The sequence below is a fragment of the Arcticibacter sp. genome (assembly GCF_045629565.1).
Classification (GTDB): domain Bacteria; phylum Bacteroidota; class Bacteroidia; order Sphingobacteriales; family Sphingobacteriaceae; genus Arcticibacter.
Genome location: NZ_JAZQRL010000033.1, coordinates 1 through 57671, shown reverse-complemented (window position 1 = coordinate 57671; position 57671 = coordinate 1). Strand labels below are relative to the sequence as shown.

55 protein-coding genes and 1 tRNA gene (1 of these 56 running past the window's edge) are annotated in these 57671 nt (G+C 45.4%); 33 read left to right on the top strand and 23 right to left on the bottom strand.

Annotated elements, in window-relative coordinates; translation table 11 throughout:
* On the top strand, positions 1–207 hold the 3' end of the coding sequence (locus ACKI5J_RS04255; RefSeq protein WP_407426849.1) for an alpha/beta fold hydrolase. The gene continues 1068 nt to the left of window position 1, outside the view; only the last 207 of its 1275 coding nucleotides appear in the window; the start codon falls outside the window, past its left edge; the stop codon is at positions 205–207.
* 156 nt (positions 208–363) lie between these two features.
* Here the strand turns inward: ACKI5J_RS04255 and ACKI5J_RS04250 are convergent, their stop codons facing one another.
* Both ACKI5J_RS04250 and ACKI5J_RS04245 read right to left on the bottom strand, forming a co-directional pair.
* Positions 364–1170, bottom strand: a complete 807-nt coding sequence (locus tag ACKI5J_RS04250; protein ID WP_407426847.1) for a cation transporter — start codon at positions 1168–1170, stop codon at positions 364–366.
* A 6-nt stretch (positions 1171–1176) separates the two neighbouring features.
* On the bottom strand, positions 1177–2139 hold the full coding sequence (locus ACKI5J_RS04245) for a glycoside hydrolase family 25 protein (RefSeq protein WP_407426845.1): 963 nt from the start codon (positions 2137–2139) through the stop codon (positions 1177–1179).
* Between the two features lie 27 nt (positions 2140–2166).
* Here ACKI5J_RS04245 and ACKI5J_RS04240 point away from each other — a divergent pair, with 27 nt between their 5' ends.
* From ACKI5J_RS04240 to ACKI5J_RS04195, 10 genes are all read left to right on the top strand, one after another.
* The gene (locus ACKI5J_RS04240) at positions 2167–2793 is read left to right on the top strand and encodes a hypothetical protein (protein ID WP_407426843.1); all 627 of its coding nucleotides are present in this window, start codon (positions 2167–2169) and stop codon (positions 2791–2793) included.
* Positions 2794–2876: 83 nt separating this feature from the next.
* A complete protein-coding gene (locus tag ACKI5J_RS04235) occupies positions 2877–3497 on the top strand; it encodes a hypothetical protein (protein WP_407426841.1) in 621 nt (206 codons plus the stop codon).
* Positions 3494–3796 (top strand): winged helix-turn-helix domain-containing protein, encoded by a 303-nt coding sequence (locus tag ACKI5J_RS04230; protein WP_407426839.1) that lies wholly within the window; start codon positions 3494–3496, stop codon positions 3794–3796. The genes ACKI5J_RS04235 and ACKI5J_RS04230 overlap by 4 nt, the downstream gene beginning before the upstream one ends.
* 50 nt (positions 3797–3846) lie before the next feature.
* A complete protein-coding gene (gene creD / locus ACKI5J_RS04225) occupies positions 3847–5259 on the top strand; it encodes a cell envelope integrity protein CreD (RefSeq protein ID WP_407426837.1) in 1413 nt (470 codons plus the stop codon).
* Between the two features lie 162 nt (positions 5260–5421).
* Complete coding sequence (locus ACKI5J_RS04220; RefSeq protein WP_407426835.1) at positions 5422–5724, top strand: hypothetical protein; 303 nt, start codon at positions 5422–5424, stop codon at positions 5722–5724.
* A 219-nt stretch (positions 5725–5943) separates the two neighbouring features.
* Positions 5944–6684 carry an SGNH/GDSL hydrolase family protein gene (locus ACKI5J_RS04215; protein ID WP_407426833.1) on the top strand — a complete coding sequence of 247 codons (741 nt, stop codon included), beginning with the start codon at positions 5944–5946 and terminating at the stop codon, positions 6682–6684.
* A 92-nt stretch (positions 6685–6776) separates the two neighbouring features.
* Positions 6777–7640, top strand: a complete 864-nt coding sequence (locus tag ACKI5J_RS04210; RefSeq protein WP_407426831.1) for a flagellar motor protein MotB — start codon at positions 6777–6779, stop codon at positions 7638–7640.
* A 178-nt stretch (positions 7641–7818) separates the two neighbouring features.
* A complete protein-coding gene (locus ACKI5J_RS04205; RefSeq protein ID WP_407426829.1) occupies positions 7819–10254 on the top strand; it encodes a sugar-binding domain-containing protein in 2436 nt (811 codons plus the stop codon).
* A gap of 3 nt (positions 10255–10257) precedes the next feature.
* Positions 10258–10869 (top strand): GNAT family N-acetyltransferase, encoded by a 612-nt coding sequence (locus ACKI5J_RS04200; protein ID WP_407426827.1) that lies wholly within the window; start codon positions 10258–10260, stop codon positions 10867–10869.
* Between the two features lie 81 nt (positions 10870–10950).
* Positions 10951–12405, top strand: a complete 1455-nt coding sequence (locus ACKI5J_RS04195; RefSeq protein WP_407426825.1) for an RtcB family protein — start codon at positions 10951–10953, stop codon at positions 12403–12405.
* A 64-nt stretch (positions 12406–12469) separates the two neighbouring features.
* Here ACKI5J_RS04195 and ACKI5J_RS04190 read toward each other — a convergent pair whose 3' ends face one another.
* Positions 12470–12868: a GreA/GreB family elongation factor gene (locus tag ACKI5J_RS04190; protein ID WP_407426823.1), complete on the bottom strand. Its 399-nt coding sequence runs from the start codon at positions 12866–12868 to the stop codon at positions 12470–12472.
* Between the two features lie 590 nt (positions 12869–13458).
* Here ACKI5J_RS04190 and ACKI5J_RS04185 point away from each other — a divergent pair.
* The gene (locus ACKI5J_RS04185; protein WP_407426821.1) at positions 13459–13773 is read left to right on the top strand and encodes a hypothetical protein; all 315 of its coding nucleotides are present in this window, start codon (positions 13459–13461) and stop codon (positions 13771–13773) included.
* A 12-nt stretch (positions 13774–13785) separates the two neighbouring features.
* On the opposite strand, the gene ACKI5J_RS04180 is transcribed toward ACKI5J_RS04185, so the two are convergent.
* The 3 genes from ACKI5J_RS04180 to ACKI5J_RS04170 all read right to left on the bottom strand — a co-directional run bounded on the left by ACKI5J_RS04180 (position 13786) and on the right by ACKI5J_RS04170 (position 16621).
* The gene (locus ACKI5J_RS04180) at positions 13786–14550 is read right to left on the bottom strand and encodes a sterol desaturase family protein (RefSeq protein WP_407426819.1); all 765 of its coding nucleotides are present in this window, start codon (positions 14548–14550) and stop codon (positions 13786–13788) included.
* A 61-nt stretch (positions 14551–14611) separates the two neighbouring features.
* Positions 14612–15202 (bottom strand): Crp/Fnr family transcriptional regulator, encoded by a 591-nt coding sequence (locus ACKI5J_RS04175; protein ID WP_407426817.1) that lies wholly within the window; start codon positions 15200–15202, stop codon positions 14612–14614.
* A gap of 21 nt (positions 15203–15223) precedes the next feature.
* Positions 15224–16621 (bottom strand): mercuric reductase, encoded by a 1398-nt coding sequence (locus tag ACKI5J_RS04170; RefSeq protein ID WP_407426815.1) that lies wholly within the window; start codon positions 16619–16621, stop codon positions 15224–15226.
* Positions 16622–16866: 245 nt separating this feature from the next.
* On the opposite strand from ACKI5J_RS04170, the gene ACKI5J_RS04165 reads away from it, so the two are divergent.
* A complete protein-coding gene (locus ACKI5J_RS04165; RefSeq protein ID WP_407426813.1) occupies positions 16867–17079 on the top strand; it encodes a hypothetical protein in 213 nt (70 codons plus the stop codon).
* Between the two features lie 75 nt (positions 17080–17154).
* Here the strand turns inward: ACKI5J_RS04165 and ACKI5J_RS04160 are convergent, their stop codons facing one another.
* Positions 17155–17505 carry a winged helix-turn-helix transcriptional regulator gene (locus tag ACKI5J_RS04160; protein WP_407426811.1) on the bottom strand — a complete coding sequence of 117 codons (351 nt, stop codon included), beginning with the start codon at positions 17503–17505 and terminating at the stop codon, positions 17155–17157.
* A gap of 101 nt (positions 17506–17606) precedes the next feature.
* Here ACKI5J_RS04160 and ACKI5J_RS04155 point away from each other — a divergent pair, with 101 nt between their 5' ends.
* The gene (locus tag ACKI5J_RS04155; protein ID WP_407426809.1) at positions 17607–18350 is read left to right on the top strand and encodes an SDR family oxidoreductase; all 744 of its coding nucleotides are present in this window, start codon (positions 17607–17609) and stop codon (positions 18348–18350) included.
* Between the two features lie 98 nt (positions 18351–18448).
* Here ACKI5J_RS04155 and ACKI5J_RS04150 read toward each other — a convergent pair whose 3' ends face one another.
* Positions 18449–19990 carry a polysaccharide lyase gene (locus ACKI5J_RS04150; protein ID WP_407426807.1) on the bottom strand — a complete coding sequence of 514 codons (1542 nt, stop codon included), beginning with the start codon at positions 19988–19990 and terminating at the stop codon, positions 18449–18451.
* Positions 19991–20344: 354 nt separating this feature from the next.
* Here ACKI5J_RS04150 and ACKI5J_RS04145 point away from each other — a divergent pair, with 354 nt between their 5' ends.
* Both ACKI5J_RS04145 and ACKI5J_RS04140 read left to right on the top strand, forming a co-directional pair.
* Positions 20345–21265 (top strand): TolB family protein, encoded by a 921-nt coding sequence (locus tag ACKI5J_RS04145; protein WP_407426805.1) that lies wholly within the window; start codon positions 20345–20347, stop codon positions 21263–21265.
* Between the two features lie 144 nt (positions 21266–21409).
* Positions 21410–24808: a DEAD/DEAH box helicase gene (locus tag ACKI5J_RS04140; RefSeq protein WP_407426803.1), complete on the top strand. Its 3399-nt coding sequence runs from the start codon at positions 21410–21412 to the stop codon at positions 24806–24808.
* Positions 24809–24863: 55 nt separating this feature from the next.
* Here the strand turns inward: ACKI5J_RS04140 and ACKI5J_RS04135 are convergent, their stop codons facing one another.
* Entirely contained in the window at positions 24864–25178 is a 315-nt protein-coding gene (locus ACKI5J_RS04135; protein WP_407426801.1) for a hypothetical protein, read from the bottom strand.
* Between the two features lie 100 nt (positions 25179–25278).
* On the bottom strand, positions 25279–26190 hold the full coding sequence (locus tag ACKI5J_RS04130) for a helix-turn-helix domain-containing protein (protein WP_407426799.1): 912 nt from the start codon (positions 26188–26190) through the stop codon (positions 25279–25281).
* A gap of 129 nt (positions 26191–26319) precedes the next feature.
* Here ACKI5J_RS04130 and ACKI5J_RS04125 point away from each other — a divergent pair, with 129 nt between their 5' ends.
* A complete protein-coding gene (locus ACKI5J_RS04125; protein ID WP_407426797.1) occupies positions 26320–27420 on the top strand; it encodes a hypothetical protein in 1101 nt (366 codons plus the stop codon).
* Between the two features lie 4 nt (positions 27421–27424).
* Here ACKI5J_RS04125 and ACKI5J_RS04120 read toward each other — a convergent pair whose 3' ends face one another.
* A complete protein-coding gene (locus tag ACKI5J_RS04120; RefSeq protein WP_407426795.1) occupies positions 27425–28216 on the bottom strand; it encodes a glycerophosphodiester phosphodiesterase in 792 nt (263 codons plus the stop codon).
* 172 nt (positions 28217–28388) lie between these two features.
* On the opposite strand from ACKI5J_RS04120, the gene mgrA reads away from it, so the two are divergent.
* Positions 28389–29420: an L-glyceraldehyde 3-phosphate reductase gene (mgrA, locus tag ACKI5J_RS04115; protein ID WP_407426793.1), complete on the top strand. Its 1032-nt coding sequence runs from the start codon at positions 28389–28391 to the stop codon at positions 29418–29420.
* A gap of 44 nt (positions 29421–29464) precedes the next feature.
* Here the strand turns inward: mgrA and ACKI5J_RS04110 are convergent, their stop codons facing one another.
* Positions 29465–30466 (bottom strand): hypothetical protein, encoded by a 1002-nt coding sequence (locus tag ACKI5J_RS04110; protein ID WP_407426791.1) that lies wholly within the window; start codon positions 30464–30466, stop codon positions 29465–29467.
* Between the two features lie 377 nt (positions 30467–30843).
* On the opposite strand from ACKI5J_RS04110, the gene ACKI5J_RS04105 reads away from it, so the two are divergent.
* The 9 genes from ACKI5J_RS04105 (at position 30844) to ACKI5J_RS04065 (ending at position 40081) form a co-directional block, all read left to right on the top strand.
* Positions 30844–32121, top strand: a complete 1278-nt coding sequence (locus tag ACKI5J_RS04105; protein WP_407426789.1) for a DUF6600 domain-containing protein — start codon at positions 30844–30846, stop codon at positions 32119–32121.
* A gap of 244 nt (positions 32122–32365) precedes the next feature.
* Complete coding sequence (locus ACKI5J_RS04100) at positions 32366–32719, top strand: hypothetical protein (protein WP_407426787.1); 354 nt, start codon at positions 32366–32368, stop codon at positions 32717–32719.
* Positions 32720–32812: 93 nt separating this feature from the next.
* Entirely contained in the window at positions 32813–33352 is a 540-nt protein-coding gene (locus ACKI5J_RS04095) for a ferritin (RefSeq protein ID WP_407426785.1), read from the top strand.
* 113 nt (positions 33353–33465) lie between these two features.
* Entirely contained in the window at positions 33466–34173 is a 708-nt protein-coding gene (locus ACKI5J_RS04090; protein WP_407426783.1) for a DUF3291 domain-containing protein, read from the top strand.
* Between the two features lie 20 nt (positions 34174–34193).
* On the top strand, positions 34194–34442 hold the full coding sequence (locus tag ACKI5J_RS04085) for a hypothetical protein (RefSeq protein WP_407426781.1): 249 nt from the start codon (positions 34194–34196) through the stop codon (positions 34440–34442).
* A 310-nt stretch (positions 34443–34752) separates the two neighbouring features.
* Positions 34753–36540: a translation elongation factor 4 gene (gene lepA, locus ACKI5J_RS04080; RefSeq protein WP_407426779.1), complete on the top strand. Its 1788-nt coding sequence runs from the start codon at positions 34753–34755 to the stop codon at positions 36538–36540.
* Positions 36541–36573: 33 nt separating this feature from the next.
* The gene (locus ACKI5J_RS04075; protein WP_407426777.1) at positions 36574–37455 is read left to right on the top strand and encodes a bifunctional 5,10-methylenetetrahydrofolate dehydrogenase/5,10-methenyltetrahydrofolate cyclohydrolase; all 882 of its coding nucleotides are present in this window, start codon (positions 36574–36576) and stop codon (positions 37453–37455) included.
* Between the two features lie 79 nt (positions 37456–37534).
* Positions 37535–38158 (top strand): 7-carboxy-7-deazaguanine synthase QueE, encoded by a 624-nt coding sequence (locus ACKI5J_RS04070; RefSeq protein WP_407426775.1) that lies wholly within the window; start codon positions 37535–37537, stop codon positions 38156–38158.
* 15 nt (positions 38159–38173) lie between these two features.
* The gene (locus tag ACKI5J_RS04065; RefSeq protein WP_407426773.1) at positions 38174–40081 is read left to right on the top strand and encodes an OmpA family protein; all 1908 of its coding nucleotides are present in this window, start codon (positions 38174–38176) and stop codon (positions 40079–40081) included.
* Positions 40082–40118: 37 nt separating this feature from the next.
* Here the strand turns inward: ACKI5J_RS04065 and ACKI5J_RS04060 are convergent, their stop codons facing one another.
* Both ACKI5J_RS04060 and alaS read right to left on the bottom strand, forming a co-directional pair.
* Positions 40119–40763 carry a sterol desaturase family protein gene (locus ACKI5J_RS04060; protein ID WP_407426771.1) on the bottom strand — a complete coding sequence of 215 codons (645 nt, stop codon included), beginning with the start codon at positions 40761–40763 and terminating at the stop codon, positions 40119–40121.
* A gap of 117 nt (positions 40764–40880) precedes the next feature.
* Positions 40881–43514: an alanine--tRNA ligase gene (gene alaS, locus ACKI5J_RS04055; protein ID WP_407426768.1), complete on the bottom strand. Its 2634-nt coding sequence runs from the start codon at positions 43512–43514 to the stop codon at positions 40881–40883.
* A gap of 111 nt (positions 43515–43625) precedes the next feature.
* Between alaS and ACKI5J_RS04050 the strand changes: the two genes are divergently transcribed.
* Both ACKI5J_RS04050 and ACKI5J_RS04045 read left to right on the top strand, forming a co-directional pair.
* The gene (locus tag ACKI5J_RS04050) at positions 43626–43961 is read left to right on the top strand and encodes a MerR family transcriptional regulator (RefSeq protein WP_407426766.1); all 336 of its coding nucleotides are present in this window, start codon (positions 43626–43628) and stop codon (positions 43959–43961) included.
* Positions 43962–43993: 32 nt separating this feature from the next.
* The gene (locus tag ACKI5J_RS04045; protein ID WP_407426764.1) at positions 43994–44881 is read left to right on the top strand and encodes a diacylglycerol/lipid kinase family protein; all 888 of its coding nucleotides are present in this window, start codon (positions 43994–43996) and stop codon (positions 44879–44881) included.
* Positions 44882–44885: 4 nt separating this feature from the next.
* On the opposite strand, the gene ACKI5J_RS04040 is transcribed toward ACKI5J_RS04045, so the two are convergent.
* From ACKI5J_RS04040 to ACKI5J_RS04020, 5 genes are read right to left on the bottom strand one after another with little or no spacing between them, the layout of a single operon-like run.
* Positions 44886–45902: a Gfo/Idh/MocA family oxidoreductase gene (locus ACKI5J_RS04040; protein WP_407426762.1), complete on the bottom strand. Its 1017-nt coding sequence runs from the start codon at positions 45900–45902 to the stop codon at positions 44886–44888.
* Positions 45903–45915: 13 nt separating this feature from the next.
* Entirely contained in the window at positions 45916–47559 is a 1644-nt protein-coding gene (locus ACKI5J_RS04035; RefSeq protein ID WP_407426760.1) for a hypothetical protein, read from the bottom strand.
* 42 nt (positions 47560–47601) lie between these two features.
* Positions 47602–48447: a transglutaminase family protein gene (locus ACKI5J_RS04030; RefSeq protein WP_407426758.1), complete on the bottom strand. Its 846-nt coding sequence runs from the start codon at positions 48445–48447 to the stop codon at positions 47602–47604.
* Positions 48444–49199: a peptidase gene (locus ACKI5J_RS04025; protein WP_407426756.1), complete on the bottom strand. Its 756-nt coding sequence runs from the start codon at positions 49197–49199 to the stop codon at positions 48444–48446. The genes ACKI5J_RS04030 and ACKI5J_RS04025 overlap by 4 nt, the downstream gene beginning before the upstream one ends.
* A gap of 9 nt (positions 49200–49208) precedes the next feature.
* On the bottom strand, positions 49209–51776 hold the full coding sequence (locus ACKI5J_RS04020; protein WP_407426754.1) for a phosphoenolpyruvate carboxylase: 2568 nt from the start codon (positions 51774–51776) through the stop codon (positions 49209–49211).
* Positions 51777–52036: 260 nt separating this feature from the next.
* Between ACKI5J_RS04020 and ACKI5J_RS04015 the strand changes: the two genes are divergently transcribed.
* Complete coding sequence (locus ACKI5J_RS04015) at positions 52037–52651, top strand: IMPACT family protein (RefSeq protein ID WP_407426752.1); 615 nt, start codon at positions 52037–52039, stop codon at positions 52649–52651.
* Positions 52652–52731: 80 nt separating this feature from the next.
* Here the strand turns inward: ACKI5J_RS04015 and ACKI5J_RS04010 are convergent, their stop codons facing one another.
* From ACKI5J_RS04010 to ACKI5J_RS03995, 4 genes are all read right to left on the bottom strand, one after another.
* Positions 52732–52980, bottom strand: coding sequence for a hypothetical protein (locus ACKI5J_RS04010; RefSeq protein ID WP_407426750.1), 249 nt, complete (start codon positions 52978–52980; stop codon positions 52732–52734).
* A gap of 102 nt (positions 52981–53082) precedes the next feature.
* Positions 53083–55350: a Tex family protein gene (locus ACKI5J_RS04005; protein ID WP_407426748.1), complete on the bottom strand. Its 2268-nt coding sequence runs from the start codon at positions 55348–55350 to the stop codon at positions 53083–53085.
* Between the two features lie 44 nt (positions 55351–55394).
* Positions 55395–56111, bottom strand: coding sequence for a DUF3307 domain-containing protein (locus ACKI5J_RS04000; RefSeq protein ID WP_407426746.1), 717 nt, complete (start codon positions 56109–56111; stop codon positions 55395–55397).
* A gap of 1 nt (position 56112) precedes the next feature.
* Positions 56113–56745, bottom strand: coding sequence for a hypothetical protein (locus ACKI5J_RS03995; protein WP_407426744.1), 633 nt, complete (start codon positions 56743–56745; stop codon positions 56113–56115).
* Between the two features lie 77 nt (positions 56746–56822).
* On the opposite strand from ACKI5J_RS03995, the gene ACKI5J_RS03990 reads away from it, so the two are divergent.
* The 3 genes from ACKI5J_RS03990 to ACKI5J_RS03980 all read left to right on the top strand — a co-directional run bounded on the left by ACKI5J_RS03990 (position 56823) and on the right by ACKI5J_RS03980 (position 57667).
* Entirely contained in the window at positions 56823–57110 is a 288-nt protein-coding gene (locus ACKI5J_RS03990; RefSeq protein ID WP_407426742.1) for a hypothetical protein, read from the top strand.
* A gap of 118 nt (positions 57111–57228) precedes the next feature.
* A complete protein-coding gene (locus tag ACKI5J_RS03985) occupies positions 57229–57426 on the top strand; it encodes a DUF2158 domain-containing protein (protein ID WP_407426740.1) in 198 nt (65 codons plus the stop codon).
* A gap of 169 nt (positions 57427–57595) precedes the next feature.
* Positions 57596–57667, top strand: a tRNA-Gln gene (locus ACKI5J_RS03980).
* Positions 57668–57671: the final 4 nt, after the last annotated feature.

Here is a 57671-nt window from a genome sequence, read left to right as displayed (position 1 = left end):
AATGACATTCAGGTAAGCGTCGAAAACGCGACCCTGCTTAAAAGGGCTCAACCAAAGGCCAAGCTGGTGCTTATTGAGGGCATGAGCCATATATTAAAAGAGGCGCCGGCAGACAGGCAGCTCAATTTTGCGACTTACTCAAACAGTGATCTGGGCTTGCATCCTAAGATCATACCGGAGTTGACTGCCTTCATTAATAACATATAAACCCTGGTTCTTCCTGAAAATTCGGTGCCCCATACGGAAAAGCACAGGTCGGTTGACGTAAGTGATTGTCTTTACCCTTGGGTCTGAATGGGCTAAAGGATTAATTCCAATGATCTGTAGTACTGCTTTGAACTTATGCATAATATGTATTGAGCACTATTTAGCCAACTTCAAGATGCGAAATGCTCCCCTTGCCACGATCGCAAACACCATTGCGCCGATCAACAGATCGGGAATTTTGGATCCTGTAAAGTAAACAAGCACTCCGGCAAGAATTACTCCTAGATTTACAATTACGTCATTGGAAGTAAATATGTAGCTTGCCTGCATATGCGCTTCTCTGCTGTTCGCTCGTTGTATCAGGTAGAGAGAAACAGCGTTTCCTGCAAGAGCAATAATTGAAATAACAATCATAAATCCAAAGTCTGGCGCTTCTTCCTGTCCTATGAAGCGACGCAAGACTTCGATCATTCCGACCAGAGCCAGCAACAGCTGCATATATCCGCTTATCGCTGCGATTTTCTTCTTACTGCCGGCTGCTTTTCCAACCGCGTAAAGGCTTAATGAATACACAAAGGCATCTGCCAGCATGTCCAAACTATCAGCAACAAGACCCATTGACTTAGCAACCAGACCTGTCACCATTTCCAATACAAATGCACCTGCATTGATGAAAAGAACTGCCCAGAGCATCTTCCTTTCTTTTTTTGCATTAATAGCCCGAAGGTCACCTTGATCCGACCTTTCAACCAGCACCGAATCCACGAGTCTGGAGCCAAAATTCAGTTCGCTTAACCTATTTGCAACTGCAGTCGGTTCTCCGTTGTGGTAAACTTCCAGTCTCCTCTGCGCCAGGTTAAAGTCCAGTTTCACTATCTCAGGATCTCCATCAAACTTCATCCTAATCATTTGCTCTTCGGCCGCGCAGTCCATCTTTGGTATATCAAATGTTGTTTTTTTCATACGTTCTTACTTTCTTATCAGCAATTTTTTTAGTGAAGAGCTGTCGCCATTGAAAACGTTAAAATCCACTGCATGATTGATCCCGCTAACTTTACCCCTATCAGAATGCTGCCAGAAATGCCAGGTATGCCCCTTTCTAATCCGAAGCTCCTCTCTGTGATAGTGGGCGATCCACAAGATGTGATCGTCAAAGTACCCCTGCAGGTAATCGTGATAAAAACTCAATCCCGAATATATGACCGGTTTCACTTTTGTCTTTGCCTGGATATGCTCAACAAAAGCCCTTAATTCCTTACGCATTACTGCCGGATCTTTCCCGTCAAGCGTCTCCACGTCAACGACAAGCGGGAGATCTCCCTGCTCTACACTTGCCGTTTGCAGAAAAAAGCGGGCTTGCTTTGTTCCGCTTTTCTTAGGCCTGAAATAATGATATGCTCCGCATATAATTCCTGTTTTTGCGGCTTCACGCCAATTTCTTTTAAAATATGGATCTACTGTTAAGAGTCCTTCAGTAGCCTTAATGAAAGCAAAGGTAATTTCTACATCGCCATCTTTCATCTCCCTAACTTTATGCCAGTCTATTTGCCCTTGAGCGTAAGATACATCTATACCGTGTATGACATAGCCTTTCGGAATCTTAATTCCGAACCTGGAATAACTGCGGTAAAATGGGTCTTCGCCAATATCTTTAATCCACTGCCACGATGAGGTAAACGTTTTTAAGACATAGCCGTAATAGAGCGGAGAAAGCGTAATTATCACGATCGCGGCAATAAATAACTTCAAAGCAAGCGGCCATCTGGTTCTTTGCTTCCTTCTTCCTCTTGGCTTGCTGGTTCCTCTCCCCTTCTTAACGGAGCGTTTTTTCGGCGATGTATTTGATCGTGGTGGCACGGCTGCAAATGTAGAAAAGATGACGACTTTTAACGACAATCTGTTTGATAACTTCAGCTCTGCGCCGATAAACATACCATCTCAGTTTGATGTTGTAAGACTATGAAACTATCAAAAACAGCCCTCCTGATACTTGGCGCTACCCTATCTGCCTGCCAATCCAATTCATCCGGTTCCAAAACCAGTAGTCCTGATACCGCAGCGACATCCAACACACCCCAAGCAGAACTCATCATTCCGGGGAAATCAATTGGTGATCTGTTCATCGGACAAGACATGACAGCGGTAGCAAACATAATGGGTGAACCGGATGCGGGAGACGCAGCTATGGGTAAAGCCTGGGGTATTTGGTATGATGAAAATCTTTCAGGAAAAGAAGAAACAGAGATCTCGATATATTCATCATACAAGGACAGTACCATGATGGTCAAGAGTGTTAAACAGATCAGAACCACTGCCGGAAAGTTTAAAACGCCAGATGGGATGAGTGTAGGCAGCACGCTCGATCGCTTCCAGGCAGCCTATCCGGATATACAACTTCGGTCCCAATATCGCATCGGATCCACAGGGGATACTGTCAAATTTTTTGATTCGAGATCAAGGGGTATATCTGCGGAAATTGTAAAGAGCACAATTAAAGCACTTTCAGTGCATGCCATGAACTCCGATGCTGTTGAAAGCTATTTCACGTATGACCCAAAAACCATCAAGCTCAACCAAGACCAATAACGCTCTCCTTCATTTGAGTATTTTTCGATATTATCTTGTATGTCTGAACTAATTTAGTTTACTTTGAATAACAAAGTACTTTAATGAAAGAAGAAAGCATCTATTCAGAACTCTCCTCTATAAGATCTCTTATGGAGCGGTCGTCAAAGTTCATTTCGCTAAGCGGTCTATCAGGTGTACTGGCAGGTGTTTATGCACTGGCTGGCGCTTTCTATGCTCAAAGACTTTTTCAACAGCACGAAGTTGGCGGCCATATCCCGCACGGGTATGTAGTCCATTCAGGCATTGTGCTCCAGCTTGTCCTCATTGCCCTGGCAGTCCTTTTTCTGTCCATATCAACATGTGTTATTCTCAGCCTGCGCCAGTCGAGGAAAAAGGGTGAAGCATCCTGGCATCCCGCCAGCCAACGACTACTTACCAGTATTGCCTTACCTCTTATTACCGGAGGTATCTTCATCATCCTACTTTTGCTGCGAGCAGAGTATTGGCTGATCATTCCGGCTTGTCTTATATTTTACGGACTGGCACTGGTATCCGGGAGTCATTATACATTCTCTGATGTCAGATGGCTGGGTGTATTGGAGATATTGCTGGGACTACTATGTGCCTGGATCCCCGGATCGGGTTTGCTTTTCTGGATAATAGGATTCGGGTTACTTCATATCCTTTATGGTTTCATCATGCACTTCAAATATAAGCAGTGAAGATAACCCTGGAACAATTTGATAAAGCCTTTGAAAACAGGCTAAGACTTCAGATCATGAGCGTGTTGGTAGCTAACGAAACATATGACTTCAACTCACTCAAGGAACTGCTGGCTGCCACCGATGGTAACCTTGCCTCTCATCTTAAAGCACTTGAAAAAGAAGGTTATATCACGGTGCGTAAAAGCTTCATAGGCCGTAAGCCAAATACTCAGTACATTGTTTCACAGAGCGGACGGGAAGCTTTTATGAAGCATTTAGAAGCCCTGGAAAGTTTAATCAAGAACCAGAAAACTTAATATTTTTTTAATTAAACACTTTGAATCTCAAAGTACTTTATTGTTTAAACATGGAAAATAACCTCTCAAAAACAAGTGGACTCGTAAGCTGGATCGGAGATTCAGTTTTGTTCAAGCTCGGCATTATCGGATTTCTTACGCTGTTGCTTCTTATTCCCTCAGAATGGATTCAGAGCCTGATCAGAGAGCGGCAAAGCCGCCATGACGAAGTGCTTAAAGATATTTCAGACAAATGGTCATCAAGCCAATTACTTCAAGGACCTGTTATGATACTTCCCTACCGCACCGTCAAGCAGGTCACAGATGCTTCTGGAAAAGTTTCGCACGAAGAAATGCTAACCAACGTGTATATTCTTCCCGAAAAACTCAGTATCAGCAGTAAGGTTGAACCTGAGGTAAGGCACCGCGGCATATTCGATGCAGTGGTATATAATGCGAAAGTCAACGTATCTGGAAGCTTCTCTCCACTTGAATTGGCAAAATCAGGCATTAACCCCGAGGGCATAGTATGGAACAAGGCGAAAGTTGTCATAGGCTTAAGTGACCTAAAAGGACTGAAGAATAACCCTACTATTCAGCTGGATAATCGTCAATATGGTGTGGAACCTGATTTCGCCAATCTTGAGCTGTTCACGAATAACCTGATCATCGTGCCTGATCTGAGCAAAGAAAAGAAGACATCCCTAACGTTTAGCTTCGTCCTGGATTTACGGGGAAGCACGGAGCTTAACTTCTTACATCTTGGAAAGAATACTGAAGTAAATATAGAGGGCTCCTGGCCTGACCCCAGTTTCACAGGGCGATACCTGCCTGAGAAACAAAAAGTTGACAACAATGCATTTAGTGCCCAGTGGAAAATTCCCTTCTTCAACCGGCCTTATCCACAACAATGGATCGCAGACAACACCAGGCTTAATACAAGCAATGAAACTGGCACGGAACCGCCACATTCAGAAACTGTCTCTCAGGAAAAGAAAATAGACGAACCATTCTTTGGAGTTAAGTTTCTATTGCCCATCGATCAGTATCAAAAGACAATGCGAACAGCCAAGTACTCCTTCTTAATTATTCTGTTAACGTTTTTATCACTTTTCTTTACCGAACTTCTTTATAAAAAGAAGGTGCATATTCTACAGTATGTCTTAATAGGTGCTGCAATGACCATCTATTATACATTGCTACTCGCTTTCAGTGAAAGGATTGGATTTAATAGTGCCTATCTTTTAGCATCCACATCTACCGTCTTACTGATCAGCATGTTTATTGGGACGCTCCTAAACAGCAGAAAACCCGCATTGATATTTGGGAGTATTTTAACGACTTTTTACATTTTCATTTTTGTGATCATTCAATTGCAAGATCTAGCATTGATCTTCGGAAGTGTGGGGCTATTTATTACCGTCGCCGTCATGATGTACTTATCAGCGAAAATGGACTGGAATCAGCAGACTTTGTCTGAATAAGGAAAAGTATGATGCGTATTGTGATAGCTGAGAAAGATGTTAACACCTTTCTCAGCTTCCCAAAAAAGGACATTAGGCTCATCAGTTTCTTCACATGAAGACCACCAGCGTTCAGAATTTAATATCTTTATGGAATTCCTTTCCGTCCTGCATCAGTTAATTATGAAGATAATCTTTTACCTCAGCTTCTTTACGGCATTCATTTGCTGTCCGAAGGATTCGTATTCTCAAAAGAGCCGAATATCTGGCCTGGAAAGGCCTTTTCCATTCAAGAGCATACCAGATTCGGTACTTGGAAAGATACGTTTCAACACTGCCAAAATAAAGAACTTTCTCCCGCTTTTCCCTTCAAAAATGCCGGTACTTAAGGCGGAGGGGAACTCGAGAATACTGGTGGCCAAGCTGGATTCTGTCTCACCTTACTTCTACAACATGCCAGTGAAGAAACTTAACCTCGCAGATTGAGTACCTCAATTACATTGCCCAAGGAGCATGTAAATCACCACAAAAATGGCAATGGTTGATAAACATCCACCTCCTAATTTCTTTGCGCCATACCCGGCTATTAGTGTTTTGAAAAATCCATTCATATCGTTTTTATTTTACAGCTTAACATGAAACAGACTTCAAAGTTTGTGCGGTTCAAATGTGAAAGTTAAATTCGCCTGGAAACTAAGCGAAAAAATGAACATAAACAGAAGGAACTTTATCAAAGCATCCGTCGCAGTAAGCACCGTATCTTTAATTAATGCACCGGCTTTTGGAAATCCTAGTACCAGAACGTACGCCCTGCCAAAAGGAGCGAAAATTCTCTTTCAGGGGGATTCAATAACCGACGGCGGAAGAAGCAGGAACCTGGACTGGAATCATGTCATGGGTCATGGCTATGCCTTCATCATAGCCAGCCGCTTAGGCTATGAAAAGCCAAACATGAACTATCATTTCTTCAACCGGGGTGTCAGTGGAAACACGGTTCCGAACCTGGCCTCCAGATGGCAAGCGGACACGCTGGATCTTGCACCAGATTTGCTGAGCATCCTCGTCGGAGTCAACGACACCAGTGCCGAAATGGATAATAAACCGGGATATTCCGTCAACTCATATACTTCAGACTATCGAAAACTGTTGTCAGAAACAAAAAACAAGCTTCCGGAGACACAACTCGTCATCGGCGAGCCCTTTATACTTCCAGTTGGAAAGATCAAAACCAACTGGAACGAATGGCACGACCACATATCCAAACGGCAGGAAGAGGCAAAGAATCTTGCGAAAGAATTCGATGCGATCTTTGTCCCTTTCCAAGCTCATTTTGATGAAGCGGCCAGGAAGGCGCCTGCCGAATACTGGATCTGGGATGGAGTACACCCTATGCCTGCCGGCCACGAGCTAATGGCAAGAAAGTGGATAGATGCAGTAAACTTATAATCTGATTGTCAGCCATGTACCTTGATCTGATAAACATTTAGACTTAAAAAGCAGTTAATAAGCTAGTGTTAAACAATTTTAAGGTAAAGTATATGAAAACTCGATTATCCGTTATAGCTGTACTAGTGCTGTCAGTCGTGCTTCAGGGATGCGTAAGCAACAAGAAATACGATAGCCTGCAAAGCAGCTACGATAAACTGCAAAGCGATACCAGGGAAGTTCGGCAGAAGTATCTGCTTACTGAACGAAGCCTGGCTGTGGCAGGCGACAGAGTAAAGAGCCTGGAGGAACAGCTTGCTTCCGAGAGGACTAACCTCAGAGCCCTGCAAGAGGCACTTAACAAATGCTTAAATTCCACCAGCCAGGGAAATGTAAACATATCCAAGCTGGTAGACGAGATTAATAGTTCTAATAAATACATCCAGCAACTCGTCAACACCAAAAACAAGAGTGACTCGCTAAATCTGGTGCTCACTAATAACTTAACCAGATCTTTAAGCCAGCAAGAGATGAAAGATGTGAACGTGCAGGTTCTGAAAGGCGTTGTTTACATATCTTTGTCTGATAACATGCTCTATAATTCAGGAAGCTACGAAATATCCAGCAGGGCGGGTGAAACGCTCAGTAAAATCGCCAAAATCATCAAGGACTATAGCAACTACGACGTTCTGATCGAAGGCAATACCGATAATGTACCTATCTCTCAGCCCAACATCCGCAACAACTGGGATCTTAGTGCATTGCGAGCATCATCCGTTGTACAAGCTCTACAGAAAAACTACGGAGTAGATCCGAAACGTCTGACTGCCGGTGGCCGCGGAGAATACAACCCCATCGCAGACAACAACACTAACGACGGAAAAGCAAAGAACAGGCGCACCCAAATCATCATTACCCCTAAACTGGATCAGTTTATGGATCTGATTGGAAAAGCACCTGATCAACAGGCAGAATAGTATCTTCACCGGCGGAGCTCCACTCCGCCGGTGATTACCACTCCTCTCTCCAATTCAGCTCGAAACGCGCATTTTGCTAAAGGAGACGCAATATACCCCCCATTTTATACGATATACCCCCCTCACTGATAAAGGTTTTGTTGGATATTTGTGTCACACCGTATAAACCCATTAATCAATGAAATTCCTTTGTCTCTTCGCGCTATCGATTTGCTTCTCGTGTATCGCTTCTGCTCAGGTTTCTTTTGGCAAACCTGAGAAGATCATTTCCGATTGGAAGTTCAGTCTTCAACCTTCATCAAACGCGGCCATGCCTGAATTTGATGACAGCAAGTGGCAGTCGGTCAATATTCCTCACGACTGGTCGGTAAAATCACAACTCAGTCCTACCCTTGCCAGTGCTACCGGTTATTTACCTGGTGGAATCGGATGGTACCGCAGGTCCTTGTCCGTCCCATCTGCCATGAAAAGCCAGAAAGTATATTTGTACTTCGAAGGCGTCTACAATCGCAGCGAAGTTTTCATCAATGGTAAACTGGTAGGCAAAAGACCAAATGGTTACATCTCTTTTATGTATGACGTGACGCCCTACATCTCCTTTGGCAAGGAGAATACTATCGCTGTACGCGTAGATCATAGCCAATCGGCCGACTCCAGATGGTATACAGGTTCGGGCATATACCGTGATGTTTGGGTGATCTATGCGAACCCGACACATATTGCTCAATGGGGAGTTTTCGCCTACCCAATCGTCGGCAAGCAACAGTCCTCACTGAATGTTGACGTCGAAATCGACAACTATGCCGGCGCAAATTCTTCCGTCACCATAACCAATGAGTTGTTCTCACCCGAAGGCAGATCCGTTTCAAAAGGAAGCAAAACCTTGAAGGTAGCTGCCAACAGCAAAGGAAAGATCAGCCATTCCCTCCAGGTCAGCAATCCTCGTCTTTGGAGCATCGACAATCCCAATCTTTACACATTACGAACAACCGTTACTAAAGATCGCAAGGTCATCGACCAGAGTACTACCAAAACCGGATTCCGGTCATTTACATTTGACCCTGACAAAGGATTCGCCCTGAATAATCAGTGGATGAAGATGAAAGGCGTCTGTCTGCATCATGATGCGGGAGCCCTTGGTTCCGCAGTACCACGGGAAGTATGGAAGAGAAGGCTGGAAACACTAAAGGAACTCGGAGTTAACGCAGTCAGAACAAGTCACAATCCACAGGCACCTGATCTCTATCAGCTCTGTGATGAACTGGGACTTCTGGTGATGAACGAAGCATTCGATGAATGGAGGTTCCCTAAACGTAAATGGCTTGAAGGCTGGAACGTAGGTACTCCCGGATACCAGGGAACCTTTGATTTCTTTGAAGAATGGGGCGAAAGAGACCTGGCTGATATGGTAAAGCGCGACAGGAATCACATTTCGGTATTTGCCTGGAGTATCGGAAACGAGGTAGACTACCCTAATGACCCTTATTCACACCCCATCCTCGCAGGTACTCAAGCTGATGGATTCACCCAGGCAATATACGGCGGCTTCAAAAAAGATGCCCCTGATGCTATGGAACTGGGAGTAATTGCCAAACGCCTCGCCGCAGTTGTCAAACAACATGACCGATCACGTCCCGTCACAGCGGGCCTGGCCGGTGTTGCCATGTCGAACGAAACAGCATACCCCGGAACTCTCGACATTGCGGGATACAATTACACAGAAAACCGTTACGACTCCGACCATAAAAAATACCCCAAACGTGTGATATATGGCAGCGAAAACCGTCATGATTATGCCGCATGGAAGGCGGTTAGAGATAATGAGCATATATTCGGACAATTCCTATGGACAGGGATCGATTATCTCGGTGAATCAGGAGCATGGCCCTCGCGCGGATTCTACTCCGGCCTGCTTGATTTCGGAGGCTTCATCAAACCCAGAGGCTTCTTCCGTCAATCTCTCTGGTCTGAGAAACCAATGGCTTATGCAGGCACCTACCCAGTGCCAACAAACAAGAGACGGGCAAATGATGAACCATCAATGGATGCCTGGCCTATCTGGAACTATCAGGATGGCCAGCAAATCCGTGTAGTCTGCTATACCAATGGTGCCAGCGCAAAACTTCTCTTAAACGGAAAAGCCATAGGCGAACAGAAACCATATAACGATGAATATGGAATCATCTCCTGGGACATCCCCTATGCTGCGGGCAAGCTAGAAGCTGTTGCGCTGAACAAAAACAATGAGGAAATCGCAAGGTACGCATTGACTACCTCTAAGCAGCCATATGCATTGACCATTAAGGCAGGCGAGAAATCCATCACTAAAGACCAGGGATTAGCTCAAATCTATCTGCAGGTGGTCGATGAAGATGGTATTCCGGTAGTATTGTCTGACAACGAGGTGACCTGCCAAATCGAAGGACCTGCAACCCTTCTGGCTCTGGAAGCAAGCAATAATACCGATATGTCTGATTATACCGATAATACCCACCGGGTATATCATGGAAAGATCCTGAGCTACATCCAGGCTACAGGAAAAGCCGGACAAGTGAAAGTGAGGTTCTCATCACCGTGGCTGAAAGCGGTGGAAACGACAATAGAAGTTAAATAACAAATGATCAGGCAGACAAAGGCAAAATTTCGAATCAGGGAAGCAGTTCAGACCGACAGCCAGGCTATAGCCAATCTCATGATGCAGGCGATGGCAGAAGTTGTTTCAAAACTTACAGGCGCGGAAGATCCGTATTCGGAGCTTCCGTTTCTCGAACGTTTCATTCGCTTGCCTGAAAATCAATACAGCTATCAAAACACGCTGGTATTTGAAGATGAACAGGGCGTCTGCGGGTCCCTGACAGCCTATGATGGTGCCAAGTTGTATGAGCTTCGCCAACCCATTCTGGATTACCTGAACTCACGGGGAATCGTCACAACAAAAATTGACAGCGAAACAGGTCCCGGGGAGTTCTATATAGACACCATCGGTGTGTCTCCCGAAAAGCAGGGATACGGTTTAGGTACTCAGCTGTTAGAAGCAGGCATTAAAAGAGGAACAGCACTCGGGCATCGTCGCATCGGGCTTTTGGTAAATCCCGAAAACTCCAAAGCAAAGAAATTTTACGAACGCATGGGATTTAGAGAACAAGGTATACGACACTTTCTAAACATCGCTTACTCTCATATGGTCTTTAAAACCAGCGAGGGAGCAGAACAACAGCAAACTGATTAGCATCCCAAACGTTATAAGCCATCGGCAGATGTTAGCAAGTCAACTGCTTCCTAAAGCATTGAGTAATTAAAATCAGCAAGGATGGGAAAAGTCAAGATAAGCAATAATGAGCTTAAGGCTCTTGGAATTGAGGACGCACAGTTATTGGCAGATTTTAGCCGCGAAGCCAACAAGCTACTAAAATACGGCGCGATGACTAAGGTACAGATCGTCGACAAACTTGGAAAACTAATCGAAGATCCGAAGGCCTTCCTGAACTCCGATATAGGCAAGTTTAAAGAACTTGCCGAACGAATTTCTCTAATCAAGCAGCGGGGCAGCGCTGAAATTAACCAAGCAACCGAGATCCCTCTCCAAACGGAAGCTGTTCGATATCCTATCTTTGGTGCCGAACACATTGAGGCAGGAGCCTTAGCCCAAATGGAAACAGCGATGCAACTGCCAGTGTCCATCGCTGGTGCCCTGATGCCCGATGCCCATCAGGGCTATGGCCTGCCCATTGGAGGAGTCCTCGCCACCAGCCCCAATACCATAATTCCTTTCGCCGTAGGTGTTGACATCGCCTGCAGAATGTGTCTGAGCATCTTCGATTTACCATCGACCGTAGTCGACAGTGAAAAAGATAGGCTTAAGAGCCTTCTTATGAAACATACCGTCTTCGGAATGGGGGGCACTACTAAAACTCATTTCGACACTTCGCTATTTGACAAGAGTACATGGAAAGAGACTAAGGTCATTCGCGGACTGAGAGACAAAGCATTTGCGCAGCTGGGTACCTCGGGTACCGGTAATCACTTCGTCGAGTGGGGAGAACTTCAAGTCAGGTCAAACGAAATCCAGGGCTTACCACCCGGCAACTATCTCGCATTGCTATCCCACTCAGGATCCAGAGGCTTCGGCGGGAACATCGCAAACCATTATTCCAAGGTAGCAATGGATAAGATGCGCCTCCCAGCCCAGGCAAAACACCTGGCATGGCTTGACCTGGATAAAGAAGAAGGACAAGAATACTGGATCGCGATGAACCTTGCCGGCGAATATGCCAGTGCAAACCACCATGAGATCCATAACAAAATATCCAAAGCCCTGAATCACCAGCCCCTGCTGCGCATTGAAAACCATCATAATTTTGCATGGAAAGAAAAGCTTGCTGATGGAACAGAGGTCATGGTTCACCGGAAAGGGGCAACGCCTGCCGGAGATGGAGTCTTTGGTATTATTCCGGGAAGCATGAGCACATCGGGATTTGTCGTCCGCGGGAAAGGTAATGCCAGTTCCATCAACTCAGCATCACATGGTGCGGGGCGGCTTATGAGCCGCAATGCCGCCTTCAAAACACTTGACCGGCTGTTGATCGCGCAAGAGCTCATAAATAACGATATAACACTGATAGGCAGCGACATAGACGAGGCACCAATGGCTTATAAAGACATCCACGCAGTTATGAACGCCCAACGGGACCTGGTAGATATTATTGCCGATTTCCAGCCGCGAATCGTACGGATGGCCGCACCAAAAGAAAGACCTGAAGATTAGATTATACACCGGCTCCCGACTAAAGGTAGTCCGTTCGCCCGGGAGCCGGTATAATTCACTTATACTACTTTAATGGAGCTACTTCTATGATCTGGTAGTTCCTGATACCATCTTCCATTTCCCATTGTACCTGAGATCCTGAAGAATATCCCAGCATTGCAACCGCAATTGGCGACAAGATCGACATGGTCTCATTCTTTCTTCTCGCCTTCGTCGGTCCAACAAGTTTATACGTTGTTTCTGCACCCGTTTCGAGGTCTTTCACAGTCACCCGCGTATCTGCTGTCACCACGTTTGCAGGAAGGTCGCGCCTTAGAACCTGCGTAGCATTTCTCAGTTCGCGCTCCAGCTTTGCTTCATTAAACTTACTCAGCTTTCTTCTGCGGATCTGATCTTTTAAAAGGTCATAAACACCAGTGGACAGAATAATACCTTCAGTTGCTTGATTTGTTGTAGTTGTCATATATTTTAAATTTTAGGGTATAACCATAGAATGCCTGCCCGTAAGCCAAGTAGCTTCGGAAAAAAGGCTAGTACAGCTGCTTTGGTCTAAAGAAGCTGTCGATTTTCCTGCTGGAAAGGCGGTACTTATACCAACCCTTTATTGAGGCAGACAAAATGATAAGAAGCAGAATCCATAGCGGTTTCGCTACGAAAATGGCCAGCAACAGTATACACAGATCTGTAGCCAGCGAAAGGCAGATAATAAGCCGGGAAAGCATGTTGATTAAGATTAAAAGTTTGAAATATTGCTAAGACTAACAGATCCCCACACCTCGAAAGAGGCTGGGGCTTACTTAATGAAGTCCTTACTACTTTTCAAAAACGAATCTCCAAGACGATACTGAGAGGAAAGAAAACGGCAAAATATGGCCATTGCAATCTGCAACTGTCTTGCAGACTGATCGTTCAATGTCCTATTTAACCACTTGTTCGTATTCATCTAACCCCAAAGATACCTTTCTTAATACAGTAGGACAAATATCCTCTGTAACATTCCTGTCGGCCTCTTTGGCATGGTTTTAGGAAAGGATCAGTATATACACGAAAATTATGAAAACCCAGATATTGTTAACACTTGCAACATCGCTGGCAGTCGCCCTCGGCCTCAGTGCCGCCGGAAACCTGAGAGATCCAGGCCTTTTACCAGGTCATTTCATTTTACAGGACACGATAGACAATAAGAAAACTGATGCCGATAGCTTACCGATACCGGCACCAGGAAAAACACCGGGTAAGGTAGATTCCACACCCTTCAGAGAGGAGACGCCAAGGCCCGTAGACCCTACTCCCAGCCCAAGACCGACCGATCCGCCTGTACCTCAGCCCGTAAAACCACAGACATCGGGCACAACCACAGCGCCTTAGTGATCTGCAGCTTTATTCAAACCGCTGTTTTTGAAGACGATCATACTCCCTGACGTACTCCGGATGCTCCGTACCCATCACCTGGTCCCAGAATCTGAAGTACAGTCCGTAGTTTCCTTTGAACTTGCTATGGTGCATATTATGATGGGTAGACGTATTGATCACCTCAAAAAGCCAGGTCTTTCTAAATCCGCGCGGCATAATCTCGTAACCAAGATGCCCATACACGTTTATAACAAACCCCGCGAATACAAACAGCGCAATCGCCAGGGGATGCATCGGCAATACCATCGCCAGCACTACCAATATTGCACCTTCTGTGAAGGCCTCGATAACATGAAACGAGTACGAGGCCCAGGGCGACGGGTTAACAGACTTATGGTGTATGAGGTGGGCATAACGGAAGATCCTGGGATGATGCAGGAAGCGGTGCATCCAGTAGAAATACGTATCATGAACAACCAGGCTCAACGCCACGCTGACCGGGAGATACCAGTATCCAAAACTGGACAAATCATCGTAAATAAGCGTAAAATGCTTCAAGTCAGTAAAGAGCACCACAAAGGCAACCCCCGACATGATCGCGGTACTCTGCATGGAATGGAAGATTTCCCGCCTGAAATCCTGGCCGCTTGCCAGGCGTGACTGAATCTTCGACTTGCTAAGCTTTCGGTCCAGCAACTTATACACCAGAAAGAATGCTATGCCCGCTACCAAAAAGTACCTGATCGCCGAAACCGCGAACAGGCCTATAAATATCTCCATGAAATTTTCCATACCCTTGTGTGAATACACAAAGCTAGGGCAGTATGATGTCATGCCAGTTAACAAAAGTTAATTAACGCTCCCCGCCCTCTGCAATTCTCTTTCTGATCCTGCTAAGCGACACCGGCGTAATGCCGAGCCATGTCGCCAGGTGTTTGTCTTGACAACGTTGAACGATATCACCCTTGTCCTTTATCAAATTTAAATAACGCTCTTCCGGAGTCATCAGAACAAATGATTCTACCCGCTCCATAGCCTCAGCCAACATACTGATCAGGAAAAAATCTTTTGCCTTCGCAAATCTCGGATGAGTGTTTAAAAAATCCATAAAATCATCATAGTTTGCTTCCAGAACTACTGTATCTTCCAGGGCCTGGTAAGTAAACCTCGACGGACGGTTGAAAAAAATGCTGTCATAGGAACTAAAAAACTGATCTTCCCATCTTAATAACATCGTTGTCTCATCACCATTCTCCTTGAGATATACCGTCCGGATCAGCCCTTTCTGTATATACGCAAGCCTCCTGGTAAGTGAACCTTCCTGTATATACACGTCACCCTCCTTTAAACTTTTCTCACGTGTCAGACTCAGTAAAGAAAGGAGTTCGGTCAGCTCCAGTTCGAAGAAATCCTTGTAATGATTAATAGTCTTTTCGTCAAGCATACCCTATGTTCCTAAAAGCGATCAACTCGCATCAGATCGATCGTCATCAAATTCCATGAATAAATTATTGAGCGATTCAGCGTATAAAGGATGCGCAAACATCATATTCCTGATGGTACTGTAATCTATCTTTCCGAGCATCGCCATCTGCAAAACAGACATCACTTCCCCTCCTTCTTCCCCGAGGATAGCCGCCCCCAGGATCTGTCCGGTACCAGCGTCAACTACCGCCTTCATTAAACCTCTTTCATCTCCCGTTTCGATTGCACGTGCCACACGGGACATCGGCATGCAGGCTACCTTAATGTTGAATCCCTTTGCACGGGCTTCCGCCTCTGTCATCCCTATCCTACCCAACTGCGGATCAATGAACATACAATAAGGGACTAAACGTTCCGTGCTTTGCTTCTCGCCCCGAAGCAAATTCCGCAACAGTATTAGATGGTCGTTATAAGCCACATGTGTAAACTCCGGTCCACCTTTCACATCTCCTATCGCGTAGATTCCTTCCGCTGACGTCTCGAGATACTCATTTACAATGATATATCCCTGGTCATCAGTCTTCACCCCGGCAGAAGGCAGATTAAGATCCATGCTATTGGGAAGTCTTCCGGCAGCGACGAGCAAATGACTACAAGATACACTTCGCAGTTCCGGGCCGACCTCGAATGAGACCTTCAGCTCATCCCCATCGCGCACCACTGCCCTTGTTTCCGCACGACAGATAATCCGTATTCCTTCCAGTTCCAACAGCTTCTTCACCTCATCGCTGATATCAGTATCCTCTTGGTCCAGTAAGCGATCTCCTAAATTCAAAATGGTCACGTCAGAGCCAAAGCGCCTGTACATCTGACCAAATTCCAGGGCGATATACCCTCCGCCAATGATCAGGAGATGTGCCGGTATTTCCTTCAAATCCATCAAAGTGGTAGAAGTAAGGTATCCACTTTCAGCAATACCTGCGATATCAGGTATATCCTGTTTAGTGCCTGTGCTGATAAAGATCTTTGAGGCCTTCATGAGGGATATGCCTCCCGAGTTGAGTTTCGTTTCTATGACATTTCTTTCCCTGAATGAAGCCTGTCCCCAAATCAATTCCAGATTATCTGTTGCCTCTAACCCATCCTGAGCACTATCACGGAAAAGATCCACTACATCCGATTTTCGCTTTATTATTGCTTTTATATCAATCTCCTTCAGTTCCGCTATCAATCCCCATTCTTTCGCGCGTCGGATCGTATGGATTGCCTTAGCTGACGCAATCATGGTCTTCGACGGTGTGCAGCCTACATTAACACAAGTTCCTCCTACATAACTCTTCTCCACTAAGGCAGTCTTCCACCCTGCTTTAGCCAGTTTTTTTGCCAAAGGCGTACCTCCCTGACCTGAACCAATAACAATCGCATCGTATATCTTCATAAAACCGGAATAAGGCGGCATCAAATGAACGTCCGCATGGATAAAACAAATGACTCCCGTTATGTTTGAAATATAGCCGTTACAGTCCTTAAGCCGCAGGCATTCTGACGAATAAATCTTAAAACTTGCTTTCCTGAAACCGTCAAAAGCAACAGGCTATCGGAGGCCTTCATCCGTCATACGGATAGATACCAGAGACTTGAAACAGAACGGGTTGCAGATTGTTCTTCAATAAAAACACCACCATGAAAGCAACAACAGCAATCTTAATAGCGACGCTATACTTGCTCGCTTTTATTATTTCCATCCACACACAGGTGTCAGAAAGTCTGGTATACTTTCTATTCGCATTCTCGCCTGTTGTACTAATCTGGCTCGCCATTACGGTACTGAAAGATAAAAGCGAAGAGTATCCTGAGATGGATGAAGAACAGGAATGGGGATATTTCCACAAATAGTAATGAGGTATGTTCCACCTTATTCCACCTGAACCTTACTTCAACCCTCCATCCCGACCAACACATGGATTGCAGCTATTTTCCGGTAATTACCTTACGATGTTCCAATCCCCATTCTGCCAGGTTATCAATGATATTTTTTAATGTCATACCATATTCAGATAGTTGGTATTGAACGGAAACCGGCTGTGTCTCCAGTACAGTTCGCTTTACCAGTTTATTGATTTCCAGCTCTTTCAATTCCTTACTCAACATTTTGTTCGAAATTCCCGGGATATCGTTTAAAATATCTGAAAACCGCCTTTTGTTATAATAACAAATAGATGAAATGATCGATATTTTCCATTTACCATTCAGCACGTCCATCGCATCGTGGACCGCCATAATCTCCTTTTTGTGCCCCAACTGGCAATGATTCTCCGTCATAAGTTACTTTGTTACCCAAAGGTTACTGTTACTTTTAGTTACAAAGTAACCAAAATAAATTGATTCACTATACCTTTACAGCGTAAACAATTAAGAAAAGTATGGACTTTAAAAATAAGAATGTTGTAATTACCGGGGGAACTACCGGTATTGGATATGCAACAGCAAAAGCATTCGCGAAAGCAGGGGCAACCGTTTGGATAACAGGCAGAAATGCCGGAAACCTCCAAAAAGCATCAGCTGAAATAAACAGCTCGGCACTGCACACCGTTGTATCTGACACTTCCAAACTCGCAGACATTGCTATTCTCGAAAAAGCTGTAGCAGATTCAGGAAAAAAGATCGATGTCCTTTTTCTGAACGCCGGTATTGCCACATTTGAGCCGATAGAAAAAGTCAGTGAGGCTAATTTCGATGCACAATTCAACACCAACGTAAAGGGGCATTTCTTTACATTGCAAAAGCTACTACCGCATCTGGCAGAGGGGGCATCAGTCCTATTCACATCTTCAACGGTAGCAACGGCTGCTAATCTTGGTGCCAGTGTGTATTCCGCAACGAAGGGGGCAGTGAATAAAATCGCTCAAATCGCGGCAAACGAACTGGCCGGACGGAAAATTCGTGTCAACATCGTTAGCCCGGGGCCCGTGAGAACACCTGGTTTAGAAAACGCTGTACCATCCGAAGCAAAAGACTTCTTAGCAGGTGCTACAGCTTTACAAAGATTGGGTAATCCTGATGAAATTGCAAAAACCGTACTATTCCTGGCCTCTGATGCCGCAAGCTTTATCACCGGAACAGAAATTGTAGCTGATGGCGGTTATCTTAATTATGCAATGAAATAATTTGCGACATGTTTCTACAGCTAAAAGAAGCAGAAGCGGCAGGCGCCACCTCTGCTTCTTTCAAAGAGCCGATCATTACTTACTGTCTACTCCTGTCCTTAGCTAATTGTATCAACGTTATTACCGAGGTTGCGGTAGTTAATCTTTTCCTGAGGATTAGTTCCATTCAGATACTCTTCCACATTGGTGTAGCCATCACCGTCGGTATCCAAAGCACCATCTTTCGGGTTCTTGGGATCAAGTTTGTACTTTCTTTCCCACTCATCCGGCATGCCGTCTCCATCTGTATCTACAGGTACCTTCGCTGGGTCGTATGACAAAGCCGGATATCCGCCAACTTCCGATATATCTTTGATGATACCCGTTTGAGTCATCGTCTTTCCTGTGCGGACCATCTCTGTAACGCGTTTGTCAACAGCATCACGTTTAGGTAAAGTAGCACCTGCCTTCGCCAATACAGACTCAAAGGCGGCTCCGGCTGTCTGGTGTGGCGCCACAGGCCATCCTTCAAATGCCGTATTTACACGGGCGAGGTTTTCCGGCCCGCGCATACCTGCCCAGTTATTATTGGTTACCTCCTGGTTATCGTGCATAACATTGCCCGCAACATACCATTTTCCAGGACGATTAGCTGCTTTAGGATACCAATCTCCTTCTTTCCAGGCACTGCCAGGAGAATACATACTACGCTGTTCAATCCGGGCGAACACCCCACGCATATTTTCGTTAGTGGCAGGCCCCGGTCTGAAATAATTATTAATCAGGTTGATCATAGAGGTTTCATCTCCGCCATCTATGGAGCGGTGGCGCCAGTTAAAAACAACATTATACCGGAAATCAAACGGGCCTGACATCCCTATGGATGGATTCCGGGCAGTATTGCTTGCGAAAAGGTTATGGTGAAATGTCGAAGGATTTCCTCCCCAGGTACCTCCAAACGCATGCCCTCTGGCATCTAACGCTTCGCTGGTTATAGTCCATTGAATGGTTATGTTTTGCGCGGGATCTTTTATCTGTGTCTTTCCGTCGAGTGACGGTCTCATCGTCCGGTATAGTGAGATATTTTCATCCATCCCCCAGCTAGTGGAACAATGGTCGATAATGATGTGGTGTTGCGGATTCCCCCCGATGTTATCGTCCCCTTGTCCGCCGGTAGGAACACCTCTGCGTACCCGAAGGTGACGAATAACCACATTATGCGTGTTGATGTTTAAGGTACCGGCAATACAAATACCGTCGCCGGGAGCAGACTGCCCAGCAATAGTGATGTAAGGATCGTTGATATTCAGGTCGGTACTGGCTTTCAACGTCCCGGCAACCCGGAAGACGACAATACGGGGCCCTTTCGCTTCCAAGGCTGCCCTGAGGCTGCCTGGCCCGTTATCATTAAGGTTGGTAACTGCGATGACCTTGCCCCCGCGTCCTCCTACCGTAAACATTCCACCACCCCATGCGCCCGGGAATGCCGGAATAACAGCTTCTGGCAGCCGCGGCGGATGCGGAGGTATTTGTCCCGCTTCTGCTTGCCCGTTTGCCTGGCCGACGCCCTGCGCATTCGCATACGGAGATGATGCAATAAAGGCAAGCAAAAGCAAGCCTCCCGAAACATTCCGAAAAAATCTTTGTGCATTCTCTTTCATTCTTAAGTCTTATTAGTCCTACTTAAACCGATTAGTAAATGGTTATTTTTTCAAGATATCAATAAGGTTTTAGCTATACCATGAAAACCCGCCGAATGTGGTAATAAGCAATCTGAAAGTGGAAATATTCTAACTGAATGAATAACTTACCTACGTTCAATACGGTACCAATCATTGTCCGAGCATCTATCTGCAACTGTCAAATCAGAACTTAATGTAACTACCATGTAATTTCGGTGCTACCGCAAAATCTGGGGTTTTGCCTCCAGGAGGTATTTGTAAGAGATTGGGTGGACGATACCTTACTGCAGGGATCATTTTTCTTAACTTTGCCAAACACCTTTAATCCCAATCATGCGTCTACTAAAACTTTCGATACCTTTTCTTTCTCTCCTAATTGCTTGCAACAACAATAAAACAAATGAAAATAACAGCACAGACAGCCTGACTACTGCTTCTCTAAGCAGTAAAGAATTTGCGCTGGCCTACCGGGATGGCGATAATATTGTAGTCACCAGCATCGACACCATGAAACAGGTATCTTTTGGTGGTGCAACGGATCCGGCTATATCTCCGGACGGCAAAAAGCTCGCTTACACGATTAGTGACAGTGCCGGGCACCGCAGCATCTGGGTGGCAGACCTCGAACATAAGACCCAGGCACAGTTGCCTGTAGATAACGATAACTACTACCAGGCAATGTGGTCACCAGGTGGAAACAAGATCGCATTTAGCATTTTCGACAAAGAGAACCGCTGGAAAGTGGGTGTAATGAATACAGATCATTCTGGTTACCAGATATTGGACAGCAAGTCGCCGATCGACGTTTATTCACCTACATGGAAAAATGAACAGGAACTGGTCGGGCACGATTTAACTAACCTCTATACGTTAGATCTTTCCGGTAAGGTAATCGACACACAACCTTTGGCAGACTTAATCGGAAAAGAACTATCCCTTTCCAGCAGCAACCGTTTCTTCTATACGAAAGACGGTAAAAAACTTATTTTCAACGCAGGTAACCCGGATGTAGTGAAGAACGGAGCAGGTCCTAATGAGGCCGTTTATGTATTAGATCTGATGAGTAAAGAAACATCCAGGATTTCTCCTGAAGGTTTTAATGTACCGTCTTTGTACGTTACGGCTGATGATCAGATTTTCTACAGCGCTTCAAAAACTTCAGATTCCATTTTCAAAATATATACAGCGGATTTAGGTGGCACTATTAGATTGATAGTTGAAAAAGGAATGAGCCCAACTGGCGCGCTGAAATGATCTATTACTTTCTTTGCCCAGACGGGGGTCAGAAGAAATGGTTTGGTATTTATCATATTTGTTAGGTTAATTTATTAGACCGACAGTTGGTAAGGGGCTTTCTTAACAACAGAGTAAAAACAACGATGCCCAGGAGTTTTCAAAATGCAGAATAAGAACAACGGTAGGCTAAACATAACCCCGGATAGCCAGGGAACCCTCGTGCTTAAAGGGGTTGAATTGCCAGCTCTTCACATAAGTACCGTATCCGGTCTATACAAGGGCCCGCAATCTGACCTTACAGATCACACTCCTCCCTACCCAGCATACATCCTTGTGAACGAAGGCAGCTTTTCATACTATCACGCACCTGATGTCAACGTAGACGTCCGACAAAATAAAGAAGGGCTTTCGGTCAAATGTTCTTGCATGGATTCACTGCGGGAGTGTTGTTATCACCAGATACAGGTGCTGTTAAGTCTGATAGATAAAGAAGATTACCGCATCTTTTTCGATAACGAACGGAGGCACATTAAGCTTCAAAAAATCGCTGAAGACTTTGGACTGGAGAAAGAGCAGGAATTGGAGCGCTTCTTTCACATGGAATTCAGTAACGGAAAACTCTCAGTAAAACCCACTTTGCAAAATCTGCTGCCAGTTAGCGGCACGCACTTGCAAACTTATCAGACACTCTTTAAACATTCTACGCCCGATGTATCCTCCAAGCTGAACGAGTCGGCGTCATTACAAAGAATAGTTGTATTAAAACGGCATAAATACTACGGACATTTGCTCGTGGAATTGCTTGAAGCCTCTCTTACCAAAGAAGGCAGGGTTAAAAACCCCTTGAAACCTGCCAACCCTCTTGAGATGATCTGGGAAACGGACCATGCAGAAGAAATAAAATTCTATACGGCATTATCAAAGTTCCAAAGCAATATCGACCCGGGAATCAGTCAAACGACCATCCGCTGTTTGAAGGCTATCGTCAGAAACCCGCTTGAACTTCCGTTCTATCTCCACGACAGCGACATCGCTGAAAACGTGAGCAGTATTTCGCTCATACCGATACGCATCAGCAAACAAACTGTAAAGGAAATTTCCCTAACTATTCAGCAAACGAACCAGTTCTATGAGCTCTCCGGCAGCCTTCTCATCGAAGGCATTCCAAGGGATATCGCTGCATTGACCATCAAACACTCCTGCTTTGTACAATCAGACGATGCATTGCACCTCATCGAAGATCAAAACACGCTGGATGTAATCAATTTTCTTAAAAAGAAAGGCAGTAACCCACTGATCCACCGTTCCAGATTCAGCGACTTCCGAAAATTCCTGCTGGAGAAACAGGAGGAGCGTATTCCTATTACGTATACCTTCATTCCCGAAGCTTCCGATAAACAGAAAGTAGAAGCCGGTTTCGATACTGAACCAGAAAAAATCATATTCTTGTCTGACTTTGGACAGCACGTTATGGTCATTCCTGTCATCCGGTACGGTGAGGTCGAAATACCTGTACGCTCTCAAAAGCAGATCTTCGGCCAGGACAAAAAGGGCAGTCCGTTTCTGGTACAGCGAAACAAGGAAGCGGAACTGCAGTTCATCTCCTTACTAATTAAACAACATCCGAGCTTAGAAGAGCAGCTGGACAACGGGCTTCAGTATTTCGATATTCATAAACGGCACTTTCTAAATGAACACTGGTTTCTCCCCGTATTTGAGGAATGGCGAAGCTTGGGTATAACCATCCTCGGCTTCAATGAAATTAGCGGCAACAAATTGAACGCTCATACCATAAAGGTTTCTGTAAAGATATTAAGCGGTATCAACTGGTTTAGCTCCTTAATTAAAGTGAGCTTCGGTAAAAAGCAAGCCTCCTTGAAACATATCCATAAGGCCATCCGCAGTAAAACCAAATATGTACAGCTGGATGACGGAACACTCGGGATCCTGCCACATGAATGGATAGAGAAATTTTCAGCTTACTTCCACGCAGGCGAAATCATGGACCATGAAACACTCCGCATCGCCAGAACTAATTTCGATACTGTTGCAGAACTCTATGAAGAACCCTGGTTTAGCATGGATGCCAAACGCGAGATTAATCATTTACAGGAAACGTTCACTAACTTTTCCGGCATCTATCCGGTCGACGTGCCGCAAGATCTTAAGACCGACTTACGTGACTATCAGAAAAACGGCCTCAACTGGCTGAACTTTCTGGATGACTTCAACTTCGGAGGTTGCCTGGCAGATGATATGGGCCTGGGCAAGACGATTCAAATCATCGCCTTCATCCTGATGCAGAAAGCCAAGACCAGGAACAACACCAATCTGCTGGTCGTACCTACGTCCGTACTTTTCAACTGGTCTGCAGAGGTGGAAAAATTCGCCCCCTCTCTGAGATTGCTTACGTTTTACGGACCAAATAGAAAAAAAGATCAAGGCCACTTTGATCAATACGATATCGTATTAACTTCCTATGGTACATTGGTATCCGATATTAACACGCTAAAAAAGCACACTTTTAACTATGTCTTCCTTGATGAGTCGCAGAACATCAAGAACCCTGGCTCACAGCGTTACAAGGCAGCAACGCAGCTTCAGTCACGAAACAGGGTGGCTATAACCGGTACGCCCATCGAAAACAACACTTTTGATCTATATGGCCAGCTGTCATTCGCTTGTCCGGGTCTTCTGGGCAACAAGCAGTATTTTAAGGATATCTATTCCACCCCTATCGATAAATTTAAGGTTAGCAAGCGTGCGAATGAATTGCGGGAAAGGATCAAACCCTTCATCCTGAGACGGACCAAAGAGCAGGTGGCGACAGAACTTCCGGAAAAAACGGAGATGGTCGTCTATTGTGAGATGAACGAGGAACAGCGAAAAGTGTACGCCGCCTATGAGAAGGAGTTCAGGGAATTTATCTCTGCGCTGGATGAGCAGGAACTTCCCAAAAGTTCTGTCCACATTCTGAAAGGACTCACCATGCTGAGACAGATCTGCAACTCTCCTGAATTACTGAAAGGCAACCGGGTAAAGGGCGACTCCTCCTGCAAGATTGACGAAATACTGGAACAAATCGAGTCGAAAGCACCAAGGCATAAAATTCTGGTTTTCTCACAATTCGTCGGCATGCTTGATCTGATTAAGAGGGAGCTTAACAAACGAAACTTAAAATACGCTTACCTTACCGGACAAACACGTAACAGAAAAGCGGAAGTAGAATCGTTTGAAAACAATGCGGAAATCCGGATATTTCTCATCAGTCTGAAAGCCGGAGGTACCGGATTAAATTTAACCGCTGCAGACTACGTCTATCTGGTAGACCCCTGGTGGAATCCTGCTGTTGAAAACCAGGCGATAGATCGTTGTCATAGAATCGGACAACAAAATAACATCGTTGCTGTCCGGTTAATCTGTAAAGACACCATTGAAGAAAAGATCATGAACCTGCAAGTCTCTAAAAAGAACCTTGCGAACAACCTCATAAAAGCCGACGGTCCCGGAATGAAAGCGCTCAAAAAAACGGATCTGTTGTCGCTGCTAACAAACCCCTAGCTGAAACACCCGGCCATATGGGATAAGCGGCGATCATTACACCAATGAATACCTGCTATTGCAGGGCATCTTCATCTCTCCGGGGAGGGGCCTCCGCCATCTCGCGACTGAAACGCAAACCCGGACTCAACCAATACATGAGCACTACTCTCGAATACCGATAATTGAAGGGAGCCAAAATGATAGCACCGGAAAAGAGCACAATCAGATACAGCCAGGGGTTTTCCAGATTTCCCGTAAGCAAGTAGGTCGCCACTCCCAATATAACCAGTTCCGCTACGTTAAATGCATAACTCACAAACATCGCCACATAAAAATAGCCCGGCTCCCGCTCATACACCAAATGGCAGTGCGAACACCTCTTGTGCATGGTTTGGCTCTTAAAACCGTACATGGGACCGTCAAAGAGGTCCCCGCGCCGACATCTCGGACACTTACATTTAAGGGCGGCCGCAAATTCAGAAATCGGCTTATATTGATGATTGGATTCTACTTTGTTCATTTTTTTCTTTCTTGAATATTTTTTTTCTAAACTCCTCGGGGCTCGTACCCGTATATTTTTTGAAGAATCTGGAAAAGTACGAGTTATCACTAAAATTAAGTTGATCAGCTATCTCAGATATACTGAGATTCAGATTGACCAATAGCCTCTTCGATTCCAACATCACTCTCTTCCTGATAAGTTCTCCGGCTGAAAACCCGAGCGTATCGTTACATAGAGCATTTAAATGATTTGGTGTTATATACAAGAGGTCCGCATACTCTTTCGGAAGGCGGAGCTCGTTAAAATGCTTATCGATCAAAAGCCTGAAATTCCTCAGCAGAATCTGATTATATGTCGAGGCCACAGGAACATCGTGTTCTGTGATCGTTCTTGATACGCCAATGAAAATCTGCAGAAGAAGTGTACGCAATAAGTCGCTGCCAAACCTTCCCTGATGATTAAACTCTAGCAATATCTGTTCAAAAACAGCGCCAAGATGCTGCTGTTTAGATAATGGAATGTCGATAACTGCCTGACTTAATGAACCGTTGAAGAAGACGAAGTTTTCCAGATAGTCTGGCCTTAACAGAAACGATTGAAAAAAAGAGGTCGAGAAATTTATAACATACCCATCTACCACTCCTTGGAAATCCCAGCTATGTACTTGCCCCGGGATCATGAAATATATCTGATACGGCCTTACCTCAAAGTTTTCGAAGTCTATGGCATGAGTTCCTCTCCCCTTTGTAAACAGTACAATGTGATAAAAGTTATGTCTGTGGGGATAATGTAAGTGATGATGCGCCTGGGCGTATTCCGCGAATCTGCTCACCAGGATATCGCTCTCTCCCGATTCCGAGATTGAACTAATATCATAGATGGGTATCGATTGTTTCATCAGATACAAATCTAAGTACTATAAATTCAATATTAGTGGTACTTTTTACTGATTCAATGGTACCATTTCCTGAAAGGCCAGTTAACATACTACCTCCGAATCTGAAACGTTATATCAACGGAGTCGAGAATGAAGTTGCGAGAATTACACACACACATCATTTACAAATTTATAGTTGCATTTTTTGCCGGGACTGTATTGCACACCGCCGATGTTTCAGCGCAAATTGTATTGGAAAACATACCGGTTGGGGTAAGACCTGCGGAGTATCATATCGCTGTGGTTCAAGACAAGCGAACGAATAAAGAACCTATTGCCAGGCTACTGGCTAGCTCCCAGGCAAATAAAATGATTTCAAAGCAAGCTGATTTGCAAGGGGGACCGGCTACCGCAATCAGTCGCTATTTGGACAGGAACCTGGCGAAAAATAAATCGCTAACCGCTGTTGTTCTAGGTATTGAAGAGCTAAATATCAGGGAAACTGTACTTGCAAACGGTAACGTGAGCGGCAAGGTAACGCTCAAAGCCTCCTTCGGACTCCCCAAAAATTATGGAGTAGCACCTCTTGTTACAACCCAGTACGCGGTCAATTACGTAAGATCGCCTAATATTACCCCCCAGATAGAGGGCTATCTGAGAAGTCTCCTCAAGTCGAGCCTCGTTTATTTCAACACCTGGATGAACTCAAATGCCGACACCGACCCCCGGCTTGCCCGGAGCGTAAAGTTTACCTTTTCTGATTACACCGAAAAAACAGAAGGCGATACCATTTACTATTCGTCTAAACGAAAACTCAGATGGGATGATTTTCAGTCGCGTAATATCTCTTCAAATAAATATCAGGCGCTTGTCATGCCGGGCATCGGCTATAATCAGGACGCTAAAATTATAAACGGCGTAGTACATGTCCATATAGCTGTAAAGGCATACCTCCCCAAGAGTGCGGCCTGGTCGAGAACAACAGGCAGGGACGCCTATACCCTGAACCACGAACAACGCCACTTCGACATCGTCAAGATCATTTCTGAACAGTTTAAAGAAAAAGTAAAGAACGCAGATCTGCAACCTGATACTTATGACGCGTTCCTGAATATGCAATATCTGGACTCCTTTCGCGACATGCACGCCATGCAAAAAGCTTACGATAAAGAAACGTCCCATGGACTCAACAGGATCGCTCAAGCCTCATGGGACGAAAAAATAGACAAGCTGCTCGGGTCCACGCCCTAGGATTCTATCTCTTTCTTTTAGCCAGCAGTTCAAAGAGCAACTCCGGCTCATTGGTAGTAATATAGTCCGCTTTATTATCTAACATCCATAGCAGATCTTCTTCCTTATTAACCGTCCAGCCATTGATCGTCAAACCGAAACGATGAGCCTCTTCAAACAAAGCCGGGTTTGCCTTATAAACCGCAAAATTGTAATCGGCACCCGCAAACTTATCTTCTTTAAGCTTCGCTGCAGAAACCGCCCCATCACCAGAAGCGAGGAAGGCGACTGCAGCTTTCGGGTCAAGCTCCAGTATGCGCTTAAGAGAGCCATAATGGAAGCTGATATATTCAATCCATTCGGTAGCTTTCATATCATGAACCATCTTAACTGCTGCCTCCGTTAGCCTCATCATCTCCTCCTCTGTTTTAGCAGGCTTCAATTCCAGAATCAGCTTCGTTTTTTTCTGTTTCATTCCCTCTTTTAGAAAAGCCTCCAATGTAGGTATGCTTTCGCCATTCGGAAGTTTTTTAACCAACAACTCTTTATAGGTGGAGCTAGAGATGTCCATCCCATAGAAGTCCGCATCATGATTTACAACAATGACGCCGTCCCGGGTCATGTGTACATCAAATTCCGATCCGTAACAATCAAGTCGTATAGCTTCCTTTAGCGATGCGATTGAATTTTCCGGATAATTGTTCTTTTTAAATGCTCCCCGATGGGCAATCACAGGATTCTGGTTCCATTTCATGGTTTGTGCCTGACTGGCAAAAGAAATAATCATTAAAAAAAACAAAGCGAAATATACTTTCATAATACGGTACTTATATAATGTTTTTACCAACCTGCATGAGTGCGGCCTTAGCCGGCAATATTACAAGATATGGATTGGCTAAAGATAAAGTATATGTTAAAATAAAACTAACATCAGATGTTTAAAACCTTTTTTCCAGATTTGTATTGCACTGTAAAAAGATTAGTAAAACATGAAATGGAATCCCTCAGATAGCCGCTACGAACAAATGGTTTACAACCGTTGTGGAAAGAGCGGCCTCAAATTACCCGCTTTGTCCTTAGGCCTTTGGCACAACTTCGGCGAAGACGCCAAGCATGCCAATAAAAAAGCAATATGCAGAACAGCGTTCGACCTCGGCATCACCCATTTTGATCTCGCCAATAACTATGGCCCCCCTCCGGGAAGCGCGGAAACGGCCTTCGGTCAGATCTTGAAAGATGACTTTGCCGGTTATCGTGATGAACTGGTTATCTCTACCAAAGCGGGTTATAATATGTGGCCGGGACCATACGGCGAGTGGGGAAGCCGAAAATACCTGATCTCAAGCTGCGATCAAAGTCTGAAGAGAATGGGGCTTGACTATGTAGATATATTTTACTCCCACCGGTTTGATCCGGATACTCCCCTGGAAGAGACGATGATGGCACTTGATCACATCGTGCGCTCTGGTCGGGCACTTTATGTTGGCTTATCGTCCTATAATTCCAAACGAACCAGGGAGGCCGTGGCTATCTTGAAAGAACTGGGCACGCCATGCCTGATCCACCAGCCAAGCTATTCGATGCTAAACAGATGGATTGAAGAAGACGGACTTATTGATACGCTGGAAGATCTCGGCATAGGATCGATCGTTTTCTCACCACTCGCTCAGGGAATGCTGACAGACAAATACCTGAACGAAATACCTGAAGGTAGCCGTGCCAATCAGCATAAGTCGCTCAATCCAGACTTCCTGAATGAAGACACGCTCAGCAATATCCGGGCATTGAACGATATAGCTCAAGGCCGCGGGCAGACGTTGGCACAGATGGCTATTTCCTGGGTGCTTCGGAATGGCAGAGTCACCTCGGCGTTGATCGGTGCTAGTCGGCCACAGCAAGTTGAAGATTGCGTAAAAGCTCTGGAAAAGCCTGATTTCACCGAAACTGAACTGGCGGAAATCGACAAATATGCGATCGATTCTTCGATAAACATTTGGGCAAAGTCGGCAGAACGGGCTTAGTCGGCAATAACGCCTCTCATGATCCGTTTGCAAGCGTGTCCTTTCTAAGCCTTTCCGCGTTTAAAGGAGACACGCTTGCCTGTTAAATCTCCCGGTGCCTCACTATCCGGCTTAATCTTGGGTATACTCCTGGCGATATTCTTCGAAATCGCCTTTTTCGTTTCACCCCTGACTTTTCTAGCCAGCTCCCTGATCAGTCTGTTGCCTTCATAACCAATAAGTACCATATTCGGCCACCGCTGCGGGGGTATTCCGGTTAATGCCTGATCCATTGGTTCTCCGGGGAGTTCCCCTACTTCTTCTGCTGCATAAGCGGCAATCAACGCGCCAGGACTGAATTCCCTGGAGTTTAGCAATGTACTTTCGTTGTCCCTTGATATACCGCTATAGGCCATCAGCGTCATGCTTAGTAACAGGATCTGATCTTTGGGCGGCTCAGTTTGGAAGACGATCTGCTGCGCTTCTATCTTTTGATACTTATCGATCTCCACATCCCTGAACTCCAGATATTCGTAGTATTCCCTGCGGAAGTTGAAACCTATCAGGCTGAAGCGGACACGGTACCGACTGGTTTGCTTCAGTATCCAGGAAGGCGGACGAATAGCGGCCTTAGCCTCTATGGCTGCCAGAGAGACCACTATCTTACCCTGCCCGTCCCGGCTCACCTGATGACTAACCTGGAACACCTCGCTCAGCCTGCTTTTGATATTAAACTCCATCCCTGTCAAAAAGCTCAGGTCTCCGTCATGCAGGTCGCGATGCCCCCTGAAGCCGGTGAGGCTATTACGAATACTGCGATACACCAGCTGTGTACAGCGGGCTGCCGCCTCTCCGTCCCGGTGAAGGTAGGACGGCATAAAAGCGGAGCGAATCACTCCTGCTGTCGAGCTCGACAGGCCAAACTCGGTAGCGGCCCTGATGCTTCCTTCAGTTTGTTTAAATTTTCGGGGTTTTCCCTGGATGATGTTTATGCCGCGATAATTGCGGTATACTAAGGAACCTGCCATTCCGCTTACCATCCCTTTGCTGTTTACTTTTGCCATCATCTTATAATTTGGAAGGCAATATAGAACGGCAAAGAGCACATGACGATTTTTTTGCCAAAATCGACCAAATTTTCCTTAAATGATACCATTTCGCACAATCCCATGCATTAACCTCGCGCTAAATGACTCCGTTAAGACCGCCTGCTAATCTCGTGATAAGTCCGACTTTCAAGTACCCAGGTCGGACTCATCACGGTAACTCCTGCGGTCATTCTCTGCCTGATAGCAAAGAAGGGTAATCACTTATTGTTAGCAGCCTCTGACACTTTTAGTTGGTTTTAAACGTCTTATGTAACACACGTAACAATTGAATTATAGCGGGTACCAGGATAAACCTTTCCTGATGTATCTACTCTAATCATTAAAACACACACTTTATGAAAGATCTTAAACGGGTTTTAATGCTGTTAATATTGGGGACAATGTTCAGCAGCTTGAGCAGCACAGCAAGCACCCTATCACAGCCGGGCGCCAGTGTATCTTTCCAGACTTTCTATGACGAGCTTTCACCATACGGACAATGGATCAACTATCAGGATCACGGCCGTGTATGGATCCCCAATGTAGAGGAAGGATTTCAGCCCTATGGCACAAGGGGGCACTGGGTAGTTACTGACTATGGCAACACCTGGGTTTCTGACTACGACTGGGGTTGGGCGCCTTTTCACTACGGACGCTGGCTCTTTGACGATTATTATGGATGGATCTGGGTGCCGGGTTCTGAATGGGGTCCGGCATGGGTGAACTGGAGATCCGGAGGCGGCTACTACGGATGGGCACCACTGGGCCCTGGCCTCGACATCAATATCAACATCAACATACCGCTGGCTAGATGGATCTTTGTACCTCAACGTTATATCACCCACAGGTCTGTATACAACTATCATGTACCCAGAAACAGATACGGTAGTTTTTATGGACATACCACGATTATCAATAATATCTATGTGCGTGACAACAGAAGATATTTCGCGGGTCCGCACCGCAGAGAAATGGAACGCTATACCCGGGGCAGAATTCCCGTTCACCAGGTTCATGCTTCGAACAGGCCCGGCAGAACGGTAGCCGAAAGGGGTTCTGTTCGCGTCTACCGTCCGGAACTAAACGGCAGAAACGATCATGACAGAGCAAGTTCGGTATCTCGTCCGCGCAGAGACGATCCTGAACGCTACGGAAACAATAACAATAACCGCCCTTCTAACGATGACCGGAACAGGGACAATACCAGGCCCTCGACCACTCGTCCGAGGGAGGATCATAACTCCAGACCCAATACCGGGGGCGTAAGAAACCGCGAGAATACGACGGCCAATGGCGAAAACCGGGGCTCGTGGACAAACAGACCTGCGAGAGGACAGCAGGCTGAGACCCGCCCTTCCGGAACGCTTCCGGAAAACAGACCGAGCGGTCGAACCTCCGAAAGCTCCGAAAGGCGCGCCACAGGAGCACCAAGAACCGAGAGAACGCCACAAAGAGCTGTGCAGGGTGTACAGTCAGACAGAGCACAAAGGGCCCAAGCTCCGCAAAGGACTACGCCTCAAGTAGAAAGAGCTCCGAGGGAGCGCTCACAACCTTCTGGCAATTCCCGCAGCAACCGCGGTTCTTCTGCAGGAGAAAGACCTTCGAGAGGTTCCAGCAGACTAACGCGAGGTTAATTCTCGAAAGCTGTATTCTGGTAGAGATAAACCCCTCAAGTTGGAAAGCAACTTGAGGGGTTTATCATGTAGGGCACACCAAACGTTCGAGCTTTACAACGCTTTCTTTATGCTCCGAAAACCGTGCCCGAAGCTTCGGGCCCCTATCCATCATTTGACCCTATTTAGAATAATTACAAAAAGAGAGCCTTTTTATTTGGATCGATTATAAACAAATGCTAAGTTTGTAATACACATCAAGTCAATGCAAACAAAAGCGAGTACTCACCTTATAGAAGTTTTTAAGACAGAAGCCGGGACTGTTTACCAATGTGAAGCGTCGAATAACTTTATTCTTGAGTTTGCCAATCGCTCCACCGCTTTCAAACCCGGAAACTTCATCGACTTTAGTCAAAGGCTATTTGCAATAAATCTGGCGGAAATGTTATGCAGCCCGGCCAAGCATGCAGACCTGGCCATCATTATGCCTCCCTACTGTGATACATGTTTCCTTCTGACGATTACAGAGGTTATTTCCCTGCAACGTATCATCGGCGGTGCTAAAACCATCCTTCACTTGAACAGTATTCTTCGGACCAGTCAGCTTCAATTTGCTTAGTACAACGATTTAGATTGAATACGTATTAGAAATATTCCCCTGCTTTCAAAACATTTTGGTGTTTATTTGTATCTAATAATAAATTAGAATACTATGAAAGACCTTCTCAGATTAAGAACCTCTCTGTCAGAGGAAATAGAGACTCTTCTAAACGAACAAATAAAAGTTGAAGCTTATTCATCTTCCCTATACTTAGCTATGTCTTCCTGGTGTAACCGTAACGGGTATGACAACAGTGCCGGATATCTGGAACGCCAGTCTGGTGAGGAACGCGAACACATGCTGAAACTGTTCAGATACGTTAACGACCTGGGCGGAAAAGCTATCTCTCCGGAAGTAACGAACATCCCTCAGGAGTTCGAATCATTCAAGGGCGTATTTGAACTTGCTTTACAGCAGGAGATCCAGGTAACTTCAAACTTCAACCGCATATCGGACAGATGTCAGAAAGCAAACGACTATGTAACTCTTCAGTTCCTGCAGTGGTTCCTGAAAGAACAAATTGAGGAGGAATATGTTGCCAGACGTATCCTGGAACTTTTCGATATCATCGGAGAAGAAGGAACAGGACGCTGGCAGATTGACAAACAGATTCCAAAAGTTAGCTACGGCGACGAGGGAGGAGAAGACTAAAGCAGTATGGACTTCGAAAGCTGTCAAGCTTTGCTAATAATATAAAAAGGGTCTATGACCCTTTTTTTTATGGCTATATTTATTTAAAGACTCATTACTATTCAGGCTGAAAAATGGTTGTTTCGCTTACGATTGTCCGTTATCCCAAAAGGCTTATTCCCTTTGCCTTCCTGTCCATGGCCATACATAGACTGCCGATGATGCTTGCGGGAGGCTGTACCTTCTATAAGCTGATGGGATCGGGCAGAAATGGCACTTTTGATCTGACGCCCGATCTGCAGCAGTGGGCGCTTCTGGCGGTCTGGAAGACGCAAACAGATTTTGATCTGTTCAAAGAGCGGTCTTTCGTTAGCCGCTGGTGGAAACGCTTCGCAAGGGAACAATGGACGGTCCTGTTAGAACCCGTAATGAGTCATGGAAGTTGGGATGGACAACAACCGTTTGGGACGGATTTTGAAAAAAATCCGGTTGAGGGACCGATTGCTGTATTAACACGGGCGACGATCCGTCTGAATAAGCTAAAAGGATTTTGGTCGCATGTCGACCGAGTCGCCCAACTCATGTCGCGGGCACCCGGGTTCATCACATCGTTCGGCATCGGAGAAGCTCCGTTTTTCAGGCAGGCAACATTTTCGGTATGGGCCTCTGCGGCGGACATAAAAAACTTCGCATACCGATCTGCGGAACATGCGGAAGTAATAAAAAAGACCAGGGAGGAAAACTGGTACAGCGAGGAACTGTTTGCCAGGTTTAAGATCGTCAATTCCGAGGGGGCACTAAACGGCTTAAACCCCCTGGCGGAAAAGACTGAAATTTTGTAATACATTTGCTAAAAAAACACATGCGAGTAGTTGCCGAGTTACCCAGACCAGACTGTAAGATCACCATCTTTTCGATGAACGGAAAGTATATTATCAAGTTCGAAAAAGGAAGTTTTGAACAGACCTATAAACTTGCTGAAATGGATTTACTGGAGGGACTAGACGGGGTATTTCAGCTTCTGGACGAAGAGTTTATTCAGAGGGTGGTCTCCAGATTTGATGAAATGCTGTCTGACTTCTCCGCCGCCTGGAAGAGGCAGGACGCTTAGACGACATATCCATGAATACTTCACCAATATCGTTCATCATATTTATTTATAAGCTTTTATAGACACCAAATTCATCAAACAGAATTAAATTTGGCACAATGGAGGCGACTAATGGGGTCATTACCCTTTTATCTCTCCAAAAGATACAGATAGCGTCTCAAAAAGATTGATAGTTAATACACTATAACGCTAACAAAATTTAATTTTGCTTATGATCGGCGCCCTTTTCCTCTCCTATAGCACTGTTTGAGCATCATTGTCAAACAACACCTCAGAAATGTAAATCCAATAAATTATCTTTGCGCTACGAATGAAGAATATCCGTAACTTTTGCATCATTGCACACATCGATCACGGAAAGAGTACTTTAGCAGATCGACTTTTAGAATACACGAATACCATTAGTCAGCGCGACGCGCAGGCCCAGTTACTGGATAACATGGACCTCGAGCGTGAGCGGGGAATTACCATAAAGAGCCATGCGATACAGATGAACTATAGCCTCAATGGAGAGGACTATATCTTCAACCTGATCGACACACCCGGGCACGTTGACTTTTCATACGAGGTCTCCCGGTCTATCGCGGCATGCGAGGGAGCGCTGCTTATTGTAGACGCGTCTCAGGGTATTCAGGCACAGACTATCTCTAACCTCTACCTGGCTCTCGAGCATGATCTGGAAATCATTCCGATTCTGAACAAGATGGATCTTCCCGGGGCGATGCCAGAGGAGGTAAAAGATCAGATCATTGAACTTATCGGCTGCAAACGCGAAGAGATTATACCCGCATCCGGAAAAACGGGATTAGGTGTTCATGACATTCTTGAAGCGATCGTTACGCGGGTACCCGCCCCTGTCGGACAGGAAGACGGCGAACTTCAGGCATTGATCTTCGACTCGGTATTTAATCCCTTCCGTGGCATCATCGCCTACTTTAAGGTTGTCCACGGACAGATCAAAAAGAACGATAAGGTAAAATTTATTGCAACAGGCAAGGAATATATTGCGGATGAAGTCGGTATCTTAAAACTGAACCCTGAGCCCCGCGGCATTGTTAAGACGGGGGATGTAGGATATATTATCTCCGGAATCAAGGAAGCCAGGGAAGTGAAGGTGGGTGACACGATTACGCACGTTGACAAACCCTCGAAGGAGGCTATTCAAGGCTTTGAAGAAGTAAAACCGATGGTATTTGCAGGGATTTATCCTGTTGATACGGATGAGTTCGAAGAACTTCGCGAAAGCATGCACAAGCTTCAGTTAAATGATGCTTCGATTGTTTTCGAGCCGGAGTCTTCTGCTGCCCTGGGATTCGGATTCCGATGTGGGTTCCTGGGAATGCTTCATATGGAAATCATTCAGGAACGCCTGGAGCGGGAATTCGACATGACGGTAATTACTACCGTACCGAACGTTTCTTATGTAGCACATACCACTAAAGGGGACGTCATACAGGTTCACAACCCTTCTGACCTTCCGGATCCAAGTAAGATGGATTCTGTGGAAGAACCCTTCATAAAGGCGAACATCATCACTAAATCGGAATTCGTTGGTCCGATTATGTCTCTTTGTATTCAAAAAAGAGGGATTATTATCAACCAATCCTATCTGACCTCGGATCGGGTAGAGCTCGTATTTGAGCTTCCTATGGGAGAAATTGTGTTTGATTTCTACGACCGTCTTAAAACCATATCAAAGGGATATGCTTCTTTCGATTACCACCAGATCGGTTACCGCAAGTCGGATCTGGTCAGGCTGGATATCCGTTTAAACGGCGAGCCGGTTGACGCATTGTCGTCGCTGATCCACCGTTCGAATTCATACGACTTTGGAAAACGTATCTGTGAAAAGCTGCGTGAGCTGATTCCAAGACAGCAGTTCGAGATCATTATTCAAGCTTCGATTGGCGCAAAGGTTATCGCCAGGGAAACGGTTCGCGCCCTGAGAAAGGACGTTACCGCGAAATGTTATGGTGGTGATATCTCCCGTAAGCGTAAACTTTTGGAGAAACAGAAAAAGGGTAAAAAGAGGATGCGCCAGGTTGGTAATGTGGAAATACCGCAATCGGCATTTATGGCTGTCCTGAAACTCGATTAATAACCAATAGCAACAACACTCTACGATAACAACATGCAGTTATTAGACGGAAAATTCGTATCAGAAAAACTTAAGCAGGAAATTGCTGCTGAAGCCGCAGGCGTCCTTGCTACCATCGGCCGCAAGCCACATTTGGTTGCAATTCTTGTAGGCAACGATGGTGGAAGCGAGACCTATGTAGCCAGTAAAATGAAGAACTGCGAGAAGGTTGGCTTTAAGTCATCACTTCACCGCTATGACGATTCAGTTACTGAGGCGGAACTTCTTACGAAGATCGAAGAGATTAATCAGGATGAGAGTGTAGATGGACTGATTGTTCAGCTTCCTTTACCTAAACATATTGACCCGGAGAAGGTTACAGAGAAGATTGATTACAGAAAAGATGTAGACGGCTTCCATCCCGTGAACCTTGGCCGCATGATGCGGAACCTTCCCTGCTTTATCCCCGCTACTCCTTACGGCATTTTAATGATGCTGGAAGAGTATAAAATTGAGACTTCCGGAAAGCATTGCGTGGTTATCGGCCGTAGCAATATTGTGGGTAGCCCGATGAGTATCCTGATGGCCAGAAACGCTTATCCGGGAAACTGCACCGTAACACTGACCCATAGCAGAACAAAAGACCTGAAAGACGTGGTAGCGTCTGCCGATATCATTGTAGCGGCAATTGGCAGAAAGAATTTTGTCACTGCAGACATGGTTAAGCCCGGTGCTGTGATCATAGACGTAGGGATTAACAGAGAGGTTTCCGAAACGACCAAGTCGGGATATAAGCTGTATGGCGACGTTGACTTCGATAACGTATCGGAGAAAGCTTCGTGGATTACCCCTGTTCCTGGTGGCGTAGGTTTAATGACGATTGTAGGTTTGCTGAAAAACACACTTGCATCCGCTAAGAAAGAAATATACGGCTAGCACAGGGGCTTTGCTAAAATGACATTGCCCTGCTGATATCCCTTTTAATAATGGGTATATTCGCAGCCTTAGAAAAAAAATGAGTCAACAAGTACCAGAAGACGGAACCCTGCTCCCATTAATGGAGGAGTTTTATACTATCCAGGGCGAGGGTTACCATAGTGGAAAAGCCGCTTATTTCATCAGACTTGGCGGTTGTGATGTAGGTTGTCATTGGTGCGACGTGAAAGAGAGCTGGGATGCAAGCTTGCATCCGCTTACTCACGCTGATCAGATAGTGGCTAACGCAGAACGATATCCGGGCAAAGCTGTAGTGATCACCGGAGGGGAACCTCTGATATATAACTTGGATTATCTCACTGCTGAATTACGAAAGCGCGGAATAAAAACGTTTATTGAAACTTCCGGAGCATACCCGTTGTCGGGTTATTGGGACTGGATCTGTCTTTCCCCGAAGAAATTTAAATCTCCGGTACCGTCGATCGGTCAGCATGCGGGAGAATTAAAAGTGATCGTCTTCAACAAGAGTGACTTTGCCTGGGCTGAATCTCATGCGCAACTTGTATCCCCGGATTGTAAACTTTACCTTCAACCGGAATGGTCTAAATCACAGGAGATGATACCTTTGATCATCGACTATGTGAAAGAAAACCCGAAATGGGAGATTTCACTTCAAACACACAAGTTCCTGAATATCCCATAAGTCTGTAAGGAGGACATGCGTATAAAATCCTTCGTCAGTACCTTGATCGTATGCATCATCTGCATGACCAGCGAGGCTTTGTTTTCGCAGAACCTCCCGGGTCGCGATGAGCGGGCCTCTCTCAAAACGTATCAGCGTGCAAGCGGCTTTCTGCAGAAGAAAGATTATGTTGGGGCCATATCCCAACTCCGGGAAACCGTTAGACTCAACCCATACTTCGTAAAAGCGCATCAGCAACTGGGCGACTGCTTAAGATTAACCGGTGCATACGAGGAAGCCGGAAATTCATATAGAAAAGTATTGGAGTTACAGCCGGGATATAGCCACTTGACTACGTTTGGACTGGCTATAAGTGACTTCTACTGCGGTCTGTATGAATCTGCTCTCTCCGGATTCAGAAAGTATTTACAGGCGCCCTCTCTGTCGCCAGGCAGCAAGGCACTTGTTGAAAAGCACATCAATGACTGCATCTTCAGTATTCAGGCGGTTAAAAGTCCTAAGCCGTTTGCTCCTGTAAATCTTGGACCTGGCATCAATTCGTCTGAGCAGGAGTATTTTCCTGTTGTGACGGCCGATAACAAGCGTTTGGTTTTTACAAGAAGGACGGGTAAGAATGAAGATCTGTACGAGAGTGTTCGCCAGTCGGGTTCATGGCCTGCATCGGTTGAACTTGACACCAGGATCAATACACCCGACTTTAATGAAGGATCTCAGAGCATATCTCCAGATGGCAATTATCTTTTTTACTCGGGCTGTAATAAAGCCGATGGTCAGGGACGCTGTGACATTTATATTAGCAAGAGAACAGCATCGGGATGGTCAGAGCCGTATAATCCCGGCGCACCACTGAATACAAGCGCCTGGGAGTCTCAACCGGCTATCAGTGCTGGTGGTACCAGGTTATACTTTGTAAGCGACAGAAAAGGCGGCTATGGCGCAAATGACATCTGGTATAGTGACCTGTCAGACGGACGGTGGACAGCGCCTGTAAATGCGGGGGCAAATATTAATACTCCCTTTGATGAACACTCCCCTTTTATATACCCTGATAACAAAACGCTGTACTTTTCTTCCAACGGCTGGGCGGGCTTGGGCCAACAGGACATCTTCATCAGCAGATGTGATGAAAGCGGCGCCTGGCAAAAGCCGGAGAACCTCGGATTCCCGGTAAATACTGCGAGGGAGGAGAGCGGTTTGACGATCAGCACAGACGGGCTAACCGCATACTTTGCTGCGGAACGGCCTGATGGCTTGGGAGCAATGGATATCTACTCGTTTGTGCTTGCACCTGAACATCGCCCCGGCCGCGTGCTTGTTGTTGAAAGAAGTATGCATGACGCTGACAATGGTGAGAAAGTGGAAGGTAAAATAACAGTAGAGGATTTTGAATCTGGCAGGATGCTCTTTGAACATGAAGCTATAAGCGGACCGGACATGCTGGCCGTTCTGCCGGCTGGGAAGCGATACACGCTCCGCATTTTAAAAAAGGGATATATGCCATACGCTGAGGATATCAGTGCGGTGGAGATGACGACGGCCGCATCATTGAGCAAGCCCGTTGAGCTGAAAAAAATCAGGGTATGGGAACAAGCCGTTCTTAACCATATTTTCTTTGAAACAGATCAACATGCACTCCTCCCGGCCTCGAGAAAGGAGTTAGACTTTCTGGTTCGCTTCTTAACAGACAACCCCTTAATCAGGATTGAAATAGGCGGACATGCTGACAGTGAAGGAACCGATCAATGGAATCTGAGACTTTCAGAGAATCGCGCAAAGGAGGTTTATAAATACCTGTTAAATAATAAAATAGCAAGCAGCAGATTAAGCTTCAAAGGATATGGAAGAACCGTACCGATAGCGGATAACCAGACCGAACAAGGCAGACAGCAGAACCGTCGGACGTCTTTTACCGTTCTGCCCTAAGGTCGGTTCGACATCCATTCCGATGCGCCTGAAGGACTTACTTCGCTTTCGCTTCCTTTTTTTCAGGTAGTGAGCGGAAGATGACATCCCAAAATACAGAACTCACTCCGAAGCCTCTTTCGGGATATTTGTAATGATGAAGGTGGTGATTTCTCCATAGTGCCTTAAGGGGTTTTGGCGGAGGGTAAGCGTGAATGGCATAGTGCATAGAGACATAAGCCAAATATCCGATCATGAACCCAGGAAAAAACATATAGGCGTAGTCTCCTATTCCGGTAAATAATAGCGAGAAGAGGTAGATAATACTAAACACTACCGCGGCAAGAATTACACTTGGAACGGGAGGCATGAAAAGGCGCATGCGATCGCGCGGGTACTCATGGTGATTGCCATGGAAGATATAAACTATGCGATTGGCCCATTCGCTGCTTGCTTCATAATGGAACAGATAACGGTGAGCGAAGTATTCAAACAAGGTCCAGAAGGCGAGCGCACCAAAGAAAATGAGTGCGATAAAAGAATAGTCGTATCCGAGGGTCGCATGGCTATAGTAGATGAGGTAAGCGCATAACGGTATATAGATGCTGTATATGACCCAGGGTCTCGTTTTGGTTAAACTCTCTAAAAAGTCGCTTTTGAACAGACGGGCCTGACCTGTATTTTTTATCTTGTCAAAATGCATATTTCAAGCTTTTAATTTTACCCCATAAACGTACAACTTTGCAAAAAGTTTAGGGCTTTTGAACATGGTCAGGAGGTCAGCACGCTGTGATCTGACCTCCTGATATTTATAAACTATTTAGGCTTTAGCGGCCAGTTCTCTTGCTTTGATCAAAGCAAGATCTAGTCCGGAACTATCCTTTCCACCTGCGGTAGCGTAAAAAGGCTGTCCACCTCCGCCACCCTGGATATTCTTGGCAAGTTCGCGAACGATATTACCTGCATTCAGTCCTCTTTTGTCAACCAGATCGTCGGAAATCATAACGGTTAGTCCCGGTTTGCCGTCTGATTCAGATGCAAGGACCAGGAACAGATCAGGTACGATCTCCTTTAATGAAAAAGCCAGATTCTTGATTGCGTCAGCGTTTGCGAAGTCAATATGTGCAGCGATGAAGTTCATACCGTTTACCGGTTCTGCTTTCGCAGCGAGTTCACTTTTGATGTTTGCCGCCTTCTCAAAAACGCTCTTCTCAATCTCCTTCTTCAGGCGGATGTTTTCGTCCAGCAGCGATTCAATTGATTTAGCCAGATCCTTCGGGTTTTTCAACAAGCCTTTCAGTTGATTAATGAGGCCGGCCTGATTATTGAAATATTCTTCAGCGGTTGCTCCGGTGATGGCTTCTATCCTTCTAACACCTGCCGCGACGGCACTTTCAGACACAATCTTGAAGTAGCCGATTTGTCCGGTAGCCTGAACATGAATGCCTCCGCAGAGTTCCCTGGAGTAAGAATCGTCGAAAGTGATTATTCTGACAAACTCCCCGTATTTCTCTCCGAATAAAGCAGTAACGCCACGATTGACCGCTTCCTGGAAAGGGACGTTTCTCTCCTCTTTAAGGGCAATATTCTGGCGAATCTTCTGGTTTACAATAGCCTCCACTTTGGCGAGCTCTTCATCTGTCGCTTTAGCGAAATGAGAAAAGTCAAAACGGAGATAGTCTGCGTTGACGAGTGAGCCTTTTTGCTGCACATGCGTACCCAGCACCTCTCTTAGGGCTGCCTGCAGAAGGTGTGTTGCCGAATGATTACTCTGGATCAGCACCCGTCGGTCAGCGTCTACGCTGGCAAGTACCTGGGCCTCCAGATCAAACGCCTGGGGGATTTCATCAGTGAAATGGATATTCAGCGCGTTTTCCTTCTTTGTATCGGAAATACGGATCTGGAGACCGTCTTCCGCTGTTAGAAAACCAGTATCGCCAACCTGGCCACCGCTTTCCGCATAAAACGGAGTTCTGTCCAGTACTATCTGGAACTGCACTTTGCCCTTAGCGGTAACTTTTCTGTATTTCAGGATATGCGCAGGAGTCTCGGTTTGATCATAGCCTACAAACTCATTAGAATCACCGGGATTGACGATAATCCAGTCAGTGGTATCAACCGCCGTCGCAGCTCTTGAGCGCGCCTTCTGAGCCTCTAGAGCTTGATGGAAGCCTTCCATGTCGACGGTCATTCCACTTTCCCGAGCCATCAGGTCTGTTAAGTCTATCGGGAAACCGAAAGTATCATAGAGTTCAAAGGCAAAGTTTCCGTCAACCACCTTATTGTCGGAAGTATATTTTTCAAAGCGCTGAATGCCGGTGGCAAGCGTTCTGAGGAAAGACACCTCCTCCTCCAGGATAACTTTCTGTACGAAGTCCTGCTGTGCTTTAAGTTCAGGGAAGACGCCGTCAAACTGGTCTGCAAGAACAGGCACCAGCCTGTTAAAGAATGGCTCTTTGATGTCCAGGAAGCTGTAAGCATAGCGTACAGCCCTTCTCAGGATGCGTCTGATAACATATCCTGCCTTCACGTTTGACGGAAGCTGACCGTCTGCTATGGCAAAGGCAATTGCGCGAATGTGGTCTGCCATTACCCGCATGGCTATATCTGTCTTGGCCAGGCTTTCTCCCTGATGATAGGGAATGCCGCTTTCAGCCGCGATGAAGGATATAAGGGGCTGGAATACATCGGTATCGTAGTTGGACGATTTCCCCTGAAGGATGCGTACAAGCCTTTCCAGTCCCATACCGGTATCTACATGCTGTGCAGGTAAAGGTTGCAGGGACCCGTCTTTCAAGCGGTTGAACTGCATGAAAACATTATTCCAGATCTCTATAACCTGAGGATGATCGGCATTTACAAGCGTCTTTCCATCGACCAGCTGACGCTCCTCTGCGGAGCGGCAATCAACATGGATCTCCGAGCAGGGACCGCAGGGACCGGTATCACCCATTTCCCAGAAATTGTCTTTCTTGTTTCCAAGCAAGATCCGGTCTTCGGAAATCCATTGCTTCCAGAAGTCGTACGCTTCCTGATCTTTAGGCAAGCCTTCTTTCTCATCCCCCTGAAACACGGTGACGTAAAGCTTATCTTCTTCAATGCCGTAAACCTTGGTCAGGAGCTCCCAGCTCCAGGCAATAGCGTCTTCTTTAAAGTAGTCGCCGAAGCTCCAGTTTCCCAACATTTCAAACATGGTATGATGGTACGTATCAATCCCTACCTCTTCGAGATCATTGTGCTTACCGGATACCCGCAGACAGCGTTGAGTATCGGCTACCCTTGAATATTTGACGGGTGCCTCTCCCAGAAAAATATCTTTAAACTGGTTCATTCCTGCATTAGTAAACATCAGCGTAGGGTCGTTCTTTACCACGATTGGCGCAGAAGGCACTACCTGATGGCCCTTACCTGCAAAAAAATCTAAAAATCCTTTTCTGATTTCCTTCGTTGTCATCCTTTAAATATTTGGTTGCAAAGTTAATATCAGATTTGGATTTTGGAATATTAGAGGCCATAAATCGGCATTCTCTTGTCGATTGTTGGGAAATCGTACTACATTTGTATTATGCCATATAAAGAAAGAGACATCAACAAACTCTACTACACAATGGGAGAAGTAACTGAAATATTTCAGGTTAACGCCTCTCAGATACGGTTTTATGAGCGCGAGTTTGAAATTTTGCAACCTAAGAAAAACAAAAAAGGCAACAGGCTGTTCTCACCGGAAGACGTTGAAAATCTGAAAATTATCTTTCATTTGGTTAAAGACAAGGGCTATACATTGTCGGGTGCGAAAGAACACCTCAAGACTAACAGAACGGAAATAAAAGAAAACCAGAAAGTAATTGACTCGCTTGAAAAACTCAAAAAGTTTTTGCTTGAAGTGAAAGACCAACTGTAAGTTCAACGCTCTCCAGATTTATCATAAATGAAGTGAGAGTATTATTTATAATCAATACCCGTTCTGGACACCAGAACGAAGGAAGCCTGAAGGCTTTGATTCAGAACTCATCAGAGGAGCTGAACTACGATTACTCAATTTTTGAGCTCAGAAAGGACTTTACGGAAGATCAGATTTTAAAGGCTATAGAGCAATTCAAGCCTGAAAAGCTGGGTGTTGCCGGAGGGGACGGAACCGTCAACCTGATTGCTAAGCTTATCCACAATACTTCTCTTCCGATGTTAATCATTCCAACCGGCTCGGCAAACGGGATGGCAAACGAGCTCGGCATAGGCGGGCGCTTTGAAGGTATACTGAACCTGCTGAAAGACGGGGTTAACCGACCTATCGATGTCTTGAAAATTAACGAAAAAATATGCATACATCTTGGAGACGTTGGACTGAACGCGAGAATTGTTAAGCGGTTCGATGAAGATCCGAGACGAGGCTTGATAACGTATGCGAAGTACCTGTTTCGTGAGGTGTTTCTGATCAAGCAATACAGCTTTCTGATCAGAATAGACGGTAAACAGTTTAAGAGGAGAGCGGTATCGCTGACTTTTGCGAATGCTTCAAAGTATGGTACGGGCGCAGTGATCAATCCCATGGGAGTAATCGATGACGGAAAGTTTGAGCTGGTGATCGTCAAACCTTTTCCACGGATTAAATTGCTTTCTATCGCCTGGAAGATGTTTACAAATTGTTTGCAGACCTCGGAATACGTGGAAGTGCACAGTTGCAGAAAACTGCAGGTCCGTTCTTCAAAGAGAACTACGCTTCAGGTGGACGGGGAGATCTGCGGCAGAGTAGACGAGATCCATGCCGAGATCATCCCCTCTTGTCTTACTATGATCGTGCCTGTCGTTCAGGCCGAAGAATAGCGGGCTATTTTGCTTCCAGTATCTGCATCTGCGCCATTATATCGTCTTCCGAAATGGGATAAGGCACTTCGTTGCGTATCGCATCATAAACAGCAACGAATAAACGATCGTAATTCCCTTTTAAAGCGGTGATATACTCGGTAGACCGTTCGCCTGTCTGGTCGATACTTACGAGTTTACCCTCATGTCCGTCATGCTCTATGCCATATTCCGGATCATCGGGAGTCATTCCTGCCTGCAACTGATCTTCCTGAACATCGGTGCGTGACTTGATGAAAGACCCTTTGGTGCCATGGATAACAAAAGAAGGCAGAGGCGAAGCGGTAAGCAAACTTGCGGTAACAAAAACATTCGGGCCATTCTCGTAACGGAGGTGTACGTGCATGTAGTCGTCCACTTTAGATTCGGGACGAAAAGTACCGGTCGTTTTCACGAAAGATGTGGGCTTTCCCCAGATGCTGATAACCTGATCGAGAAGATGTGGACCGAGATCAAAGGTTAAGCCGCTCGCCGGAAGTGGGAGTTCTTTGAACGCCTTTTTGCTGATCTCGCTACGGTAACGGTCAAAACGGAAATGCACTTCAATCGGGTCACCCAGTTTTCCGCTGTCTAAAGCCGCCTTAACAGAAAGAAAGTCGGAATCCCAGCGACGATTTTGGTAGACCAACACCTTCAGGTTTCGCTCCTTAGCTAACGTAAACAGCTCCTGGGCTTCTGAGCTGGAAGCAGCAAAAGGTTTCTCTACCAGGACGTGTTTTCCGGCCAGAAGAGCCTGCCTGGCGTATTCGTAGTGAGTGTTGTTAGGTGTGTTTACAATTACCAGCTCAATTTGAGTGTCCCGCAGGAGATCATCGACGCTGTCATAGCTGATTACGCCCGGGTAGCGTTCATGTATTGCTTTAGTCGATCTCTCCGTTACTGCCTTCAGTTCGAAATCGCTGCTTGCATGGATAAATGGGGCATGGAATACTCTGCCGGACATGCCGTAGGATAGTATTCCGGTGATGATAGGTTTTTTCATTAGTGTGTTCTTTTTACAAGCCGGCTGACTCTTTTACGCCTGCCAGAATGGTTTTCCAAATTAGCGTGAAAAAAGATTTCTCCGGCGGCCGTTGATAATATGCGTCTACAGCCTGAGCCTTCTGATCCTTCTTCGGATTTCGTTCGTTGATTTTAAAGTTGTTGGCTATAAAGGTAATTAATCCGCGCTTTTTCAAGGTCCCGTCACTGGCTTTTTTGAGCACGTCTACCTTCAAATCGTGGTAAGTGAGCAATACTTTACCTCTGGCATCTTTATAATTTCCGCTGATATCTACTCTGAGCCTTGAAATCTGTGCCTGTTTTATTTCGACTGCGGCCAGAGGCCTGGTGGCACGGTTCAGTGTCAATCCAGACATTGGCCCCAGATCGGCATATACGGAAAACACCCCCTCCTTCTGCTGCCTCAGGTTAAACCTGAAGCCAGCCTTCAATCTCCCTTCGTTCATGAAACGCGTGTTGGCGTCAATCTTTAACATCCCGTTTTTGGCTACCCAGGCCGGAATGTTTGTTACGTTTGAAATGGAGGCACTTGTATTGACGAAAGTGATTTCACCACGCTGCATGGTCTCCGGGTTTCGCTCCATGAAGGTTATGTCGAGATCTCTCACCTTGATCTCTTTGATTCCAATGGCCATATCCGATTCAAATAACTGCTGATGTGGATAGCGAACCCTTTTACTCTTGCCAATGGGAATTGTACGGTCACTGTATACTTCGAGATTTCCTCCGGTTATACTGGCATTTCCGGCATACACCCCATCTCCTGCCAGTAGTGTCCACCATGCTATATCTTCCAGAACGACGTTCTTCATATTTATATCATAGCGGTCTTGCCTGGCCTTCATCACCTTCGCGTAGTTGGCTTTCGAAATTCTTGGCTGGACCTTTGCCGATTGAACGCGCAATTCGTTACGAGCTGCGAAAACCGTGATGCTGTCCAGAATGAACGTATACAGGCTGTCTGCCGTCTTGTGCGTGAAATTTTTCAGAGCCATGGTGGCATCCTTTGCATACAGAAATCTGGACGTATCACTTTCCGTTTCCTTATTGATCAGAATATCCTCGAGGCTGACATTCAGATTGCTCAGGCTGGTCTGTATTTTGGATCCTTCGTTATGATAGACAAAATCGACATTTTTGAGCGTCAGAACGTTTAATCCGAAGCTTCCGATCTCCTTTTCGATGAGGGACGATACGTTTGTGGGTCTTTTCGGTCGCTCGTAATCAAGCTCGTGGTGATACACGTGTACAGAAGGCTGCTCGATCATGAGGATATTAAGACGTATGTCCCGTTTCTTCACCAGATCTGCCGGTGTTAAACCGTCTATAGCAAGCGAGTTTAAATTAATATCGAAGACATCTGCCGGGGCGTCTTTCGCGTCCCTCATTTGTTTATAGACGACAGAATCATAAGATATGCGCACCTTGGAGAGGATAATCCGGGAGTTAACTACATCAGCGTTGATTTTTTCAACGTCCAATTTATACAATCCACCGGATGCATCATGAACGATCTTTTGTAGTTTAGCCTTAATCAGGGGTTCAAAGTCATCGAGTTTTCTGAATTTGAAATAGAACAGAGCGCCCGCAATCAGGATAATAATTGCGATTCCTGCAACCAGTATGTTTTTTCTCATCAACTGTTGAACAACGAAGCTGCGTTAAAGTTTATTCTGCAGCTAGAGGTAAGACAAGGCGCTGGCTTTGACATGGCTGTAGGTATGGGGTGAAAAGCTCTCTTCTGCCACCTCACAGGTTACGGAGATAGCGTCGAATCGTACATCACCGAAGATGCTGGCGATGGCTGTATCGGCTGCATCTCTTCCTGTTGCTATCTTGACCAGGCCATTAAGTGGCGCGAGCCTCGTCGGATCGAATATGATCCATCTGCCCCCAAGATATGCTTCAAAGCAGGCATGAAAGTCTGGCGGACTCAGTTTGTAGGAATACCCTGTAAAATATCGTGCTGGTATGGTAAGCGCCCTGCATAAAGCGATTCCAAGGTGAGCGAAATCCCTGCAAACGCCCGCCTGCTCGGTAACCGTGTCATACGCCGAAGTTTGGGAATTTGTTGAACCACTCAGATACTCAACATTGTTGTAAATCCAATCGGTCAGGGCCAGAACCTTTTCAAAGGCATTCTCAATGTGACCAAACATATTGTTGGCCAGTCGATAAAGCTTATCTGACTGGCAATATCTGCTTGGATTGAGATACGATAGTACGAGCGCATCCATATCTCTTACTTGTACTTCATAAAGTACACCGGGGTCAAGTAGTAGATAAGAATTCTCAACGGTTGCGTTATACCGCAATTTCACAGGGGAGGGTTCAGTAATATTAACTCTTACAAAGCGGTTATCTGCGCTTACTGAAATGAGTTCTTCGTAGTAGAAGTAAGGTTCTACCAGGAAGAACTCTTCGAGTATTTGTTGATATGATGTTTTTAACGCATGAATGTTAAGGATCAGCGTTCCGGGGGAATTGAACTGATAGGCTAATTCGGAGGATACTTTGAATTTCATAGATCGACCTTCCCGCAGTCGTCGTTTAATACACTTAACTTTTCAAAAGCCGGCTCCATCCAGTCCTCGGGTATATTTAATAACGCTGTTTTCAGCTCATTCGCCCATTGGGCAGATATGTGCTCCAGGTCTTGCTTTTCAAACCGGTATTCGCTCATTGCAAAGCTATCCTTGTTGTACAGGATGACGTCGATTGGAAAATCGACATCATTGGTACTTGTACGAGTGGAATCAAAAGACAAGAAACCCGTTTTCAGTGCCAGCTTCATGGAGGAATCTTCCTTAAGTGTCCGATTGAGAATAGGTTTTCCCGGACCAGAATTGCCGATGATCACGAACGGCGATCCCTGGTCAAGCTCTACCCAGTTGCCCTCAGGGTAGAGAAGAAATAGTTTATGCTCATCATCGTCTACTAACTGCCCCCCTATGATGGTGTTCAGATTAAATTTGAATCCGGATCTTTCCAGAGGCGCCCTGTCCTCCTCAGCAACGCGGCGAACCTGTTCTCCAAAGGCGTTCACAGCCTTGTAAAGCTTGTTATATTCGGCTCCCCCATCAATAAGTTCGCGGAAATAGATAATTGCCTTATCGCGAACTGACCTGAGGCCACTTGTCATGATGAACAGGGAATGTTGTTTTTTCTGATCAACAAACACTTTTTTCTTGACTGTAGTATCCGTACCCGAAGTGATACGGGTGTCGGCAATTGCCACAAGCCCTTCTTTAACCTTAATTGCCAAACAATACGTCATCTTTTTATTTTAAGCGAGGTTTCTACCCGCGTTAACAATACCATATACCGTGCGGATTACCAGCTTATTGAAAATCTTCACTTTCTCTTCGTCGTCTTTGTGCTTATCCAACTGCTGAAGGGCGTAATGCTGTATGATAACAAGAGGCAAAACTATACGCTCCCGCAACGCAATAGAGCGGCGTTCGACAGGATAAAGCTCCATGAGTACAGTGGTTCCTGTAAGCTCCAGCATGAGAGACTTAGTGAGATCATACTCGGTCTTGAGCTTCGTCCAGAACTCGCCGTATACTTTGTCATTTGCAAGGAAAGAGGTGATGTTGAAGTTTACTTTGGACATCGACATGATGCAATTATCGATCATGGTTTTAAATTGTCCTGATGTCTCATACATACTTTTTACATCGTCCCAAACTCCGTCTTCCTTAGCTTTCTTCAAGGCAGACCCTACTCCGTAAAAGCCAGGAACATTTTGCTTAAGCTGGCTCCAGGAAGTAACGAAACTAATTGCACGAAGATCTTCCAGCTTAAGCTCTGCACCTGAGTCGCGCTTTACCGGACGGCTACTGATGTTGATATGAGCGAGAAGCTTAAGCGGACTAAGCTGTTCGAGATACCGAAGAAACAGCGGATCCTCCCTTAGCGCTACGAAAGCACGGTGACTTGTATCGGCCATACCATCGATTATAGACTTCTGGGCAGGCGTAAATGTATTTTTATCACTGGTATCCAGAGCAGAAACAATTCCTGCGTTTACCATTTGTTCAATATTGAAGTAGGCTGTATCAAATGAGCCGTACTGGCTACTGATGGTTTGCCCCTGGATGGTAAGCTGAATATGCTCATTAGCGATCTCGCGACCCATAGATGCGTAAAAACGGTGGGTTTTGCCACCCCCACGTGCAGGAGGACCACCACGACCATCAAAGAAGGCCAGCTGGATGCCGTTTTTCCTGGCGAGTGTGGTCAGCACAACTTTAGCTTTATAGATAGACCAGTTCGCCATCAGGTAACCGCCATCCTTTGTACTATCGGAGAAACCAAGCATAATAATCTGCTTGTTACCTCTCTTAGCGAGATGTTCTTTATAAAACGGATGAGTATACAGCGTCTCCATGACAGGCCCTGCCAAAGCGAGATCCTGTACCGTTTCAAACAGAGGAACAAAGTCTACGCTTAGTTCATCTTTCTTCCATCCGCTCCATAAGAATAAGTTGATTAACTGTAAAATGTCAGAGGCTTTCTGGCAATTACTGATAATGAACCGATGTGAGGCTTTCTCACCGCCGGCGAACTGCATTTTTTTCATCAGTCTGATCGTCTGGAACGTATCATCGCTCAGCGAATCAAATCCAGACGCTGGTGCGTCGGCTTCGTCAAATCGGATTGACTGCAATTTTTCTTCTTCGTTTAAATCATCATACCCCTCCGGGAAAGAATGCGATATGGCATTCCGAAGTTCAGCATGCGCTTTTCTCAGTACTCTGCTGTCCTGTCTGATATCGAGGGATGCGAAGTAGCATCCGAACAGTTTAACTTTATGACTAAGATCGTCTACGGCATCTACAAACAGGCCGTCATGGGCACGGACAAGAACTTCTTTGACGGAGTTCAGGTTGGCTAGTATTTCGTCACGAAGATCAGTTGGCTCCTCCGTTCTGATGAAACTATTCTGATAAAAGAGGTGCTGTAAACGCTCCATATACTCTTCTACCCCTCTGAAGGTAATGCGACGTTTCAGAACCCTGAAATCGCGGTAGTAGCAACGGAAAAGCAGTTCCCTGAGCAATTCAGAAACAGCCTTGGTGCTTTCGCATGTGACGTTGGGATTTCCGTCGCGGTCACCACCTGGCCAGAAGCCGAGCTCTATCAGCTGATGTGTATTGAAGATCGGTGTCTCGAATTCATTCTCTACCTGCTTTTGTATGCTGGAAACCACATTATAAAAAACATTCTCCAGGAACCAGGCAAGGCTGACCGCCTCGTTTACCGGTGTTGGTTTGGTTTTGTTAAAGAAAGGGGTTTTGCCCAATTGCTGTAAAAGCAAGTGAACACTATTGATGTCGTTGGTCTTCAGCGCCTCTGTAAGATCGGTGATGATGGCTAACACTCTGCCCGGATAGAACTGAGTGGGGTGGGCTGTAAGAACTAATCTCAAAGAGAAGTCTTCCAACATCTTACGTATGTCTGCCTTCATGGAAGGATTAGACGATGCATGCTGAAGTAAGACTGCTAAAGAGCCTACTTCGTCGGCCGAGTGCGTTTTGTTAAAAGCTGAATCCTCGATGGCATCGAACAAGACCACTTGTCTCTCGATATATTGTATAAAACGAAACAACAAGTCGAAGCGATCAGAAGCCTGAACGTACTGCTCGTACTGACCAAAGAAACTTTCAATTATATCAGATGGAGCAATGTTCTGTTTGACACTTTCTTCACAGTGAGAGGTAAAAAATGGCAATAATGTTCCTGTATGTTTTACACGGTAAAAAGGAAGGGTCAGGAATAAGCTATTGTATAATTCAAATCGCGTTACCACCTCACTAGCAAAGACTGCTTCTTTCTGGCTAAGTTTCATTTATAAGTGTACTTGTTTTAAACAAAATTAAAAGGATAAAGCATTTAACAAAACTTTTTATTGCCCTTAAAACGGTATAATCTATCAAATTACGTGGATTAAGCGTTTGAACACCTTCTGAAACTGGTCATAAGATCATACATAACAAGCCTTTACCCTCTCCGTTCGAAATGCTTCGGAAATATTCGTTAAGCTCGGAATAAATACTGAATAAAAGTACCTCATTTTTATAGCTTGCGCATTTTGGTTATCATTGCCGCATGTTGTTTGATGATACCTATAAAACTGTGGGCAAGCCGGGTGAAGGCGTTTTTCGGGATAAAGGCAGCAAGTTTATCGGGTATGCTTTAGGCGTGCGGACCGAACAGGATCTGAAAGATCGTCTTGCCACAATCCGTGCTGAACATCCGAAGGCAAGACACTACTGCTGGGCGGCACGCTTTACTACCGACCGGTCAGTTTTTAAGCTAAATGACGACGGTGAGCCTTCTGGTAGTGCGGGAAGGCCTATTCTTAATACCCTCCTGTCGCAGGATCTTACCAATACGGCAGTTATCGTGGTGCGTTATTTTGGTGGCACTTTGCTGGGTATTCCCGGTTTGATAAACGCTTATAAAGCAGCTGCGGTGGAAGCGTTGAAGGCGAGCGAAATCATCGAGCTTAGCCTGACAGACATTTACCGTCTACACTTTGATTACCTGCAAATGAATGCTGTGATGCGGATCTTGAAGGATAACGACCTAAACATTATCGAGCAAGTTTTCGATAATAAGTGCACGATTACCATCGGAATAAGGAAAAGCATTCTAAATCAAGTATTGGCAAAGATGGATAATATCACAACATTGTCTTACAAATACTTATATTCAAACTAAAAAGGCGACACTGTTTAGGTATCGCCCTTTTTCAAGAACATATCTGTCCACCCGGCTCCTTTCAGGAACCTTGACAATAATTAGTTTTTAATCTTCTGGTTAATGCTCTTTATGATTTCATTAAACAGATAAGCAGGCATGTTCCCTTTAACCAGACTCCAGGAATGATCGCTGTTTTGTGCGAGCGTTCCGAGGAAAGTATTGTCTTCCAGGTTAACGCTATAACCATCCTGGTTCTGAGTAACTACAATTTCGTTGAACTCACCATTGTCAAATAAGTTTACAAAGAAATTGTAGCAGGTTGAGGCATGCTGTTCCAAGTTGCTCATATCAGTTCCCATATAGGATTAACCTTGGAAGGAGGAAATTTGTTCTTATGTTTTTAAAGATTTTTTAACATTTTCAAAACATTTAACGTTCAGTGCTTAGGGCTATGAGAATTTGCTTTTTAAAGCTGCCAGTTTATCCTTAAAATCCTCCTTTGTTGAAGTGCTCTTCACCTTTCCGTCATTTTTAACTGGCCGTGTGACCCTACCGGCACTTGGTGTGTTTTTTGCAAAAGTAGCCCTTGCTCCTTCCATCTTCATGGAGAGCGCAATCCGCTTACGCGTTTCATCTACTTCAGTAACCCTGACCGTAACCTTCTGGTGAACTTTCACCACTTCATTTGGGTCTTTGATAAACCTGTCGGACAACTGGCTTAAATGCACAAGACCATCCTGATGGACGCCGACATCCACGAATGCGCCGAAGCTGGTTATATTCGTCACGATGCCGGGAAGTATCATTCCCACCTTCAGGTCGCCGATAGCGTTGACTCCATCAGTAAAGCTAAACGCCTCGAACTGCTCTCTGGGATCCCTCCCTGGCTTTGCCAACTGCTCGAGGATATCTGCGATGGTCGGCAAGCCGATTGAGTCACTCATGTATTTTTCGGGCTGTATCTTTTTCCGAAGACTCTCATCCTTCATCAAATCATGTATGGTACAGTTTAAGTCTCTGGCCATTTGCTCCACGACAGCGTATCTTTCCGGATGAATAGCACTGCTATCCAATGGATTGACCGCATTATGGATTCTCAGAAAGCCCGCAGCCTGTTCAAAGGCTTTCTCTCCTAGTCTCGGGATTTTCTTTAGCTCAGACCTCTTCTTAAAGGCTCCGTTTGTTTCTCTATACTCTACAATATTCTTAGCCAGCTGAGGACCAAGGCCGGAGATATACGATAGAATCTGTTTTGAAGCCGTATTCAACTCAACGCCTACAGCGTTTACGCAGTTGATGACGGTATCATCAAGAGACGATTGCAACTTGGTTTGGTCAACGTCATGCTGGTACTGCCCCACGCCTATCGACTTGGGATCTATTTTCACCAGTTCCGCTAAAGGATCCATCAGGCGCCGCCCAATCGATACAGCACCCCTAACCGTTATATCTTTGTCAGGAAACTCTTCTCTTGCCGCATCTGACGCAGAGTAAATCGAAGCACCACTCTCATTCACCATCATGATCTTAACACCTGACAGGTTGAGGTTTCTAATAAAAAGCTCCGTCTCCCGTCCGGCGGTTCCGTTACCGATAGCGATCGTATCAATGGAGTAATCAGCCGTCAATTGTTTGACAACTTTGTTTGCTTCTGCCAAGCCTCCAGCACCACTATGAGGATATATAGTGGTATTAGTCAAAAGCTTACCTTGTTCATTAAGACAAACCACTTTACATCCCGTTCGAAATCCCGGGTCAATAGCTAGAACGTTTTTTTGTCCTAATGGCGGAGACATCAGTAATTGTTTTGCATTGTCTGCGAACACCCTTATTGCCTCCGCATCAGCGCGCTTTTTGGTATGCAGTCTGATTTCGGTTTCCATCGATGGCTTCAGCAGCCGTTTGTAACTATCTGCAATAGCAAGCCTCACCTGGCTCGAGGCTTCTGAATTATTCTTCACAAACTGACGATCCAGCAGAGCCAGGGCGTCCTCTTCAGGCGGCAGAATATCAAGAGTAAGGATAAGTTCTTTTTCACCTCTTCTCATCGCGAGAATACGGTGGGAGGGTGCGTCTTTAACGGAATCAGTCCAATCGAAATAGTCCTTATATTTTTGTCCCGCTTCTTCTTTGCCTGCGATGACTTTGGAGATAAATTGGCCCTTATCAAGAAATAGCTGCCTGATTTTGGCACGAGCCTCTGCATCTTCATTAATAAGCTCCGCAATAATATCCCTGGCTCCAGCCATCGCCTCCACATCAGAACTCACGCCCTTCGAGTCGTCAACATACTTAGAAGCCTCGTGAAGCACATTGAATACACCCTGCTCCAATAGCATGTCTGCCAAAGGCTGCAATCCCTTTTCTTTTGCGATGCTTGCTCTCGTTTTTCGCTTTGGCCGGTATGGAAGATAAATATCCTCCAATTCAACCATTGTCAGCGCCTCCATGATCTTTTTTTCAAGAGTAGCATCCAGTTTACCCAGTTCGGTAAGCGATTTGATGATAGCCTGCCTTCTTTTATCCAGCTCGCGAAGTTGCTCAGCCCGGTCGCGAATGGCAGCTACCTGCACTTCGTCGAGACTGCCGGTCATTTCTTTCCTGTATCTCGAAATAAATGGAACGGTTGCACCCTCATCAAGTAGAGTCAGCGTGGTGTTCACCTGTTTTTCAGCGATGTTCAGCTCTTCCGCAATCTTTCTTACATGTATAATCATTTCTAAAACAATAATCTTTTATGATGCCTGCCCGATGGTGTATCTCAGAACGATACTGGCAGAAAGGTTTTAATTATTAATCCTGTTACCAGGGCAAACGTGATGCTGATCAAGGTACCAATCAACACGTACTCGCTTCTTTCCTGAGCATTTTTACTTTCGGAAAACCTTAAGATCGACTTGGCAGTGGTTAGCAAGGCTATTGCCGCATACTGATCAAAGACAACGAGCACAAATATTATCAGCCGTTCGAGGATTCCGATCCACTTGCCGGCATCCGCCAGGCTGTTTGATGTATCGGCAAGCTGCTCTCTCCACTTGCCGGTGAGCATTCCTATGATGATCCCCGACGGATGAGCCAGAAATATAAGAGCAAGTACTATGGCCCAATAATCTTCATTTCTGAATATGGACTGAAGAGAATTGCTGACTGCAGGGTCAGGTGGATATAGCAGCAGTCCCGTTACAAGGATAACCAATATATGCATGGACTGGTCGAGCACAAAATACAGCATCTTTTGAGGTCTGTATGACTTCCAGAGATCTATAGAAAAATGCGAAAGCCCGATAACTACGGGCACTACCCAGTTAGTAAAACCATCAAAAAGACAAGCGATTAGCATTGTCATTATGATGTGATAGTAGATATGTCTGGATGTATAATGATGCGCATTTCTACCCTCAACCCACGAATTCGGCTGTAGAGCAAAATCCGTAAGCAAATGTGCGGCAAGCATTTTCAGATACCAGAGTAAAAGCATATCAATCCTGAATATAGAATGCAAGTTTACGATATATTTGCGAAGCTTTTTCCAGCTGCGACCACTTCCCTGCTTGAGCAAGTTTATTTACGGTAGATTGACTCTTTTTTAATTTCAAAGCCACTTCCATTTGAGTATAGCCCATCAGCAATTCGCTTACCACCTCTGCCTGCTTTATTGAAAGTTCTTTCAGTATCATATCGGCAAGAAGAGCGAGAGCCTCCATACCGGCTCCAATCCTGTCGTCAGAGCAACGGATAGACAGTCGCACCTGTGACTTGCTGATAGCATCCAGCTCTCTCCCTGATAATAAAAATGCTTCCCCCTTCCCTAGAGCCATGCTTTTTATTCCATCCTGCACTTTACCTAATCCAATTGCGATTCTTATGTCTGCATTTTCCCCGGCACCCACATTAGGAATCTGACGCGCGAGAACCCGTAACGTCAATGCCATTTTGAAAGCATCCGTCACTTCAGTCAAAAGATGGAAGCTATCTCCTCTATAAAATTCAGATGTTACCCTCGCTTTCTTGAATTCCGAACGAATCATTACGATCAGATCATTAAGGTCTTTTCCGTCCATCAAGGAAGAGTTAACAATATCAGCTGTCAGTACCGCCTTATTTGATTCCATACCCCAAATATAGCCATATATAACGATTATTATGCAATATCGCCTAAAAATACGATAAATGACAAAAATCGTTATATATGGCGATAAATCTATCTTATTCGCCCAAAAACACCTATCTTCGCGGCATGATCAGAAAATTCACCAAGGAGATATCAGGCACAGAATTCGAATTTAACCCAATGAACATCCTGAAACTACAACTGTTCCAAGTCTATGTAAAACAGGGTGATATAAGGTACAGATTTCATATGGAAGTTAACCAAGATGGAATCTTTAAAATTTCAGATCCAGTAAACTGCCCTGCCGAATACCTCCCGCTCGAACCAGCGCTAAGCGATGCCATATTGAGCGAAGGAGAAGAGTAAACGCCCCCATTGCTGCGTTATCCAAAAACAGGAATACGTATTTACAATAATACAACTGTGAACCAAACATTTATACGGTTTTACTATTTAGTACGTTAGGATAGCAGAAATAAGCCTCATGAAAGTATTAAAACCAGAAGATTTTTTAATCGGAGATATCGTACAACTGAAGTCCGGGGGTCCGAAAATGACCGTTATCGAAATTGAGCTGAATTTCATAAAATCCAAGTACTGGAATATTGACAAAGGAACTTTTGAATACGACCACTCCGACTTTGAAACGCTAATCAATTTCACAGCAGAAAAAAGAGAATAAGATTATTCGCTGTATTATCATAATAAAGTACTGTATTATAAGAGATTTAGCGTCGTAAACCAATCTAAGGTCTCCCCCATTCACGCCTGAACGTCAAATTTTTCTGCATTTCTACTAGAAAAAGCAAATTTCCATTTACAATAAATAAATTTTATCGTATTTTTGACGCAGTTCTGTAGTGTAATGGCTACCACGTCAGATTCTGGTTCTGAAGATCTAGGTTCGAGCCCTAGCAGGACTGCAAA

Excerpts from the sequence above, each read along its gene's own strand:
- ACKI5J_RS04185 (WP_407426821.1), top strand. The coding sequence starts at position 13,459 with ATGAAAACCCAGATATTGTTAACACTTGCAACATCGCTGGCAGTCGCC.
- ACKI5J_RS04000 (WP_407426746.1), bottom strand. The coding sequence starts at position 56,111 with ATGCTTTTACTCTGGTATCTGAAAATGCTTGCCGCACATTTGCTTACG.
- ACKI5J_RS04090 (WP_407426783.1), top strand. The coding sequence starts at position 33,466 with ATGGTTGTTTCGCTTACGATTGTCCGTTATCCCAAAAGGCTTATTCCC.
- ACKI5J_RS04165 (WP_407426813.1), top strand. The coding sequence starts at position 16,867 with ATGAAAGCAACAACAGCAATCTTAATAGCGACGCTATACTTGCTCGCT.
- ACKI5J_RS04145 (WP_407426805.1), top strand. The coding sequence starts at position 20,345 with ATGCGTCTACTAAAACTTTCGATACCTTTTCTTTCTCTCCTAATTGCT.
- ACKI5J_RS04095 (WP_407426785.1), top strand. The coding sequence starts at position 32,813 with ATGAAAGACCTTCTCAGATTAAGAACCTCTCTGTCAGAGGAAATAGAG.
- ACKI5J_RS04130 (WP_407426799.1), bottom strand. The coding sequence starts at position 26,190 with ATGAAACAATCGATACCCATCTATGATATTAGTTCAATCTCGGAATCG.
- ACKI5J_RS04180 (WP_407426819.1), bottom strand. The coding sequence starts at position 14,550 with ATGGAAAATTTCATGGAGATATTTATAGGCCTGTTCGCGGTTTCGGCG.
- ACKI5J_RS04015 (WP_407426752.1), top strand. The coding sequence starts at position 52,037 with ATGTTGTTTGATGATACCTATAAAACTGTGGGCAAGCCGGGTGAAGGC.
- mgrA (WP_407426793.1), top strand. The coding sequence starts at position 28,389 with ATGAAATGGAATCCCTCAGATAGCCGCTACGAACAAATGGTTTACAAC.
- ACKI5J_RS04020 (WP_407426754.1), bottom strand. The coding sequence starts at position 51,776 with ATGAAACTTAGCCAGAAAGAAGCAGTCTTTGCTAGTGAGGTGGTAACG.
- ACKI5J_RS04240 (WP_407426843.1), top strand. The coding sequence starts at position 2,167 with ATGAAACTATCAAAAACAGCCCTCCTGATACTTGGCGCTACCCTATCT.
- ACKI5J_RS04075 (WP_407426777.1), top strand. The coding sequence starts at position 36,574 with ATGCAGTTATTAGACGGAAAATTCGTATCAGAAAAACTTAAGCAGGAA.
- ACKI5J_RS04105 (WP_407426789.1), top strand. The coding sequence starts at position 30,844 with ATGAAAGATCTTAAACGGGTTTTAATGCTGTTAATATTGGGGACAATG.
- creD (WP_407426837.1), top strand. The coding sequence starts at position 3,847 with ATGGAAAATAACCTCTCAAAAACAAGTGGACTCGTAAGCTGGATCGGA.
- ACKI5J_RS04040 (WP_407426762.1), bottom strand. The coding sequence starts at position 45,902 with ATGAAAAAACCTATCATCACCGGAATACTATCCTACGGCATGTCCGGC.
- ACKI5J_RS04160 (WP_407426811.1), bottom strand. The coding sequence starts at position 17,505 with ATGACGGAGAATCATTGCCAGTTGGGGCACAAAAAGGAGATTATGGCG.
- ACKI5J_RS04235 (WP_407426841.1), top strand. The coding sequence starts at position 2,877 with ATGAAAGAAGAAAGCATCTATTCAGAACTCTCCTCTATAAGATCTCTT.
- ACKI5J_RS04065 (WP_407426773.1), top strand. The coding sequence starts at position 38,174 with ATGCGTATAAAATCCTTCGTCAGTACCTTGATCGTATGCATCATCTGC.
- ACKI5J_RS04060 (WP_407426771.1), bottom strand. The coding sequence starts at position 40,763 with ATGCATTTTGACAAGATAAAAAATACAGGTCAGGCCCGTCTGTTCAAA.
- ACKI5J_RS04205 (WP_407426829.1), top strand. The coding sequence starts at position 7,819 with ATGAAATTCCTTTGTCTCTTCGCGCTATCGATTTGCTTCTCGTGTATC.
- ACKI5J_RS04215 (WP_407426833.1), top strand. The coding sequence starts at position 5,944 with ATGAACATAAACAGAAGGAACTTTATCAAAGCATCCGTCGCAGTAAGC.
- lepA (WP_407426779.1), top strand. The coding sequence starts at position 34,753 with ATGAAGAATATCCGTAACTTTTGCATCATTGCACACATCGATCACGGA.
- ACKI5J_RS04030 (WP_407426758.1), bottom strand. The coding sequence starts at position 48,447 with ATGAAATTCAAAGTATCCTCCGAATTAGCCTATCAGTTCAATTCCCCC.
- ACKI5J_RS04190 (WP_407426823.1), bottom strand. The coding sequence starts at position 12,868 with ATGACAACTACAACAAATCAAGCAACTGAAGGTATTATTCTGTCCACT.
- ACKI5J_RS03995 (WP_407426744.1), bottom strand. The coding sequence starts at position 56,745 with ATGGAATCAAATAAGGCGGTACTGACAGCTGATATTGTTAACTCTTCC.
- ACKI5J_RS04120 (WP_407426795.1), bottom strand. The coding sequence starts at position 28,216 with ATGAAAGTATATTTCGCTTTGTTTTTTTTAATGATTATTTCTTTTGCC.
- ACKI5J_RS04140 (WP_407426803.1), top strand. The coding sequence starts at position 21,410 with ATGCAGAATAAGAACAACGGTAGGCTAAACATAACCCCGGATAGCCAG.
- ACKI5J_RS04170 (WP_407426815.1), bottom strand. The coding sequence starts at position 16,621 with ATGAAGATATACGATGCGATTGTTATTGGTTCAGGTCAGGGAGGTACG.
- ACKI5J_RS04155 (WP_407426809.1), top strand. The coding sequence starts at position 17,607 with ATGGACTTTAAAAATAAGAATGTTGTAATTACCGGGGGAACTACCGGT.
- ACKI5J_RS04210 (WP_407426831.1), top strand. The coding sequence starts at position 6,777 with ATGAAAACTCGATTATCCGTTATAGCTGTACTAGTGCTGTCAGTCGTG.
- ACKI5J_RS04150 (WP_407426807.1), bottom strand. The coding sequence starts at position 19,990 with ATGAAAGAGAATGCACAAAGATTTTTTCGGAATGTTTCGGGAGGCTTG.
- ACKI5J_RS04200 (WP_407426827.1), top strand. The coding sequence starts at position 10,258 with ATGATCAGGCAGACAAAGGCAAAATTTCGAATCAGGGAAGCAGTTCAG.
- ACKI5J_RS03990 (WP_407426742.1), top strand. The coding sequence starts at position 56,823 with ATGGCGATAAATCTATCTTATTCGCCCAAAAACACCTATCTTCGCGGC.
- ACKI5J_RS04250 (WP_407426847.1), bottom strand. The coding sequence starts at position 1,170 with ATGAAAAAAACAACATTTGATATACCAAAGATGGACTGCGCGGCCGAA.
- alaS (WP_407426768.1), bottom strand. The coding sequence starts at position 43,514 with ATGACAACGAAGGAAATCAGAAAAGGATTTTTAGATTTTTTTGCAGGT.
- ACKI5J_RS04220 (WP_407426835.1), top strand. The coding sequence starts at position 5,422 with ATGAAGATAATCTTTTACCTCAGCTTCTTTACGGCATTCATTTGCTGT.
- ACKI5J_RS04195 (WP_407426825.1), top strand. The coding sequence starts at position 10,951 with ATGGGAAAAGTCAAGATAAGCAATAATGAGCTTAAGGCTCTTGGAATT.
- ACKI5J_RS04025 (WP_407426756.1), bottom strand. The coding sequence starts at position 49,199 with ATGACGTATTGTTTGGCAATTAAGGTTAAAGAAGGGCTTGTGGCAATT.
- ACKI5J_RS04135 (WP_407426801.1), bottom strand. The coding sequence starts at position 25,178 with ATGCACAAGAGGTGTTCGCACTGCCATTTGGTGTATGAGCGGGAGCCG.
- ACKI5J_RS04245 (WP_407426845.1), bottom strand. The coding sequence starts at position 2,139 with ATGTTTATCGGCGCAGAGCTGAAGTTATCAAACAGATTGTCGTTAAAA.
- ACKI5J_RS04005 (WP_407426748.1), bottom strand. The coding sequence starts at position 55,350 with ATGATTATACATGTAAGAAAGATTGCGGAAGAGCTGAACATCGCTGAA.
- ACKI5J_RS04110 (WP_407426791.1), bottom strand. The coding sequence starts at position 30,466 with ATGATGGCAAAAGTAAACAGCAAAGGGATGGTAAGCGGAATGGCAGGT.
- ACKI5J_RS04175 (WP_407426817.1), bottom strand. The coding sequence starts at position 15,202 with ATGCTTGACGAAAAGACTATTAATCATTACAAGGATTTCTTCGAACTG.
- ACKI5J_RS04050 (WP_407426766.1), top strand. The coding sequence starts at position 43,626 with ATGCCATATAAAGAAAGAGACATCAACAAACTCTACTACACAATGGGA.
- ACKI5J_RS04085 (WP_407426781.1), top strand. The coding sequence starts at position 34,194 with ATGCGAGTAGTTGCCGAGTTACCCAGACCAGACTGTAAGATCACCATC.
- ACKI5J_RS03985 (WP_407426740.1), top strand. The coding sequence starts at position 57,229 with ATGAAAGTATTAAAACCAGAAGATTTTTTAATCGGAGATATCGTACAA.
- ACKI5J_RS04070 (WP_407426775.1), top strand. The coding sequence starts at position 37,535 with ATGAGTCAACAAGTACCAGAAGACGGAACCCTGCTCCCATTAATGGAG.
- ACKI5J_RS04100 (WP_407426787.1), top strand. The coding sequence starts at position 32,366 with ATGCAAACAAAAGCGAGTACTCACCTTATAGAAGTTTTTAAGACAGAA.
- ACKI5J_RS04125 (WP_407426797.1), top strand. The coding sequence starts at position 26,320 with ATGAAGTTGCGAGAATTACACACACACATCATTTACAAATTTATAGTT.
- ACKI5J_RS04035 (WP_407426760.1), bottom strand. The coding sequence starts at position 47,559 with ATGAGAAAAAACATACTGGTTGCAGGAATCGCAATTATTATCCTGATT.
- ACKI5J_RS04010 (WP_407426750.1), bottom strand. The coding sequence starts at position 52,980 with ATGAGCAACTTGGAACAGCATGCCTCAACCTGCTACAATTTCTTTGTA.